43 protein-coding genes, 1 tRNA gene, 1 other RNA gene, 1 pseudogene and 2 other annotated features (1 of these 48 running past the window's edge) are annotated in these 48,958 nt (G+C 44.2%); of the genes and pseudogenes, 13 read left to right on the top strand and 33 right to left on the bottom strand.

What is annotated here, in order from left to right; translation table 11 throughout:
• The first annotated feature begins 165 nt into the window (after positions 1-165).
• A complete protein-coding gene (locus tag CI595_RS22835; RefSeq protein WP_243135238.1) occupies positions 166-741 on the top strand; it encodes a helix-turn-helix transcriptional regulator in 576 nt (191 codons plus the stop codon).
• 62 nt (positions 742-803) lie between these two features.
• A complete protein-coding gene (locus tag CI595_RS22830) occupies positions 804-1,367 on the top strand; it encodes a GNAT family N-acetyltransferase (protein WP_095175914.1) in 564 nt (187 codons plus the stop codon).
• A gap of 584 nt (positions 1,368-1,951) precedes the next feature.
• Here the strand turns inward: CI595_RS22830 and CI595_RS22825 are convergent.
• The 4 genes from CI595_RS22825 to CI595_RS22810 are packed head-to-tail and all read right to left on the bottom strand — an operon-like array spanning position 1,952 to position 7,560.
• Complete coding sequence (locus tag CI595_RS22825) at positions 1,952-2,668, bottom strand: GDSL-type esterase/lipase family protein (protein ID WP_095175913.1); 717 nt, start codon at positions 2,666-2,668, stop codon at positions 1,952-1,954.
• Positions 2,659-3,495 (bottom strand): SDR family NAD(P)-dependent oxidoreductase, encoded by an 837-nt coding sequence (locus CI595_RS22820; RefSeq protein ID WP_095175912.1) that lies wholly within the window; start codon positions 3,493-3,495, stop codon positions 2,659-2,661. Before CI595_RS22820 ends, CI595_RS22825 begins: the two co-directional genes overlap by 10 nt.
• Positions 3,496-3,525: 30 nt before the next feature.
• Positions 3,526-5,580, bottom strand: a complete 2,055-nt coding sequence (locus tag CI595_RS22815) for an oxidoreductase (RefSeq protein WP_095175911.1) — start codon at positions 5,578-5,580, stop codon at positions 3,526-3,528.
• A gap of 33 nt (positions 5,581-5,613) precedes the next feature.
• Complete coding sequence (locus CI595_RS22810) at positions 5,614-7,560, bottom strand: NAD(P)/FAD-dependent oxidoreductase (protein ID WP_095175910.1); 1,947 nt, start codon at positions 7,558-7,560, stop codon at positions 5,614-5,616.
• Between the two features lie 232 nt (positions 7,561-7,792).
• On the opposite strand from CI595_RS22810, the gene CI595_RS22805 reads away from it, so the two are divergent.
• Positions 7,793-9,160 carry a hypothetical protein gene (locus CI595_RS22805; RefSeq protein ID WP_095175909.1) on the top strand — a complete coding sequence of 456 codons (1,368 nt, stop codon included), beginning with the start codon at positions 7,793-7,795 and terminating at the stop codon, positions 9,158-9,160.
• A complete protein-coding gene (locus tag CI595_RS27425; protein WP_095175908.1) occupies positions 9,151-9,342 on the top strand; it encodes a PucR family transcriptional regulator in 192 nt (63 codons plus the stop codon). Before CI595_RS22805 ends, CI595_RS27425 begins: the two co-directional genes overlap by 10 nt.
• A gap of 69 nt (positions 9,343-9,411) precedes the next feature.
• Here CI595_RS27425 and CI595_RS22795 read toward each other — a convergent pair whose 3' ends face one another.
• A complete protein-coding gene (locus tag CI595_RS22795) occupies positions 9,412-9,678 on the bottom strand; it encodes a hypothetical protein (RefSeq protein ID WP_095175907.1) in 267 nt (88 codons plus the stop codon).
• 201 nt (positions 9,679-9,879) lie between these two features.
• On the opposite strand from CI595_RS22795, the gene CI595_RS22790 reads away from it, so the two are divergent.
• The gene (locus tag CI595_RS22790; protein WP_243135237.1) at positions 9,880-11,412 is read left to right on the top strand and encodes a DUF6788 family protein; all 1,533 of its coding nucleotides are present in this window, start codon (positions 9,880-9,882) and stop codon (positions 11,410-11,412) included.
• Positions 11,413-11,584: 172 nt separating this feature from the next.
• A pseudogene (locus CI595_RS22785) lies at positions 11,585-11,827 on the top strand (transposase); the annotation flags it as partial.
• A 343-nt stretch (positions 11,828-12,170) separates the two neighbouring features.
• Here the strand turns inward: CI595_RS22785 and queA are convergent.
• The 18 genes from queA to CI595_RS22695 all read right to left on the bottom strand — a co-directional run bounded on the left by queA (position 12,171) and on the right by CI595_RS22695 (position 35,109).
• On the bottom strand, positions 12,171-13,196 hold the full coding sequence (queA, locus tag CI595_RS22780) for a tRNA preQ1(34) S-adenosylmethionine ribosyltransferase-isomerase QueA (protein WP_095175906.1): 1,026 nt from the start codon (positions 13,194-13,196) through the stop codon (positions 12,171-12,173).
• 77 nt (positions 13,197-13,273) lie between these two features.
• Complete coding sequence (locus tag CI595_RS22775; RefSeq protein ID WP_095175905.1) at positions 13,274-13,876, bottom strand: histidine phosphatase family protein; 603 nt, start codon at positions 13,874-13,876, stop codon at positions 13,274-13,276.
• Between the two features lie 43 nt (positions 13,877-13,919).
• A complete protein-coding gene (gene pheT / locus CI595_RS22770) occupies positions 13,920-16,337 on the bottom strand; it encodes a phenylalanine--tRNA ligase subunit beta (protein ID WP_095175904.1) in 2,418 nt (805 codons plus the stop codon).
• A gap of 62 nt (positions 16,338-16,399) precedes the next feature.
• Positions 16,400-17,419: a phenylalanine--tRNA ligase subunit alpha gene (pheS, locus tag CI595_RS22765; protein WP_095175903.1), complete on the bottom strand. Its 1,020-nt coding sequence runs from the start codon at positions 17,417-17,419 to the stop codon at positions 16,400-16,402.
• 102 nt (positions 17,420-17,521) lie between these two features.
• Positions 17,522-17,753: a binding site (T-box leader), on the bottom strand.
• A 44-nt stretch (positions 17,754-17,797) separates the two neighbouring features.
• Positions 17,798-18,760: a YihY/virulence factor BrkB family protein gene (locus tag CI595_RS22760; protein WP_095175927.1), complete on the bottom strand. Its 963-nt coding sequence runs from the start codon at positions 18,758-18,760 to the stop codon at positions 17,798-17,800.
• A 71-nt stretch (positions 18,761-18,831) separates the two neighbouring features.
• Positions 18,832-20,289 carry a SpoIID/LytB domain-containing protein gene (locus tag CI595_RS22755; RefSeq protein WP_095175926.1) on the bottom strand — a complete coding sequence of 486 codons (1,458 nt, stop codon included), beginning with the start codon at positions 20,287-20,289 and terminating at the stop codon, positions 18,832-18,834.
• A 95-nt stretch (positions 20,290-20,384) separates the two neighbouring features.
• Positions 20,385-21,953: a spermidine synthase gene (locus CI595_RS22750; RefSeq protein WP_095175902.1), complete on the bottom strand. Its 1,569-nt coding sequence runs from the start codon at positions 21,951-21,953 to the stop codon at positions 20,385-20,387.
• Between the two features lie 153 nt (positions 21,954-22,106).
• A complete protein-coding gene (locus CI595_RS22745; RefSeq protein WP_095175901.1) occupies positions 22,107-23,171 on the bottom strand; it encodes an aldose epimerase family protein in 1,065 nt (354 codons plus the stop codon).
• 327 nt (positions 23,172-23,498) lie between these two features.
• Positions 23,499-23,680: non-coding RNA, 6S RNA (gene ssrS, locus CI595_RS22740), on the bottom strand.
• A gap of 55 nt (positions 23,681-23,735) precedes the next feature.
• Positions 23,736-24,506: an HD domain-containing protein gene (locus CI595_RS22735; protein WP_095175925.1), complete on the bottom strand. Its 771-nt coding sequence runs from the start codon at positions 24,504-24,506 to the stop codon at positions 23,736-23,738.
• Between the two features lie 133 nt (positions 24,507-24,639).
• Entirely contained in the window at positions 24,640-26,331 is a 1,692-nt protein-coding gene (locus CI595_RS22730; protein WP_095175900.1) for a phosphoenolpyruvate carboxykinase (ATP), read from the bottom strand.
• A 122-nt stretch (positions 26,332-26,453) separates the two neighbouring features.
• On the bottom strand, positions 26,454-27,941 hold the full coding sequence (gene thrC / locus CI595_RS22725; RefSeq protein WP_095175899.1) for a threonine synthase: 1,488 nt from the start codon (positions 27,939-27,941) through the stop codon (positions 26,454-26,456).
• 20 nt (positions 27,942-27,961) lie between these two features.
• A complete protein-coding gene (locus CI595_RS22720; protein WP_095175898.1) occupies positions 27,962-28,792 on the bottom strand; it encodes a cell wall hydrolase in 831 nt (276 codons plus the stop codon).
• A 251-nt stretch (positions 28,793-29,043) separates the two neighbouring features.
• Entirely contained in the window at positions 29,044-29,934 is an 891-nt protein-coding gene (locus tag CI595_RS22715; protein ID WP_095175897.1) for a hypothetical protein, read from the bottom strand.
• A gap of 131 nt (positions 29,935-30,065) precedes the next feature.
• Positions 30,066-30,791, bottom strand: coding sequence for a hypothetical protein (locus tag CI595_RS22710; protein ID WP_095175896.1), 726 nt, complete (start codon positions 30,789-30,791; stop codon positions 30,066-30,068).
• A 51-nt stretch (positions 30,792-30,842) separates the two neighbouring features.
• The gene (locus CI595_RS22705; protein ID WP_095175895.1) at positions 30,843-31,709 is read right to left on the bottom strand and encodes a hypothetical protein; all 867 of its coding nucleotides are present in this window, start codon (positions 31,707-31,709) and stop codon (positions 30,843-30,845) included.
• A 243-nt stretch (positions 31,710-31,952) separates the two neighbouring features.
• Positions 31,953-33,608, bottom strand: coding sequence for a 2-isopropylmalate synthase (locus CI595_RS22700; RefSeq protein WP_095175894.1), 1,656 nt, complete (start codon positions 33,606-33,608; stop codon positions 31,953-31,955).
• Between the two features lie 138 nt (positions 33,609-33,746).
• Positions 33,747-34,010 (bottom strand) — a binding site (T-box leader).
• 61 nt (positions 34,011-34,071) lie between these two features.
• On the bottom strand, positions 34,072-35,109 hold the full coding sequence (locus tag CI595_RS22695) for an SGNH/GDSL hydrolase family protein (protein ID WP_095175893.1): 1,038 nt from the start codon (positions 35,107-35,109) through the stop codon (positions 34,072-34,074).
• Positions 35,110-35,228: 119 nt separating this feature from the next.
• Between CI595_RS22695 and CI595_RS22690 the strand changes: the two genes are divergently transcribed.
• Both CI595_RS22690 and CI595_RS22685 read left to right on the top strand, forming a co-directional pair.
• On the top strand, positions 35,229-35,621 hold the full coding sequence (locus CI595_RS22690) for a pyridoxamine 5'-phosphate oxidase family protein (RefSeq protein WP_095175892.1): 393 nt from the start codon (positions 35,229-35,231) through the stop codon (positions 35,619-35,621).
• A gap of 225 nt (positions 35,622-35,846) precedes the next feature.
• Positions 35,847-35,920: transfer RNA gene (locus CI595_RS22685), tRNA-Pro, on the top strand.
• A gap of 165 nt (positions 35,921-36,085) precedes the next feature.
• Here CI595_RS22685 and CI595_RS22680 read toward each other — a convergent pair.
• Positions 36,086-37,117: a uroporphyrinogen decarboxylase family protein gene (locus tag CI595_RS22680; protein WP_162291956.1), complete on the bottom strand. Its 1,032-nt coding sequence runs from the start codon at positions 37,115-37,117 to the stop codon at positions 36,086-36,088.
• Positions 37,118-37,273: 156 nt separating this feature from the next.
• Between CI595_RS22680 and CI595_RS22675 the strand changes: the two genes are divergently transcribed.
• The 4 genes from CI595_RS22675 to CI595_RS22660 all read left to right on the top strand — a co-directional run bounded on the left by CI595_RS22675 (position 37,274) and on the right by CI595_RS22660 (position 40,184).
• On the top strand, positions 37,274-38,710 hold the full coding sequence (locus CI595_RS22675) for a helix-turn-helix domain-containing protein (RefSeq protein WP_162291955.1): 1,437 nt from the start codon (positions 37,274-37,276) through the stop codon (positions 38,708-38,710).
• 92 nt (positions 38,711-38,802) lie between these two features.
• Positions 38,803-38,982 (top strand): DUF6774 domain-containing protein, encoded by a 180-nt coding sequence (locus CI595_RS22670; protein WP_095175889.1) that lies wholly within the window; start codon positions 38,803-38,805, stop codon positions 38,980-38,982.
• A 78-nt stretch (positions 38,983-39,060) separates the two neighbouring features.
• Complete coding sequence (locus CI595_RS22665; RefSeq protein WP_095175888.1) at positions 39,061-39,537, top strand: TspO/MBR family protein; 477 nt, start codon at positions 39,061-39,063, stop codon at positions 39,535-39,537.
• 5 nt (positions 39,538-39,542) lie between these two features.
• The gene (locus CI595_RS22660) at positions 39,543-40,184 is read left to right on the top strand and encodes a DUF3298 and DUF4163 domain-containing protein (protein ID WP_095175887.1); all 642 of its coding nucleotides are present in this window, start codon (positions 39,543-39,545) and stop codon (positions 40,182-40,184) included.
• A 224-nt stretch (positions 40,185-40,408) separates the two neighbouring features.
• Here CI595_RS22660 and CI595_RS22655 read toward each other — a convergent pair whose 3' ends face one another.
• The 6 genes from CI595_RS22655 to leuC form a co-directional block, all read right to left on the bottom strand.
• Positions 40,409-40,882 carry a hypothetical protein gene (locus CI595_RS22655; RefSeq protein ID WP_095175886.1) on the bottom strand — a complete coding sequence of 158 codons (474 nt, stop codon included), beginning with the start codon at positions 40,880-40,882 and terminating at the stop codon, positions 40,409-40,411.
• A 401-nt stretch (positions 40,883-41,283) separates the two neighbouring features.
• Positions 41,284-41,649 (bottom strand): PadR family transcriptional regulator, encoded by a 366-nt coding sequence (locus tag CI595_RS22645; protein ID WP_095175884.1) that lies wholly within the window; start codon positions 41,647-41,649, stop codon positions 41,284-41,286.
• Between the two features lie 749 nt (positions 41,650-42,398).
• Positions 42,399-42,746 carry a sporulation initiation factor Spo0A C-terminal domain-containing protein gene (locus CI595_RS22640; protein ID WP_095175883.1) on the bottom strand — a complete coding sequence of 116 codons (348 nt, stop codon included), beginning with the start codon at positions 42,744-42,746 and terminating at the stop codon, positions 42,399-42,401.
• A 433-nt stretch (positions 42,747-43,179) separates the two neighbouring features.
• A complete protein-coding gene (locus CI595_RS22635) occupies positions 43,180-43,644 on the bottom strand; it encodes an NUDIX domain-containing protein (protein WP_095175882.1) in 465 nt (154 codons plus the stop codon).
• 420 nt (positions 43,645-44,064) lie between these two features.
• Positions 44,065-44,553, bottom strand: a complete 489-nt coding sequence (leuD, locus tag CI595_RS22630; RefSeq protein WP_095175881.1) for a 3-isopropylmalate dehydratase small subunit — start codon at positions 44,551-44,553, stop codon at positions 44,065-44,067.
• A gap of 14 nt (positions 44,554-44,567) precedes the next feature.
• Positions 44,568-45,836, bottom strand: coding sequence for a 3-isopropylmalate dehydratase large subunit (gene leuC / locus CI595_RS22625; protein ID WP_095175880.1), 1,269 nt, complete (start codon positions 45,834-45,836; stop codon positions 44,568-44,570).
• 211 nt (positions 45,837-46,047) lie between these two features.
• Here leuC and CI595_RS22620 point away from each other — a divergent pair, with 211 nt between their 5' ends.
• Positions 46,048-46,944, top strand: a complete 897-nt coding sequence (locus CI595_RS22620) for a LysR family transcriptional regulator (RefSeq protein ID WP_095175879.1) — start codon at positions 46,048-46,050, stop codon at positions 46,942-46,944.
• Positions 46,945-47,013: 69 nt separating this feature from the next.
• Here CI595_RS22620 and ilvC read toward each other — a convergent pair whose 3' ends face one another.
• The 3 genes from ilvC to CI595_RS22605 form a co-directional block, all read right to left on the bottom strand.
• Complete coding sequence (ilvC, locus tag CI595_RS22615; RefSeq protein ID WP_095175878.1) at positions 47,014-48,027, bottom strand: ketol-acid reductoisomerase; 1,014 nt, start codon at positions 48,025-48,027, stop codon at positions 47,014-47,016.
• Positions 48,028-48,098: 71 nt separating this feature from the next.
• Complete coding sequence (ilvN, locus tag CI595_RS22610; protein ID WP_095175877.1) at positions 48,099-48,611, bottom strand: acetolactate synthase small subunit; 513 nt, start codon at positions 48,609-48,611, stop codon at positions 48,099-48,101.
• A gap of 344 nt (positions 48,612-48,955) precedes the next feature.
• A protein-coding gene (locus tag CI595_RS22605) for a DHHW family protein (protein ID WP_095175876.1) crosses the window boundary here: on the bottom strand, positions 48,956-48,958 show its final stretch. It continues 1,158 nt past the right edge of the window; the window shows 3 of its 1,161 coding nt (coding positions 1,159-1,161); its start codon lies off the right edge, out of view; the stop codon is at positions 48,956-48,958.

Here is a 48,958-nt window from a genome sequence, read left to right as displayed (position 1 = left end):
AGAACTGTGAAATGGGAAAAATAAAACAGCTCATCTTCTGATTCAAAACAGTCATAAAACAACAAGGGGTCTTTTTGGGCTTTTGGCAGCTTACAGGTCTTTCAATTAAAAGTAGCACAACAAGTTACATTAGAAAAAATATCTCATATTCACAAGCAAAATGATATGAACATTATATTGGATTTTTCCGTTTTACGAGAAGGCGAGCAAACTACTTTACAAGCGCTACAAACCTCCATAGCCAAAAAACGTATGGTAAATTTTATATATACGAATAATAATAATGAAACTCGCACACACAGTGTAGATCCTATTGCAGTGCTTTATCGGTGGTACGCATGGTATCTTCTTGCCTATTCTAAAGTAAAAAACGATTACCGCACATATAAACTTGTAAGGATGAGTAATTTAAAAATTACAGACACGCCTTTTACAAAAGAACACGATACACCAGATATGATTTTGAAAAAATCTGACAAAACTGACTCCCGTCAATATACGGATGTTTTTATAAAATGTAAAAAGAAGGCACGATCACGAGTCCAAGAATATTTGAAAGGAATGGTAATTGAATATTTGCCGGATGGTGATACATTCATGAAATTTACAGTAATAGAAAATGAGCAGTTTTGGTTCGGTACTTTATTGTCTTTGGGAGATGATGTTGAAGTAATTGAACCAAAGGGGATTCGCAATCGACTTGTTGAAGCAGCTTCAAAAATTATTTCTTTATACAAATAACTATGACATACTGTTGTCATATATATCATGATATAGTGTTTATAAAAAACGGAGGTAATCTTATGATTAACCCTTATGAAAAGTGCCCTGTATATGAGAATGAAAATTATATATTAAGATTGGTAAGAAAAGAGGACAAAGAAGATTTATTAAAAGTATATTCCGATGAGAAAGCCGTACCATTCTTTAATAGTGATAATTGTGGTGGAGATGATTTTCACTATACAACTGAAAGCAGAATGGAACAAGCGATTGCATATTGGTTTTGGGAGTATAACAGACAGGGATTTGTTCGTTGGACTATTGTTTCAAAAACGGTTAATGAAGCAATAGGAACTATTGAGTTATTTAATCGGAAAGCAGATGATTATTTTAATAATTGTAGTTTGTTAAGGCTTGATCTGAGAAGCGATTATGAGCAGGAAGAAAACATTTTTGAGATATTATCGCTTATCATACCATCAGTATTTGAATTGTTTAAATGTCAGATAATTGCGACAAAAATTCCGTCCTTTGCTTCTGAACGAAAATTGGCAATATTACGGTTGGGCTTTGTTGCTTCTGAGGAAAAATTGATAGGGCATGATAAAAAGATTTATACTAATTATTATGTTCTGGAAGAATAGAATCGGAGATTTGAAATAGATGAAATATATCTTTGTAAAGGTGAATTCCGAAAATTTATACTTTACAAGCAGGGGTTATTAGGGGACAAAAGATGTATAGGAAAAAGCGGCGTCCTTGATTTTATCCGACAAGCAGGATGTTACTGGAATATTTTGATAAAAACCTATCCATACGTCAAAAACCCACAAAAGCACAATAATACTGCGCCTTTGTGGGTTCTCTTAATCTCAAATTTCTTACTCACCCAATAAACATAGCATCCCAAAAACGAAAGCGATGCATGTGTAATTTATTATTACAACATATCATTATATTTATTGCTATATTATTTACAAAAATTGTTAATATTATTATTGATAAATCATAGATTATACATAGATTTAATGATTTGATAGATTTAACTTCTTCCATATTAAGAGTGTAAGTATTTCTATAACTATTAGCTTATCGACATTGGTCGGTTACCACACTCCTAAATGAGAATTACAGCATGCCCCTCCCCGTCACCTGCCTGTTCCTGATGATGCGTTGTGGCTGGGGGATGGGGCTATGCTTATTCTCTTGTGGATTCTTTACCCTGATATTATCTGGATTTCACCGTAATTGCCTTGTAGGCTGCGGTTGCGATTGCATTGGCCCCATCCTTGTTGGGATGGATGCCGTCAAATTTGTACCATTCTGGGTGACCCGATGTCACATCATACATATCAATAAACCCCAACTCCATTTCGCTGGCCAATTCACGGATCGCTTCGCACTCCTGAAGCAGATTTTTTTCATTAATTCCATAGCTATAGCTTTCCTCCGCCTTGCCCTGTATGTAATATGCTGAATTTGGAGTACAAATATATACAGCGGGCCGGCTTTCCACATTCTGATAGGATTGAATAAGCGTCCGGCAATGTTCTTTATAATCTCTCTTATTCGTCCAATTCTGGGGCTTTGAATCGTTTGTTCCGAGCATAATAATCACAATATCCGGCTGGTATTCCATGCTCTTTGGGTATTCACCTGTTTTTCGGAAAGAGTTATTATTCAAGTCCAGAGCTGTCTTTCCATTATAGCCATAGTTCTCCACGTGGTATCCAGCTCCCAGCATCCGCCCAAGCTGAGCTGGGTAACAATTATGGAAAACATTCGGTATCACAGTCCCATAGGTCGTACTGTCACCGACGCAGGCCACCTTAATCTGCCCTTCCTTTGCCGGGGAGTGAAAACGTATATTGGTTCCTCCCATTAAAATTGCATACCCAGCCATTAAGACAGTCACTGTCATGATAATAGCAAGTATTATTGGCATTTTTCATCTTCCTTTTTTGCGTCGACTGCCGCCACTGTCCCTCCGTCGTAAAGCAGGTCCACTCCGCACAGATAACTGGCCTGAGGGCTTACCATAAATGCCATCATACGACCAATCTCGTATGCCTCTCCCACTCTGCCGAGAGCACCTGCACGGGCCATCTGGGTACCCTGCCCTTCTTTGCCCTCATAGTTTTCCATCGGTGTGTGGAAATGTCCCGGCGAAATAGAAACAACTCGCACACCCCTGCGTCCGTATCGAATTGCCATGCGTTTCGAATACCAGATACAGAACTGTTTGGATTGGGCATAGGCCATACCAGCTCTGTACTCTTGGGGTACTGCTTCAAAAAGTTTCAGGAATCCCGCTTTGAATGCTTCTATGTCTGTGAACACCAACGAATAGAAATCATAAACCGTATAAGGAGACATATAGGCAGACATAGAAGAAACATTCAGAATGCAGCTTTCCTCCCCCATCAAGGGTGCGAATGCCTGATCCACATAGACAGTGCCCAATGCATCGATTTCCAAAACACTTACATAATCAGTCATCTGCGGGGATACCCCTGCGCAGTGAATGACTGCTTTTATCACACCCTGTCCCGCGGCGTAGGCTGCTGCCGCCTTCATGCTCTCCGCATTGGATACATCGCCGCCATAGGCTTCTGCACTGATGCCCAGAGATTCCAATTCGGCAACAGCACCTTCCAATTTGGACACTGTCCTACCTACAAGGATTATATGCTTGCCAGTTTTTCCCACTTCCTTTGCCGCCGCCAGTCCCATGCCGCTGCCTCCGCCAGTGATTACACAAATTTCTCTCATTAGACATTCCCTCCTTTTCAATCTATCCTTTTATAGCCCTCGTGCAGCCATATTTGCAGCAATGATTGCCTCTTTAATCATGCCTGCCTTATCGCAGTCACCAATTTTAATCACGGCAGGGGTGATTTCCTTCAATGCCTCAAACATATCATCGTTCTTCTTCCTGCCTCCCGAAACAATCAGCGCGTCATAGGGCATCGTCTTGTGGATTCCGTTATGATAGAAATGCACACCCTCTCTGCTGACTCCTTCCAGCTTCGCATGGGTATACACAACGGGATTGGAAACCCGCCGGCTTCCCTGACTGGCGCGGATGTAATTTACGTCCGTCAATTTCCGGCGAAGATACATCTCCCTCTCCCGTGTTACCCAAGCTTCCGCACCTATGGTCTTATCACTGCCCGAACCCATCAGGGTGACATCGCAGCCCTGTTCTGCCAGGTCTAAGGCAAGCTCCGCCGCAAAGAAGCCATAAATGACTACCTTCTTATGCCACTGATCCAGAGAGCGGAACTCCCTCTTTCGCTTCAACGCCGTCATATGGTCCATGACCATAAGGCCATCCTTTACGCTGTCCGGCAAAGGCATGGCAAAACCTGTGGCAAGCAAAATCACTTCCGGTGCATAATCCTTTACTCTCTCTACGGTAGCCTCATAGCAGCAGCGAACCTCAACACCTGTCTTTGCCAGCCCTTTCTGCTGAAAATCTATGAGATTCTGAAATTCGCTGGTCAACGGCATGGAAGCCATCAGTCCTACATTACCGCCCAGCCGTCCTTCCCTCTCCCACAGAGCCACCTTATGCCCTTTTTCCGCTGCGGCCCGTGCCGCCTCCATGCCGGCAACACCGCCGCCAATGACCAGTACTTTTTTCGGCTTTTCTACAATACTGTTGTCCAGCGGCGGAATACCCGGCAAAGCTGCAAACCGCTCTTTAAAATTCACAGTACAGGGCACGCATCCCGGCTGCAGACAGGCAATGCATTGTCTGGTACTGCCGTCATTTCCATCCCGCAGATAGTTGCGGATCACCTCGCCGTCGGCAAAAATCTGACGCCCCAGATACATAATGTCCACATAGTCTTCTTCCACATATTTGGCTGCCATCTCTACCGTTGTAATACGGCTTGCGCCTACTACAGGCAGCTTCGTAACCTTTTTCACCTGACCGTGGAAAGGCATCCAGCAGGCACGGGGATAATACATCGGGGGCAGAGGTCCTTCAGTAGTATAACTTGGCCCGCCCTGAGACAGATCGATGGCATCTACGCCGATATCCTCCAGAAGTGGAATTACATATCTGCAAACATCATCAATGGTATTGCCCATAGGGCCTTTTAAGTCATCACAATTAATCCGGATAAAAATAGGATAGTCTTCCCCCACCAGCTCCCGCATCCGTTCTACTGTCTTGCGGACGATATGGAAGTTGCGTTCCAGATCACCTCCGTATTCATCATCCCTATGGTTAAAAAAGGGATCAAGCGCATTGGCATATAACAGACCTGTGCTATGGGCTGCATGGATCTCCACACAGTCAAGCCCGGCCTCTTTAGCGCGGCGGCCACACTGGGCAACCGCCTCACAGAGATCATCCAATTCCTCTTTTGTCCAGATTTTCTGGTCTGAAATCGTCTCTTCACCGCCGAAAGTATGCATCTTATACTTCTCGTATTCCGGAATCTGTGGAGAAACAGAATTCTGCGCCTGTGGTCCCATTTCCCCCAGCTGTACCCCCAGACAGCAGCCGAATGAATGTGCGTAGTCGGCCAAACGCTTCCAGCCCGGGATATAGGAATCATCGGCCAGGCTTGCTATACCTACAGCAGGTTTTTGATCCTCAACTTTTTTGTTGTCATATCCAATCAGTCCGCTTTTAGAAGGCATACAGCGGATAATGCCGCACATCAGGAGACCTATATCGCTGGAAACCAGACTATGTACATTTTTGATCGATGCATCGCAGATATACCCATCCCCATCTCCCATGGGCACACAGCCAAAAGGCGCATTGGCTAGACGGTTTTTCATGGTCATGCTTTTTATAGTAATGGGCTGAAATATTTTCAATTCTTCTTTTTTCATAAGTCCTTATCCCTTTCTTGAAATCAGTTCCGCTTATTCAATGCTCCATCCTGCAAAGAACCCCTGCTGAACCGCCTCTCCTACCTGACCGATTGCTCTGCAGTCTCCAATCGTCTGGGCACACACGTACTTATCCAGGATTGCTTTCGCTGTCTCACCATTAGGGCGGGTACCCATAGCTATGATGGCTGTATCGGCTTCCAGTTTTTTCTGACCTTCTGCAGTTTCCACGATTGCACCTTTATCATTGAATTCCTTGACTTTAGCGCCTGTCATGACATGGATGCCCTCTTCCGCTACACGGCGCAGGACACTAAAACGATTATCCAGAGTCCCTGTTGGGTACAGCTGATCCATCATCTCAACAATGGTGACCTCTTTGCCCTCCATAGCCAATTCGATCGCACAGTCACAGCCTGAAGGACCGCCGCCTGCTACAATGACTCTGGAACCAATACGTGCCTGATCCCCTGTGTGGGCATCTATGACTTCCAATACATTGGGGCCGTCCGCTCCTTTGATCGGCGGCACAAACCCATGTGCGCCGGTAGCTACGATAATCCTGTAGGCATCTGCCAATTCCTCTGAATCAGCAGTTATCTCTCTGCCATACTCCACCTTTACTCCTAATTTATCCAGCTGTACTTTATAATAGTCCACCAGCATAGACAGACGGCCTTTGAACGACGGGACGGATGCCGCAAGCAGCTGTCCTCCCAGTTTATCCGTTTTTTCATAGACCGTTACATCGTGCCCTTTCAGCGCGGATACTCTGGCAGCCTCCATGCCGCCCACACCGCCGCCGACTATAATAACTTTCCTTTTTGTCTCTGCTTTTGGGATCCGGCCATATATGGTTTCCTTTAGCACCGCAGGATTGACTGAACAGCTGCTGTCCCTGGCACCGCCGGCAGCAGACAAACAGAAACGATTGCATTTGATGCAGGGCCGGACATCCTCACGCCGTCCCTCCTGCAGTTTCCTGGCGAACTCCGGATCTGCCAACAAGCCACGGCCGATGACAATAAAGTCTGCTTTTCCCTCTTCCACTGCTTTCTTGGCAGTCTCCGGTGTAAATGCACCGGCTACCATGATTGGTTTCCCAGTGATGGATTTCGCAAAGGCAGCGGACATGTCCATCATGCATCCATCCGGCATATAGCAGGTGGGGAAAACCCACTCGTAGGCATCATAGCATCCCCAGTCCACATCAAAGGCATCCACTCCTAACCGGTCCAAATAGCGGATGATTTCTGCAGATTCTTCTTTTGTACGGCCGCCGGGTATGCCATGCTCAACCGCCATGCGGAAAGCTATGGGATAATCCGGGCCAACGGCAGCACGGCAGGCCTGATAGATTTCTGTCACGAAGCGCATCTTATTCTCAAATGTCTGCGCACCGTATATGTCTTCCCGTTTATTCCACAGGGACGTCATGAACTGATCCAGCAGATACCCAATATGTCCATGAATTTCTATGGCGTCTACGCCTGCTCTCTTACAGGCAGCCGCTGCCCTTCCAAAATCCTGGACAATTGTCTGTATTTCCTCGATGCTAAGGGGCCTTGTGGTAGATGTGGGATCATAGAAACAGGTGTTCTCTGAAGCAGAAACATTCTGCACTCCCGGCATTACCATGGCATTGCGCCCCAGTCCACAGGAGAGCTGCACCATGACAGCAGTGCCATAGCCATGAACACGGTCGCACAATCTGGCCCACCCCATTTCCTGCAAAGGCGTGCCAATGCCAAAGCGGCTCATAGTAAATGGATCTGTCTTGTTGGTTACAATCTGAAATCCCAGATTCAGCATACCGGTACCGCCCCTGGCACGTTCCGCATAATATTCCACATCTTTTTCTTCAATACAGCCAGACATCACATCAATGCCAATCCCCATGGGTGCCATGACAAAGCGGTTTTTAACCCCCAGCTTCCCGATATAGGTTCTCTCAAATAATTTCTCAAAACCCTGTCCCATAACTTATCGACCTCTCTTTCTGCGGCTCATCAACATTTTCTTATAGCTATTGTATAATTTATCTGCATAAATAGATATGGACAAATAACAAAATTGCCTCCCTAGATTTTATTCAAAAGCAAAAAATCATGGAATGAGGACATAATGTTTACAAATACGCTCCTGATACTATATAATTGTTTATAACAAAGTTGTCAGAATAAGCCTCTGAGTATGATTAGGAGATAAGGAAATGAATGTACCACTCAAACAGCTTCTCAATAAAATCCCTGCGACACAGATCCTTTGCGACAAAATAGACCCTCATCGATATTTTGAGGGCCTCTGTCTGCTCAGTGAAAATATTCAGTTGACGGATGCTCCGGTCATCTATATCGGAAGCGCTTCTTACCTTCCCGAACATCTGGAGGATTTACATACTTGCTGCCTGATTATCCGGAATAATACCGACCGGGATTTTTCACAGCTGAAGTGTGATCATATTTTGCTGAACGCATCTGCGAAAATCATGGAAATTTATGAGGAGATGGAGACGATCTGGAGCGCCTTAGAAAACAGGATGTGTATTGCTTTTTATGACAAACTGGCCCGTACAGGCAATCTGGAAAATATCCTTGGAGAAATAGCAAAAGAACTGTCCTGCGCAGTATTGATTATGGACAGCAAATTAGACGGAAAATTGATTACTTATGCAGGATGTGTGCCCTGTGATGACCAGTCCTTCTCACAGCTGATCAAAACCGGGCATTCAACCGAATCACATGTGGTCGCTGCACGTCAGGAAGGCGTAGTGAGAGAAATCGCCGACAGCACCATCCCTATTCTGGTGGGTCCTGGTAAATATAAAACCAGAAGAAGGATTCTAGGCAACATAACCGTACACAGCCAGCTGGTAGGATACATGATTGCAATCGAAAATGAAAAGCTCTTCACTTCCTTTGATATCAAACGGATTTCCACAGCCTGCGAGGCAATGACCCACATTGCGGAAGAAGATATCGGCTGTGTCAAGGATATGAATCTGACCTCTGTTTTTATACGGAGTCATCTGAAAGCATTGATGGAAGGCATGAAACATGATACCGCCCTGGTCAGCAATTGGATGCTCCACAGCAACGGGAAATCCAGTTTTTTCTGGGTTTTCGTTTTAGATGCCGATTCCGGCAGCGCTTCCGGACGTATTATATTTGACTATTTACAGAAGCAGTGCCAACAATATCACGCGCAGATTTTTGAATACAACCAGCACTATACGATTGTGCTCAATGCATATTCTGCAGAAACCTATGAGAATTTCATGACCCAATTGGCAGAACTATTAAATCAGCATCAGTGCCATGGTGCTGCCTCCCTCAGCTTTCACAATTATGACGAACTGAATAAATACTATCAGCAGGCGGTGGATGCCCTGAAACTCGGTAAACAGATGGATACCGGAAACTGGCTGATATCTTACCATGATATCAAAGTACATCTTCTTCTGTCAGAAATCCCAATGGAAATCCTGCAGGAAAAATATTATGATAATTCTCTGTCTGCATTGAAAAGTTATGACCAAAAAAGGGCACTGCCTATTACGAAACGCTTCATATGTATTTAAAATGCGCATGCAGCCGTTCTGCCACTGCGAACAGGCTTTACGTCCATCGAAATACGGTAGCTTATCAGCTGAATAAAATCCAGGAAATTCTGGATATAGATTTGGATGACGGCGAAGCCTGTCTCCAGTTGTATCTATCCTATAAAATTTGTGAACTCCGGACCCCTTGCAACAATGGATGAGTACCAACCTAGCTGGTCAAATCCGACTAAGTTGATACTCACCTGTCACTTCTATATATGAATTATCACCTAGAGTTTCTTTAGCGCCTCATAGAAGGCCATTTCAAAAACCGGCTTTATACGTTCATACACTTCTGTCTCTTTTTCTATAAGCGCATTCTTCTCATACCGTTCATTGAACTTGACCACTTCCTCAAACCATGCAAGCTCTCCGGCTCCCACTCCGGCGATTACGGCTGCACCGATGGATTTAGTTCTGGATGAAGTCTTTGAGGGCGTGCTACATATAAGCCAAAAACCCTTTATGCGGGTTTCAGGACTTTTGTCATGTAGCATAGCCTGTTACAAAACCAGTATCATATTATGAGCATTGCATCTGCACGGCACGCTTAATTCCAACGAAAATATAAATAATAAAGAAATTCATCTATATACGGGGATTATAATGTCGTAATTAGATTTTTTGTCTGTGTTATTCTTTATTGACAAAGGGGGTTAAAATAGGGTATAGTAATTTTTATAAATGAGGGAATATGAATGCAAAACGACAATATTTTGAATCAAATAACAGAACTGACTACAAAAATCAGTAACCTGCCAAAAGGATATATCTCGAAGAAATCCATCAATGGTAAGCTGTATTACTATCATCAGTGGTCGGAAAAAGGTAAAAAGCAAAGCAAGTATTTAAAAGATAATGAGATAGAAGCACTTTCTGAACAAATCAATTTGCGGAAAGAATTGCAGGAACAGCTGCGAAATTTGCGCCAGTCCCCGAAAACCGCTAAAAACAGTGATAATGAAACGAAAATACGAAATGAGGTAACAAAAATGAAATGTACCTTAATGCATAAAGAGATGACCGTTGCTGAAATCGAGCTTGACGATGCCACCGGATTTATACAAAAAATTAATACCGTATATGCTTCGGCGCATCTGCCTTTAGGTGTTCCTGTACGACGGGGTGTTGTAGACCGGGCAATATTAAATGAATGGTGGACAGACCGCTCAATTCCCGCAAGCCGTTCCGGTATCCGTGAAGCACTCGAAACTCTGGATATATGCAGCACAAAAATGCTTCTTATCCGCTGTTACGGACTAAGCCTTTCCGATCAGTACTGGATTTGTCCCGAAGGATCTGGTCTTACATGGGATAAGATAAACTTCTTTGATAACGACTTCTCTGACGACATCGGGGATGTGCTGTTTGGAACCAATAAAAAACCAAATGCTATGGATTTAAGCTCCCCTGACAACACCTCGGACGGTAATCTGAAGAAAAGATGGAAAATCATCGATGGCAGGCGCTGCCTTGTGAAGGGCGGTTCCAATCCGTTTCGTCAGCAACCCTTCAATGAGGTAATTGCAACCGGAATTATGGAACGTCTCGGAATTTCTCATGTGCCGTACACGCTCACATGGAACAAAGGCGCTCCTTACTGTATCTGCGAAGACTTTGTCACAAAAGATACGGAACTTGTTCCCGCGTGGCGCATCATACAGACACAAAAAAAAGTCAACAGTATCTCTGTGTATCAGCATTTTGTTAATTGCTGTGAATCGCTCGGTGCAAAAAATGTTGTACATTTTCTTGACCGCATGATTGTGCTCGATTATATAATTGCCAACGAAGACCGCCACCTGAACAACTTCGGTCTGCTGCGCAATGCGGAAACTTTGGAATGGTACGGTTTCGCTCCGATTTATGACAGCGGCTCCTCCCTCGGCTACGATAAGGTCGCCGGTCAAATCCGCTCAGAGCGTGATATAGAATGCAAGCCCTTCAAGAAACATCATGTGGAACAGCTCAAGCTGGTATCAGACTTTAGCTGGATCGATTTTGACAGCCTTGCCGACGTGGATGCTCTGATTAAGCAGACGCTGTCTGCAGACGGGGCAAGGGAATATATAGACGAAAGCCGAATCCAGGCCATAGTGGAAACGGTTAATCGCCGTATACAGAACCTGTTGCAGCTATCTATGATACAGACACCTGTACAAACAGATTCCACTGAAGATGATGTGGATAAAGACATTGCACAGGACTATTCTCCAAAAATAACCAGGTAACTTTAATAAAAAAGGAAAACGGCAGCAACATCAACACAATGCTGTTACCGTCTTCTGCAGTCTTTTACCATAAAAAATAGGTAGTGTAAAATAGTTTGTATCTTTGGTAAAAAGTGTCTCCTTTTTGGTAAGAATTCAGATATGACAATTCTTATCGAAAAGGAGTATTTTTATGCCAATAGCAAAGGAACAAATACGACAGATTATTTCAGAAAACAACATTAGCAGCATTGCAGATGTATACGCACTCTTGAAAGACAGTTTTAAAGAGCTTCTTCAGGAACTTATGGAAGCGGAACTGGATGCCTCACTTGGGTATGAAAAAAATCAAAAAGGGACTCTATCCACTGACAACAAGAGAAACGGACATTCTCCAAAGACTCTCAAAAGCCAGTATGGAGAATTCCAGGTTGAATCTATGTTTTCCGCGGGACTATCTCATCCATTACATTCAAGAACGACTTTACGCTACATTTTATCATCAACAATCCGTTTAAAAACTTTACTGATTTCTTTGGCACCCCAGTAGATTGAGGAAAAAAAACGGCAACGGCATCCAACACGATGCCGCTACCGTTTTCTAAATTGATCCTTTTAAGACTGATTTAGTAAACAGACTTTTGAAAAATTTCAATCTCATATCTTGTTGTCAGCAGCCTTTTTCCATAGAATAAATTAGTAATTTTCAACAATAAACACATTACATTATTGTCTATAATTACTAATTCCCTCTGATTTAAATAACATACTATCGGGTTTTATACAATCAGCATGGCATCCCCAAACGAAAAGAACCGATATCTTTCCTTCACCGCCTCTTCATACGCCTTCATAATATGTTCTTTCCCAGCCAAAGCCGACACCAGCATGAGCAGCGTAGATTCCGGAAGGTGGAAGTTGGTGATCAACCCGTCAATGATCTTAAATTCATACCCCGGATAGATAAAGATCTCTGTCCATCCGCTTTTTGCCTGAAGATTTCCAAATTCATCCGCAGCAGATTCCAGTGTGCGGCAGCTTGTCGTACCCACAGAGATGATTCTGCCGCCGTTTTTCCTGGTATCGTTGATCAATTTTGCCTGGTCTTCCTCCACCACATAGAACTCCGAATGCATATGATGCTTCTCCACATCATCTACTTTCACCGGACGGAAGGTACCAAGACCAACATGCAGCGTAACGTGGGCAATGGCAATTCCCATCCCCCGTATCTCCTCCAGCAGTTCCTCTGTAAAATGAAGTCCTGCTGTAGGGGCGGCGGCGCTTCCCTCATTTTTAGCATAGACGGTCTGATACCTGTTCTTATCCTCCAGCTTGTGGGTAATATAAGGCGGAAGTGGCATCTCTCCCAGTTTATCCAGGATTTCCTCAAAAATGCCCTCATAACTGAATTGAATCAGACGGTTTCCTTCCTCCACCACATCTATGACTTCCCCTGTGAGAAGCCCGTCCCCGAAGCTGATGACCGTTCCCGGTCTTGCCTTTTTCCCCGGCTTTACCAGTGTCTCCCACACATTGTCGCCTTTTCTTTTCAGCAGCAGTATCTCAATTCCTGCATCTGTTCCCACTTTGTTTCCGTACAGGCGGGCAGGAATCACCTTTGTGTCATTGATGACAAGGCAGTCACCCGGTTTTAAGTATCTGGTAATATGTTTGAAATCTGTATGCTCAATCTCACCTGTTTCCCGGTCCAGATGCAGCAGCCTGGAAGCGGAACGGTCAGCAAGGGGGTCCTGCGCGATCAGTTCCTCCGGCAAATCATAATAAAAATCTGATGTCTTCATGTTTTCTCCTTTATTTCCGTGAACAGCAGGCCGGGCAGATACATCCGGTTTCCTGACACTGCCTGCCGCATCACTGATCAGCCAAACACTATATCCTCTTCCAGGAGTTCTGCCCTGCCGTCTGCCACCTCCACAATATTGACACCACAGTTCGGCGGAACACAGCCATGCCAAAAATTCCTGATTTCCGCATCGGCATAAACATTCTGCAGAAGTGCCCGCACAGCACATCCGTGGGATGCGATCAGCAGTGTTTTATCCTGCAGTTTTTCCCTATATATAAGCTCCTGGAAAAAATCTTTGGTCCTTGTGCAGATTTCCCTGATACTCTCCCCGCCTTTTGGCGGTTCATAAACCTCTGTATGATGGAAAAAATTGTCCAGCATATGGACGGGCAAAAGGGCGGAATCCCGCCCTTCCCATTCGCCGAAAGAGATCTCCCGGAGACGTTCATCGTCGTATATGGGAATATCTCTTCCAGCCAGTATCAGTTCTGCAGTCATTTTAGCCCGTTTTAACGGGCTGGTAAAGCAGAGGTCAAAGGGAATCTCTTTTAACGCTTCCCCCGTCCGCTTTGCCAGAGTAATGCCATTCTCATTTAAATCCGTATCCGAGGCTCCCTGAAGTCTTCTCTGGACATTCCAGGAGGTTTCCCCGTGACGGATAATATAAAGCTTCATATTGCCTGCTCTCCCAAAATTTCTGCAAGCCGCGTCTTTTCTCTTATTTACGCAGCTCTATTCCAAGGCCTTCCAGCCCGTTTAAGATTTTCTTCATGGCTGCTGTGATCTCAGCCTCCTCCAGTGTTTTATCTTTTGCACGGAAGGTAACAGAGTACGCCAAGGATTTATATCCGTCTTTGATCTGGCTTCCCTCGTAGATATCAAAGAGATGATAACTCTCCAGGATCTTGCCGCCGCGCTGTACAAGAACATGTTCAATCTCTCCTGCCAGCACATGTTTCGGCACTACCATACTGATATCACGACTCACTGCCGGGAACTTTGCAATCCCTTCATACTTTCTGTCAAAAGTTGCAAACTCCAGAATAGCCGGGATATCCAGCACAGCCACATAAGCTCTCTCCCCGATGCCGTAAGTGTCCGCTACAGCCGGGTGTACCTCTCCCATATAACCGATCATAGTTCCGCTGTAGATAATGTCTGCCTGACGTCCCGGATGGAGGAACGGCTTGCCTGATCTGGGATCATATTCTTCTTTCTCGTGCATGCCTATCTTATCCAGGAATTCTTCCACAACACCTTTCATTGCAAAGAAATCACCAGCGCCATACATACCCAGCGTAAACATCATCCTCTCTTCAGGCAGGCCCTTTAGAGGCAGTTCCTTCGGCAGATAGATATTGCCCAGCTCATAGAGACGCACATCCTTATTTCTTCTCTTATAGTTTGTTCCGAGAGACTGCAGCATACCATTCAGCGGTGTTGTCCTCATGATACTGAAATCTTCACCCAGAGGATTGGAAATGGTGATCACTTTGCGCAGCTCATCATCAGCGGGGATCAGCAGTTTGTCAAATACCTTAGGGCTTTCAAAGGAATAACAGTATCCCTGTGAAAATCCATTGCATTCTGCCATATCTCTTGCGGCCTGCTCAATGCGCAGCTTAAACGGCAGCTTTCCTGTGGTAGCCTCTCCTTTTGGAAGGGTTGTGGGGATATTGTCATAGCCGTAGAAACGTGCCACTTCCTCCGCAATATCCGCAGTGCGGAAAATGTCAGCGCGGAAGGTAGGTGCTACGATTTCATTTGTATTCTCATCATATGCCAGCTCCACTTTTGAGAGATAGGAAAGCATTTCCTCCTTGGAAAGCTGAGTCCCCAGTAAATCATTTATCTTCTCCGGCTCAAATGCAACGCGTACCGGTTCTTTCACTTTAGAATACACATCAACCATTTGGCCTACCACTTCCCCACAGCCAAATTCTTCAATAAGCTGGCAGGCTCTGTCGATGGCAGCCTCCGCGTTGTTTGGATCCAGACCCTTCTCGAATTTGCCGGATGCATCTGTCCTGAGTCCCACTTTTTTGCTGGAAAGACGGATATTAACCCCGTCAAAGCAGGCTGCCTCAAATAATACAGTGCTTACTGTATCCGTGATCATGGAATTTTCCCCGCCCATGATACCGGCAATTCCAACCGGTTTTTTGCCATCGCAGATCATCAGTACGGAATCGTCCAGAACACGCTCCTGGCCGTCCAGTGTGACGAATTTCTCATCTTTTGAGGCACGGCGCACGATGATTTCCTGTCCTTCAATGGTGTCCATATCATAGGCATGCATAGGCTGTCCGAATTCTTCCATCACGTAATTGGTGATATCTACCAGGTTATTGATCGGACGGATACCATTTGCAGCCAGACAGCGCTGCATCCATTTCGGTGAGGGTCCGATCTTTACGTTTTTTACTACCCTTGCACAGTAGCGGGGACACAGATCCGGGTCCTCAACACTCACTTTGATGTAGTCATGGGCATCCTCTTGATTTCCCTTCACTTCCACTGTGGGAGGAACGAATTTTTTATTAAATGTAGCTGCAGCTTCTCTTGCGATACCGATCACACTGTAGCAGTCCACACGGTTTGAAGTGATCTCATATTCAAATACCACGTCATCCAGTCCCAGCGCATGGATAGCACTCTCGCCAACCACTGCGTCCTCCGGGAAGATGTAAATACCGTATTCGGGAGCTTCCGGATAAAATTCTCTTGTGGAACCCAGCTCTTCAATAGAGCACATCATACCGCAGGATTCTATCCCACGCAGTTTTCCTTTTTTAATCTTTACACCGCCCGGTGTCTTCTTGCCGTCATGTCCGCCTGCCACACGGCCCCCGTCCAGGACTACCGGGATTTTGTCTCCTTCTTTTACATTGGGCGCACCGGTCACGATCTGAACGGTCTCGGTTCCCACATTGACCTGACAGATAATCAGTTTGTCTGCATCCGGATGCGGTTCGATCTTCTCAATCTGTCCGATAACGATATTTTCCAAATCTGCATCCAGTTCTTCAAACCCTTCCACTTTAGTTCCGGATAAGGTCATTGCATCTGTATATTCCTGTGCCGTAACGTCAAGATCCGGCACATACATTTTAATCCATGATAAAGATGTATTCATTGTTGTTCTCCTCTATAATTATTATTCTGTCTCAGGATTTCCCACATATCTCTTCTCTGCGATCAGAACTGCTTCAGGAATCTGGTGTCGTTTTCGTACAGAAGTCTCATATCATCAATCTCATATTTCAGCAGTGCAATACGCTCCAAGCCCACACCAAATGCGAAACCAGTGTATTCTTCCGGGTCAATGCCGCACATTTCAAGGACATGGGGGTGAACCATACCGCAGCCCAGGATCTCGATCCAGCCGGATCCTTTACAGAAACGGCATCCTTTGCCTCCGCACTTGAAGCAGGAAACATCCACCTCTGCGCTTGGCTCTGTGAACGGGAAGTGGTGGGGGCGGAATTTCGTCTTAGTCTCCGGTCCGAACAGTTCTTTGGCAAACTCCTCCAGAGTACCCTTTAAGTCCGCAAACGTAATGTGCTTGTCAATGACAAGACCTTCAATCTGATGGAAGGAAGGGGAATGTGTTGCATCCACTTCATCAGAACGGAACACACGTCCCGGTGCGATCATACGGATTGGCAGTTCTCCCTTCTCCATGGTACGTGCCTGTACCGGGGAAGTCTGGGAACGCAGACAGATTTTATCGTCAATGAAAAAGGTATCCTGTTCATCTCTGGCAGGATGGCCCTCCGGGATATTCAGTTTTGTAAAGTTGTAATCCATGTACTCCACTTCCGGACCTTCCACAACTTCATAGCCCATACCGATGAAGATACGCTCCACTTCCTCCAGCGCTATGGTGTTTGGATGCCTATGGCCAATCTCCATTTTCTCGGCCGGGAGAGTTACGTCGATGACTTCCGCTTTCAGCCTTTCCTCCATAACGGCGGCTTCCAGTTTAACTCTGGTATCCTCCAGATGTTTTTCAATCTGCGCACGAGTTTCATTTACCCACTGCCCAACCTTTGGCCTGTCCTCCGCAGCTACCTCTTTCATACCTTTTAAAACTGCTGTCAGCTCTCCTTTTTTTCCAAGAAAAGCAACACGTACATCATTTAATTTTTCCAGGGAATCCGACTCCTGGATGCGCTTTGCAGCTTCTTCCTGAATACGCTGTAATTTTTCTTTCATAGCAATCTCCTTATACGTTTTATTCCTGTAACTGTGAGGGTACTGAACAGTTACCAGTGCCTTAGTTACTTATTTCTGACAATAAAAAAAGACCCCACCCCCAAAAGGGACGAAGCCTGTAAAGTCCGTGGTACCACCCTTGTTCCCATCTGCTAAAAAGACAGCGGGCACTCGTTTCTGCTTAACGCACAGCGACGTCATTTCTTACTGCTATTTCAGAAATGCGGCTCCGGTGGGAATCTCAACGGTTATCTGAACTGAGAGGAGCTTTCAGCCGGTGACTCCTCATCTCTGACAGAAGATAAACATCTACTGACACCTTCACAGCCTTTTTCATGTATTGTCTGTAACCCATTTTAGCCACTAATTTGCATTCTGTCAAGAAGGTTTGTCAGCTTTTGTTTCTTTTTCTTCCTTTTTTTCTGCCAAATCCTCTGTTTCCTCCTCCTCATCCTCATCATCCCTGCCGATGAGCTGCTGATATTCTCTCTTGAGGGTCTCGGTGGCCACCTGATGCACCCATTTGAATTTTTCTTCAAAATAGCAGTTGATCTGGGCGCCTATCATCATGATATTCATACAGAAGTACATCCATAAAAGAATCAATATGATGGTGGTCATGCTTCCATACATATTCGATGTTCCCTCATAATAATCAAAATACAGAGAGAATCCAAAGGAAAATGCAGACCAGCTCACTGCTGTGAACACAGCCCCCGGCATCTGGCTTCTGAAGGTTGCCTTCCTGTTTGGTACAAACTTATACAAAAACAGGAACACCACACACAGGGCCAGGAGCGTGATGGTCACTCGCATACTGATTATCATGGATACCAGTTTGTCAAGGAACGGCAGATGTTTGCTCAGTTCCCTCTGCAGGCTGTTGCCAAAAACCTGGAGGATCAGGGTCAGTATAATGGCAATGACAAATACAAGTGTGTAAAATACAGAGCGAACTCTTGTCACAATATAATTCCTGGTCTCCTTCACCTGATAGATACAGTTAAATCCATTGGTCAGAGACTGGATCCCCTTCCCTGCAGACCACAGGGCGATGACACCGGAAAGGGGAACCACGGTCAGTGACTTTTCATACACCTCATTGACGATCCCCTGAATGAAGGTCTCAAAACTCTCGGGGCAGATCTGCATAACCGCATTGATCACCTCCTGCCTGTCAAGAGGCGTATACCGGACAGAGGTCATGAGAAGGAGCATAAACGGGATAAAGGAAAGTATGATAAAATAGGCAGCCTGTGCAGAGTAGGCTGACACGTGATTCTTATTCATATTCTCCATAAATCCGGTGACTGTGCGCACCACACTTTTTATTATCTTCATTTTATCTGCACCCGCATGTAATTTCCGCATTATTTTCCCATTATAGCATGTGCCCCTTCGGATGACAAGTTTCACAGAACGCTGCTGATATCAGCCAGCTCCACATTTTGGTAAAAATATGCAAGAATGTCCTGATAACTCATCCCTGCCTCTGCCATCCCTTTTGCCCCGTTCTGGCTCAGACCTACGCCATGGCCGTAACCGCCGCCGTTTATCACATATCCTTTAAGGACATTATTTTCATCCCGCTGTTCTTCCAGTGTAAAATATGCACTTGGGAGCAGATTAGAGCCTTTCACCACAGAGCCGTCTTGCCTTGTAATAGACAATCCGTCTGGTGACAGCAGGGCACGTATGTCGTACTCGTTGCTGATCTTGTAGACACCCTGGTCCGTATTGACCGCCAGATTCATGACAGCACCGCCCTCACCTGTCTTCTCCACATCTATCCCCCGGATTTCTTTTACTCCCGCGTATTTTGCCTGTACAGCAGACAACAGGCGTTTGGCGGAAAATGTGATACTCCACTGATGCCACGGCTCCTCTGCATCGTAGCTGCAGTCCACACTTTTCAGATAGGAAGCGGGCGCAGATACTTCCCACACCTCATCCGTGCTGGTTTTACCGCTGGAGGTGGAAAAGTAATAGGCTGTAATGGGCTGCCCGCCGCTCTCCAGAATTTCTCCCTTTGTCTCATCCACGGCTGCACTCGCCCCGGCATCCTCACCGCCGTTTTGATAGACCTGATAAGCCACACTGTCATCCACCTGGGCGCCCAGGTCAGCTAAAGCACTTTTCTGCATCTGTACACAGGCATATGTTCTGGCACAGACCGCCTGCGCCTTCAATGCTTCTTTGTCATATGAGGCCGGCATTTCACTGGGTACCACACCATACAGATACTCTTCCAGGGGCAGCGTATTTACAATGCGCAGGCCTCCCTGTTCCTGGTAAACGGTAAAATCCCCCCTGTAGGCAGGATTTCCCTGCTGCCTTTCCACTGACAGCAGGGTTGCCCTGTTTTCCTCTCCACCGGCCTGAAGTTCCAGCTTTCCATCCTGGAAAAGAGGACTGTCTGCAGTCAGCTCCAATGTCTCACCGTCTGCATAGTCCATCTCCTGGCTCCCTTTCAGATGATAACTGCCCTGAAACCGTAAGTTCACACTCTGGTGCGTATATCCTTTGTATCCGTCTGTCATAAGCAATACGGATATCCGGGGTTCCTGTACTGCGGCTGCTGCCGCTTCACTCTCTGGCTCCTGGGCAGCCTGGCCGCTGTTCTGTTCTGTATGATCAGCCTGGGCATCTGTGTCCGCAGAATCTGCGGCACTCTCCTGCCCCTTTTCCTCTGCATCCGCATTGTTCCGGGAGGAAGCCGGCAGGGTCAGACCGGCACTGGCCCGCTCATTTTCTTTGATCATATTCTCCTGCAGGCTCTGCATCCGGTAATCTTCCTGTCTTCTTACTCCCGCTCTGTTTGCCTGCCATACAATCAGGATTCCGATCACGGCAAGCAGTATGATCAGCATCTTCCATTTTAATTTCTGCTTCCAGTCCATATATTAATATATGAAAGAAGAAAAGATTTCATACCCCAAGGTCTTTATTCACAGCATGTCTGCCTCTATCCCAGATATAATTCCCTGTAATAGTCCAGCTCTTCCCCGATGATCTCATCTAAAACCTTCATTCCCAAAAGTTCCACCGGAGCCTTGTCATCTGTGAGGATTCTGTCCTTTCCTTCATAACGGACAAGCCCTTTTGAAACGGCTGCCATCATGTTCTGCAATTCTCCTTTTGGAAGCTTCTCAGCATTTTTTTCAAGCATTTGCGGAAGCATCATGTGATTAGATGCAAAGACTTCCATATTGGTCCCGCCTTCCACCGGTACGGTGTATACATACTTGAATACCGAAGCTATGGTATCACAGAGATAATCATTGATAGAATCCTCCGAACTGGATTTCATGTTCATGTTGACCACCATCACCCCGTTGTCCTTCAGATGCGTTTCAACCTGGCTGAAAAACTCAACCGAGGACATCTGAAACGGAATGGTGATATCCTGGTAGGCATCCACCATAATCACATCATAGGAGTCCTCAGAAGATGTAAGATAGGCTCTGCCATCCTCCACTGCTACCTCCACACTGTCCGGCAGTCCGAAATAGTCTGTGGCGATCTCCGCGATCTTCTCGTCAATCTCAGCGCCCTGGATTTTGGTTCCCGGAAAATAGCGGTCACAGTAATCTGCATATGTGCCGCTGCCCAGCCCAAGTATCATCACATGATTGTCCTTTTTTGTATTGACTCCCGCCATAACAGGGGCGGCCAGGGCATAGTCATAATACATCCCTGTCAGCTCCTGGTTTTTCGTCTTGATGGACTGCACGCCAAAAAGCACATTGGTGGACAGGATGGTCTGCTCCTCATCGTCCTTTACCTGCAGATAATTATAGATGGACTCATCCTCCAGCGTCACATCTTTTTCCCAGAAAGCAAAGCTGAATTTAGGCGTCAGCAGTGCCAGAATAAGCAGAACCGCCGCTGCTCCCACACATAGTCCTCTTTTTCTCTTAACCGTCACAAAGTAGAGCACAGCGATGGCGGCCAAAACCGCTGAAAATATGAGGAAAGTAGCTGCAGTCCCCACTGCCGGAATCGTTACAAAGGTAGGGAGGAAGGTACCGATAATACTGCCGATGGTATTTAAGGCACCCAGCTCTCCCACGGTCTTTCCATTGTCATCCAGATTGCTCACAGAAAACTTTACCAGAGACGGTGTCACGGTTCCCAGCAGAACACAGGGGAACGCAAAGATTGCCAGGCAGGTAAAAAGTGCTGCCCAGACAAGAAAATTGGATTTTATAAAAACCGCCAGCAGCAAAGAGATACCTGCGATCAGATATCTGCCCAAAAACGGTATGAGCGCGATCCATATTGCAGCGATCAAAAGCCTACGGTACAGCCTGTCCGGATCATGGCGCTTGTCCGCGGAACGCCCGCCCCATACATTTCCGATCGCCATGGCGATCATGATCACTCCGATGATCACGGTCCATACAATCTGGGAGGAACTGAAATAAGGCGCCATCAGCCTGCTCGCCCCCAATTCTACAGCCATAACAGACATACCGGAAAAAAACTCTGTTACATACAAAAAATATTTGTTTCTCAATAATCTGGACTCCATGTTTTGCCTCCTGTTGTCTCTCTCAATTATTACCCTGCCATAACTGCAGCCGCAAAAACGGGCTGCCCCAAGCCGTCCGCACCTCTATCCGGTGCCGGCGTGCCTGCTTACGGCAGCCCGTCTTCTTTTTTCGCGAAATTGTTCAGTATTATCTCACGCTTCTGTAACAAACTGATATATTGTGGTAGTATCGTATTTCTCCCCGGCTTTCAGAACGGAAGACTGGAAAGCAGCCTCATTGCAGGCATTGGGATAGTACTGTGTCTCCATACAGAAACCGGCACGTTTTGTATAGACACTGCCGCCCTTCCCATTTTCGTTGTTGATAAAATTGCCGATGTAGAACTGCATACCCGGAAGGTCCGTGAATACTTTCATGGTGATGCCTGTCTCATCGCTGTGAGCCGCCGCAGCCTCTTTTATCCCGCCTTTTTCCCTGCACAGTGCATAGTTATGGTCATAGCCGCCGCCGAAGATGAGCTGCTCATAGTCAGCTTCCACATCCTGTCCGATCCTTTTAGGGGAAGTAAAGTCCATGGGTGTGCCCTCTACCTTCAGGATCTCACCTGTGGGAATGGCTTCGGAATCGGAAACCGGCGTGAATTCCGGTGCATGGATCTGAACCATATGATTCAGCATACTCTCTGCTCCCGCATTGTGTCCTGCCAAGTTAAAGTAAGAATGGTTGGTCATATTCACAACGGTATCGGCATCTGCGCTTCCTGTGTAATGCATAACAAGCTCATTTTCATCCGTGAGCTTATATATTACAGATCCGGTAAAGTTTCCGGGGAAGCCCTGGTCGCCGTCCGGGCTGAAGATACGGAAGGTGATACTGTTCTCCTCCTCTTTCACTTCCTCCACATCCCAAACACGGGTGCGGTAAAAGTCAGGGCCGCTATGTAAATTATTCTTGTTGTCATTTTGAGCCAATACATACTCTTTGCCATTCACAGTAAACTTTGCTCCGCCAATGCGGTTTCCGTTTCTGCCGATGGGGGAACCGAAATGAGGTTTATTCTCATAGTATCCTTCCACAGTGTCATAGCCAAGAACCACATCTGTCAAATTCTTATCTTTATCCGGAACCATCACACTGACCAGTATGGCACCGAAATCTGTTACAGCTGCTGTCATGCCGTTTCCATTTTTCAGTTCATAGAGGAATACCTCTTTTCCTTCCGGACTCTTTCCAAAGCTTCTTTTTGTCACTCCCATGTCTTAATCTCCTGTTTTTCATGATTTGATCTGCATTTCTGTTGTTATAAACAAAAAGAGTCTGATTCTTCAGACTCTCGCATCAAATGCGGCGTTCCTGCTGCAAATGTTCGTTATTCGTAACTGTAAAAACACGAAACAGTTACCACTATTCATAATATACCCAGCCAAGTTGCTGTTATATTGTAACTATTCAATAGGTCTGCGCATTCACTGCGCTAACCGAAAGAAAGTGTACCACGGCCAAGCATAAATCCCATCGCCAAAGGCGATTCTGCATGGATTTTTGCCTGTAACTGTGAGGGTACTGAACAGTTACGTTATATTTATAATCCCAGGATGCCGTTTCCTACTTTCTGACTCCTAGCCTAAGCCAGGTGGGCAACCGCAACTGTTCTTCTGCCTTCCGCTGCGCAATGACGGCCTGACATCTGAACAGAAATATAGGAATCCCGTTTAAAGAAATGTAGGTTCAAAAACTGTAGGAGCATCGCACACCCCAGGATTACTTCGTATCTTTATTATACTCTAGTATATGAACTTTTTCAACAAAAATGCACACACTTAATAAATTTTTTCTTCAATATAAAAATTACAGATAGAACGCACTTTTTCCATATCCGCTTTTGTCTTCTCGTTCCCGTACGGTATGCGGTCAATGTTCCGGTTCATGTAATCCTGGTTTTTAATATACAGGAAACTGGAACGGAAGTTCAGGTCAAAGATAAACGCCAGATAAGAGATCCACATATCCATATGTGTGGTCCTCTCCCCCCGCCGGATACATCTGTGCGCTTCCACAGCCTGAAGGATATTCTCGGAGATTGGTTCCAGGCCCACTTCCTCCGCTGAAATTCCAAAGATAGCTTCTGCGTTCTCTGTATCTTTGACCCTGAAATTATCCAGCTTATCCGCGTCCCTGATGATCCTGCAGTGCAGGAGTTCTCTTCCTTGTATCTCCTCCGGAATCTCATAGAGGGAATGACAGGCAATTGCTATTTTGATAATACTGTCAAATCTGTCATCCTCAATGAAATTTCTGATCCTATTTTCATCAAAGAGGACTTTTACGCCAAACTCAGCATGGTCAAAGAGATTGTCATCGTAACTGTTAAAGGTTTTAAGCTGTTCAAACCTTCCGATGTCATGGAGCAGTGCAATGAGAAGCGCCAGTTCATGGTCCTCACCGGAAACCTTTTCTTCCCTGCAGATATAATCTGCTGCATCCAAAACGCAGAAGGTATGAACCTCCTTCAGCATGATCTTATCATCGCTTCTGTCATAATGACTGAGATACTGCCGGAAACTCTCTTTTGCATATTCCAAATCAATCATATTTTCATCTCCGCTGCCCGGCGGACGTATCCCCGGGTATGAAACAACAAAACGGACCGCCATCACTGACGGTCCGCCGCATTCATAGCAATAGTAAGTCCGCAAAGCGTTCTTTCTATTTTGATCACCTGAATTATTTCAGTTCATCAACAACTTTCTGGATTGCATCTAAAGCATCAGCAGGAAGTTTGTCATATCCATCTTTTTTGGTCTCGAATGCTTTGATCTCATTTACACGGTCATTCATACGTGCTTTGAGCTGCTCAACGTAGTTAGCGTCATTCATATCCGGAACGAATCCTTCCCAATCGAAGATTTCGATATCGGAGAACGGTCCCCAAGGTTTGAACTCTGCTTTTTTCTCTACGATTGCTTCCAGAATACCTAAAGTATCTTTCGGCTGAACTTTCTTGCCCATGAAATCGCCTGTGTTGATGATGTAGCAGTCTACATTTTTCTCATCAACCAGTTTTTTGAATTTCTCGTAGTCATCAGCTAACGGATATGTTCTGAACGGGTTAGCGTAAGGAACAACAACCAGCTTATTCGGGTCAACACCTGGTGCCAGACGCTCTGCTGTAGAACGTTTTGTAGCCAGAGTAGCACCCATTACAGATGCCAGGGAAGCACCTTTTAATTTAACTACTGGCGGAATAGTCGGGTCTTTCATGATCCAGAAGATTGCATTAACCGGCTCGTCGATCTTGTCAACGCGGTTCGGTGCCCACAGTTTGGATTTGATCGCACGTCCGTTACCATTTCTGATATCTTCTGTTACAAGCTGGATGTTTCCATCCTCGTCTAATGTAGCAGAGTTATTCATGGATGTCAGAAGGAATTTGTTGTCATCACATCCTGCCGGATAATCCTGTGTTTTATCGAAGTATGTAGGCTCTAATGCTACGGAAGCACAAGTATCTGTGTTGATGATGAATGCATCATCGTGCAGAACTTTGATTTCGTATTTGCCATTGTGTTTTGCATGTGTGATCGTGGATTTACCTGATCCTGACAGACCGTATACAGATGCAACATATTTGGAACCGTCAGCAAGTGTGTACTCTTTCTGTCCGCCGTGGCATGCTGCATAACCATTTCTGTTGGCAATTGCCCAAGCCATAGTCAGAGTACCTTTTTTGTGCTCACCAAAGTATCTCATACCAAGGATACAAGCACAGTTCTGATCTGTGTTGAAGTAGCACAGAGTCTGCGGATCGCTTAAGCAGCTGTAGTCAACACCCGGAGTGCTTGCCGGTGCCCACTGAGGATCTGAGAAGATGTAAACATCTGCTTCTTTTCCTTCGCCTACAGGCTGAGAATTTTTATACATTTTAACATAGTCATCAGACATATACTGGAAGTTCAGCATCCAGGAGTACATGATGTTCTCTTCGCCTTCCGGAATCAGCAGATGAGCTTTTACCATGAATTCAGGATCCAGACCTACATATACCTCTGCATGGTACATGGTTTTCCAGCGGGCTTCATAAATAGCATCCATAGCCACTTTGTCAAGAGCTGCGCAGTCAACACCTGGTTCTCCGGCGATGCGGCGTGCGGCTGCATAACGTCCTGTGATAGCACCATCGTTGAATAATAAAACTTTAGCGTCTCTCTCAAGACCAAACTCTTCGCCTCTATAAACAGGCATGTCTGTAACGACTGTTCCAGGTGAGTTCTTCGCTAATTCATATGCCTCTTTTAATGTGTTAACCTTAACAACATTGTTGCCATAGAACGCTGCTTCAATAATGGAACGAGTTTTGCTGAAGCCAGTTTTGCCTGCTCCAATCTCGTTGATTGGGTAATATGCTTTTGTTGACATATGGTTTCCTCCTTAATCTTATCTCAAAGTCAATTTATTATCTCATGTAAGTTTTTAAAAGTCAATACTTTAACAATGTATTTTCTTGACGATTTTTTTACATTTTATAGAATTTTTATATTTTAAATCCCAAGGACATTTTTTACTGCTACCGGCATCTCCGGAACATCCACAACCGTATCATGGAGAACAGGAGCTGTACGAATCTCCTCAATGGCATTGGGCACCTTCACATTTGCAATTTTGGACAATTCATCCACCAGCTCAAAATCACCCATGGAATCATATTTGCTGTCAATGGCATTCATGACGCTCCTTGTGAATTTAAAGGGGCTGGCTGTGGAGGCAATGACCGTCTTGGTACTATCCCCGGTCTCAGCCGCGTATTTACCGTAAACACAGGACGCCACAGCTGTATGGGTGTCGATCACATAGCCTGTTTCCCCGTAAAGAGCCTTTATTGCTCCTGCCGTTTCCTCCTCTGTGGCAAAATTGCCATAGAAATCCGCGAGCTGGCTGCGCATCTTTTCTGTGATCCGGTAAGTCCCGCCCTTGGAAAGCTGCTCCATCATCTCACGGTTTTTGTCCGCGTTTTCCCCTGCAATGCGGTAAATAAGCCTTTCTAAGTTGCTGGATATGAGGATATCCATGGACGGAGATGAAGTCAGAATGAAATCACGGTTCCTGTCATAACTTCCGGTGGAGAAGAAGTCAAAAAGGACTTTATTCTCATTGGAAGCACAGATCAATTTGTCTATAGGCAGCCCCATATTTTTCGCATAATAGGCGGCCAGGATATTTCCGAAGTTACCTGTGGGCACCGTTACGTTAATTTTTTCACCATCTTTTATCTCACCGTTCTTATAAAGGTTCACGTATGCGTAAACGTAGTACACGACCTGAGGGACCAGGCGGCCGATATTGATGGAGTTGGCAGAGGAAAACTGGAAGCCGGCCTTGTCAAGCTCCTCCTCCATTGCCTTGTCATTGAACATTTTTTTCACTGCAGTCTGGGCATCATCGAAATTGCCTGTGATCCCCACCACATATGTATTATTTCCCTTCTGTGTCACCATCTGTTTTTCCTGAATAGGGCTGACACCGTTCTTGGGATAAAAAACAATGATCCTTGTACCCGGCACATCCGCAAAACCGGCCATGGCTGCCTTTCCTGTATCGCCTGAAGTGGCAGTGAGGATCACAATCTCATTTTTTACATGATTTTTCTTGGCAGAAGTGGTCAGAAGATGGGGCAGAATGGAAAGTGCCATATCTTTGAATGCAATGGTCGCTCCGTGGAACAGTTCCAGATAGTATGCACCTCCCGCTTTTACTAAAGGTGCTATCTCTTCTGTATCGAATTTGGAATCATAAGCCCTGGCAATACATGACTTTAACTCTTCCTCTGTGAAATCCGTAAGAAAACGGCTCATAACTTCATAAGCAATTTCCTGGTATGTCATCTCTGCCAGTCTGTCCATGGGAACATCCAGCTTAGGAATCTCTGTAGGCACGAATAAACCGCCGTCCTTTGAAAGTCCTTTTAAAATTGCTTCGGATGCCTTTACGCATTCCCCTGTTCCTCTAGTGCTTTTGTACAAAATCTCCATCTCTTTAAGTCCTTTCTTCTTTACGGATACGTGAAAAAGTCATGTACCCCATATTGGAATAAAAATTTTAAATCCTCTTTAAACCATTTAATATTGTGCTGCTCCGCGTAAGCCTCTTCCATAAAGAACAGCGCACCTTGGGAGTAATCCTCCCCATCAATCGCCCGGTTGACCGCCTCTCTGGTTCCCTCTGAAACGGTAACCGTATTGATCCTGCCGTCAACTGTAGGAGAAAACTGGGGACTTCCGTCCGAATTCTCCCATACCACATCATGGATACTGTTTGGGAAATCCGGGCTTTTCACCCGGTTAAAAATCACATTTGCCACCATAATACGGCCTTTGATATCCTCTCCTCCGGCCTCCGCCTCCACTATCTTCAGAAGCGTCTCGTAATCCTGATCTGTCATCCTGAGCAGCCCCTCAGAAGCACCGATGGAGTGATTCTCCAGTTCAGCCACGCTGGTGGCTGTCTCCTCGCTGAAATCAAAATGTGATTCCTGCACCTTTTTGCCTGTTCTCTGCCCTACCAGCACAGCTTCACAGGAGGTGCCAAGCCGGTGTACTTCGCTCCGGGTATCCTGACTTATCAGTACGCCTGAAATAATTGCGTCCAGACCGTACAGCTGTTCTTCCTCCGGTTCGTCCTTGTCTTTGGGCGGATCTTTGTCATCACTCACAGATGCATATACATTATTTTTTCCACCTGCATGAAGCCCGTGAAAGGTAAATGCCACGGCAGCGATCACCACCGCCCCGGTCACAACCAATGCACAGGTTCTCCGGCTCTTTTTAGATATCTTCCGGATCAAAAATAAAAACCCGGCCGCAATCGTACGAATAATGTCCATACCTTTTTCCTTTGCCTGTTTTTCTTAGTCGAATAGACACCAGTCATAACTCTTTGTTCCGATACTGATGTCATGAATTATATGGATTATAAAATATTTAGGCAATGGAAGTCAATAAGCCGGGGCGTCTTTTAGCTAATCTTCACAATATTATCTAATTTACTGACGAGTATTTTATACACTTTTTCGTGCTTTTTTCCTCTATTTCACTAAAATCAGTGACTATCTGTATTTACTTTTATTCTATCTGCTCAGGATATCCATGCGTCCCCCAGGCGGTAAGTTCCTGCTCCGTCTTTAAATGTTCCTTTGCAGGATTCATACCCAATAGCCCCAAGACCGGAACGCCATTTTTCCACATCAAACCGGAAGCTGTTATTTTTCGTCTCTCCCGCTTTCATGGTTATCAAAACCCCTTCCGGAAAATACAGGTTCCCCACATCGATCAGTCCCTCTTGTGTCAGTTCCTCCCAGGTAGATAAAATCACATTTAAGGGTTTTGTGGCGCTGTCCGCTAAATGTGTCTGTTCCTTTGTTAGCTGTGACCACAAAAGGAAGCGAATGCTCTCCTTCTCCTGTTCCGTCAGATTCTCCGCCTCTGTCAGATCAAGAGCCACTGTGCTGATATCATCGTTCAAGGCCGCATCTGTATCGTAGATTTCCTTCAGGATGTCCAGATACAGGCCGATCATGTCATTCTGCTGTTCCAAAACACAGACTTTCTGAACGCCTGTGATTCCCAGAGGATAACGTTCCATATAAGTTCCATTTGCGGCAGCTGAGAGACGGATCCGCATTCCGGGGCGCAGAGCCTCCCGCTCTATTTTCTTTCCGTGCTTATCATAAAAAAGAGGGGCACTTGTGTCAAAGTCAGCCAGTCCCCCACTCTCTTCCCTATCCTGCAAAAACAGAATCGAATTTTCGTCTACCCTGATCACCTTTCCGGTAATTTCAATTTCCTGCTGTGAAGTTCCCTCTTCCTCCTGAGGTATCTTTTCCTCTTCTGAAGCCCCATTACTTTCCGCTCCGGATCGTTTATTCCCGTCACTTGTTATGGGTACACAACCTATCAGCAATGCCACACATAATGCTGATACCAAAATAAAAATACGGCCGCTCTTTTTTCCCTTTGTCTTTTTCATAAAGTTTCACCTCATTTTCTGATATACACAGCAATCGTTACCCTTCCCTATTAAGTGTCTGCGGCTTCTGCTTTTGTTGCATATATCAAAAATAATGGCTTAACATCTGATCGGTTCGTTTAGAAGGACGTTTATTCTGCTGCATGTATCTGAGACGCAATCTCCTCCAAAGTAAACATGTCATCCATACCTTCTTCTAAATCCATGTTTTCCTGCACCTCTGCACGGTTGCGGTGATCCCAGAGTGTATTCACCCTGACAAAACAATCGTCATCTATTTCCATATACTCCCCTTCCGGTCCGTTTATTCTGGTATAGGTTCTGTCCGCATTGTAATCTGCGGATTTTTGAAGAAAATAGACACTTCTCTGGTTTGTTTCCAGCATAATATCATCTTTCTCTGTCTGCTGCAGATAGATATGTTCTAACTCTTCATCGCTGTACTGTTCATATATCCGGCGATAGCTTTTCTTTTCCTCCTTGGACCAGATTTGGTCCATATAATCCTTTACGGATACATATCCCTGGTCTTTTACTATTTTAATTTGTTTTCCTTCTTTATAGTTTCCTTTGAAAGACCGCAGAACTGTAATATCTGCTTTTGTGTGGCACATGCCGTACCAGTCAATGTAATAACGGATGCCTTCAGCTTTGCCGTAGACGATCACATCACTATCTTTGACCAGTGACGCGATATCGGGGTAAGAAGCATCATATTCGTAAATCACTTGATCATTACAGGATACGATCGTATCTTTTGTGATCTCCTCTGTATTTATTTTTAATTTTCTTACACCGCTGCAGCCTGTAAGACATAAGGAACAAAGCATCAGTATTGCGCCCTTTCTTATTTTCATCAAGTTCCTTCCTCCCTAAAGATAAAAGATCAATGACATAATCCCCAAAAGTTAGGGAGTGCTGACCTGACCATCTATACAATTCACATAGTATGTTCTCCCATCTTCCATCTCGTAGTACCAGGCAGGTATGTATTCTTCCTCTCCAATTCCTGCAAATACTAATTCAACATGATTGGCCATCCTTGCTTCTTCCGTTTCACCAAATCCCAATTTCTCATTTTCTTTTGTTATTGCATTTGCCAGTAGTATTTTTGATAGTTCAAAATCCACTTTTTGAACCAATCGGTTATATTCTGCTGCGTCCGTTTTTTCAAATTCATTCCATTCAATCGTACCATGCTGTATGCCGGAATCATCCAGCATTACACTGATACCTTCATACTGTATTTTTACACCATCGTATTCGTTTATATATTCAAACCTATATCCTATAACGGATTCTTCCGGTTCATCCCCCAACATTGTTTTACACATATACGACACCAGAAGCTCCTTATCATCCAGTTGTCTTACATCAAACCCTTTAAATGCTGTTTTAATCCACTCATTTGCCTTTGCAGCAGCCTGTTTTTCGTCAATACTAACTGCTTTATCTCCAATCTCACCGTATGTTATACTGGTTATCGTCCCACTTTTCTGGATCCGGCCTCCAAGCTCCTCATTTCCTTCGTAAGACTTATCAATTTTTCTTAATGTATAATCCGGTATGATCTTTTCTGCCAGCTCTTCCATATCTGTTTTAAATGTCAATGGCCGGCTTGTTAATTCTATATCCGGCTTCTGCGTACTTTCCTTCTTAATCTCTTCTTCAGGCATTTGTTTCCTAGGGGATACAGGATTTACAGAACAGCCTGCGATCGTACTCCCGATAGTAAGAGCCAGAATCAATTTTATTACTGTTTTTCCGCTTTTCAATATAATAACTCCTTTGTATGTATTTACAATATAATAATATCACATACCTTAGAAGCCTTCCACTATGCTTTTCCTTTGTATTCTTTATGGAATTATTATTTTATATCCTCCAGTTAGATGAAAAAAGATATGGACGGGAGGGCAAAACAAAACCGGGCGCATATCAACTGACAGGCGCCCGGTTTTTCAATCCGCGTATTTTCTTTTATAACTTTTATAATATGTTAATACTCTTTAGTTACATTATCGGTTATTAATAGCTGTCACCAATGCGTCAATGGATGCCCTGATTATGTCAGAATCCACACCTGCTCCCCAGGCCAGGCTGCCGTCCGGTTTGCGGATACCCACATAGGCAATGGCCTTGGAACTGGAACTCTGCTCCAAAGCATGTTCCTGATAAGTTATCAGATCATACTGGAAACCGTATTCCTTCTTCAGTGCGTTGCTGACTGCATTGAGACGTCCGTTTCCTGCTGCCTCTGTTGTCACTTCACGACCGTTAAAGCTGGATGTCACCTGTGAGGTAATCCCCCCGTCCTTCTGCTGGAAGTGAACACTGCAGATTTCCAGCGGAGATGTAACATTCTCAAATGTCTTTTTGAACAGCTCGAATATCTGATCAGGCAGTAATTCTTTCTGTGTATGGTCTGAGACAGCCTTTGCTGTATATCCCATAGCTTCCCGCATCTTTGCCGGAAGATTCAGTCCGTATTTTGTTTCCAGAATATAACCTACACCGCCTTTTCCGGACTGGCTGTTTATGCGGATAACATCTGCGTCATAGTTCCTTCCCACGTCTTTTGGATCAATGGGGAGATACGGAACGGTCCAGTGTTCCGGCTTCTTTTCATCCAGCCAGTGCATGCCTTTTGCAATGGCATCCTGATGGGAACCGGAGAAGGCTGCAAACACCAGCGCACCGCAGTATGGGCTTCTTTCACTGATCTTCATGCCTGTGAATTCCTCGTATTTCTCACAGATGGCGCTCATATCGGTGAAGTCCAGGTTCGGCTCAACACCCTGGGAATACATATTGAGCGCTAAAGTAATGATATCCACATTACCGGTCCTCTCACCATTTCCAAAAAGTGTGCCCTCTATACGGTCTGCACCGGCCAGAAGTCCCATTTCCGAATCAGCCACGCCGCATCCTCTGTCATTATGGGGATGAAGGGAAACAATAACGTTTTCTCTGTACTTCAGGTTCTCACAGATATATTCCACCTGGCTTGCATATACATGAGGCATGGAATGTTCCACTGTCACAGGAAGGTTAATGATAGGTTTCCTGTCTGCGGTGGGCTGCCAGATATCCAGCACTGCGTTGCACACTTCAAGTGCATATTCCGGTTCCGTTCCTGTAAAACTTTCCGGGCTGTACTCAAACCGGTAGTTTTCCCCTGCTTCCTCTGTAAGCTGTTTTAAAAGTTTCGCACCTTCCACTGCAATCTGCAGGATTTCTTCCTTTGATTTCTTGAACACCTGCTCACGCTGTGCAACGGAGGTGGAATTATATACATGGACAATTACATTCTTCGCACCTTTTACTGCATCGAATGTTTTCTTGATGATATGTTCTCTGGCCTGTGTCAGGACTTGAACCGTCACATCATCCGGGATCAGATCCTCCTCGATCAGCTTTCTGAGGAACGTATACTCTGTCTCAGAAGCTGCCGGAAATCCTACTTCTATCTCTTTAAATCCAATATCCACCAGAAGCTTGAAAAACTCCACTTTCTGTTCCAGATTCATGGGGATAACAAGTGCCTGGTTGCCGTCACGCAGGTCAACGCTGCACCATACGGGAGCTTTGTCCACATACTCCTTTTCCGCCCACTTCATGCATGTTACCGGCGGCATGAAATACTGTCTCTTGTACTTACTGCAATTTTTCATTCTTTTTTCCTCCTGACTTTGTTATGGATACCTATATCTAAGCTTTTATGACAGGCGGTATGCCCGGACCTCCAGGGATTTCTAAAACTGCCCAAACGGTATAAAAAAAGCCCCTCATCTTTATTACAATATGCTTGTAATAGAGACGAAAGACTACTGTCCTGCGCGGTACCACTCTACTTTATGAATATACTTCATACGCTTAATAAGATACAGATATGTACACCTTATATCTTTCCCTTCTGATAACGGCGGGGTTCCGTCTGCGTCTACTGTTTCCTTACGAAAGTTCGGGCAGCTGCTCCAAGGGCAGTTCCAGATTCTGCGTCTGCCGCTTCACACCAGCCAGCGGCTCTCTGAAATCCGATATGAATCTGTACTAATCCTTATCTATGCATTTCTCTTATTGCAACAGCTCGTTGCTGTTGTGATAAAGTTACGATACCATTCCTTGCAGAAAATGTCAAGAGATAAACACATGTATTTTTTCAATGACTTTCCTTGCTATCCTGTAAAATCCCAGGTCATTGGGATGAATCCCATCCACAGTACAGCATTCCCTTGACTCCTCCCCAAACAGCTCTGCGCCATCCAGGAAGTTTACTATATATCCTTTCTTTCTGCACTTTAAAACAGTCTCCTGTATGATCTGCCTGCGCTCTCTGCTCCGGTTCTCATCAGACCTGAACTCCGGATTTGGCCTTGAGATAACCAGCACCGGAAGTTTGGGATTGCGGGAAAGAATACATTCCAGAAACGGTCCATGCGTCGCTTTTAGAAACGCAGCATCCGGGGCGTTGTAGTCGTAATCATAGATCAGACACTTTGCCGGCAGTCCGGATATGTACCGGGCAATGGGCAAATCCCCTTTTGCATTGCCCGAAAATCCCAGGCAGTACATCTCAGCGTCCATCCATCTGGTCACAAGAGCAGGATAGGCATTGGAAGTTCTGGAGGCACAGCCGCCCTGTGTAATGGAAGAACCATAAAAGATAACCGGTTCGTCTATTTCATGCTTCAATGGTTTCCAAATACAGGCGTTCTCTTTGATTCCAACAGTAAAATCCCGCACACCGTTATAGAGGGGCAGATATACGTCTATTTCCGCTTTTCCATCTGAAAGGGGTATTTCTCCCTTTACGGCATGCTCTCCCGGTTCTGCCCTGAAGGTGGCGGCGTAGCTGCCGTTTACAAACACATCCATCCCCGCACTTCCGGTGAGGGGCATATGAGACATCATAAAATCCGGTTCCAGTAATTCCATACACAAACCCAAGATATTTGTATCTGTCTGAAAACGCAGGACCGCTCCGCTGGTGTGATAGGCAAGTGCTGTGAGCTCCGGCCTGTTTATTTCTTCCAGCACATAATCGGGAAGACGCTGCCAGGTATTCGGCAGCACTCCCTCAATCTCCGCCTCGGTATCTGTTATCTTCAGGTAGGTTAATGATGCTTCTGACTGCACCTGTTTAAAATTGCTGTCCAAATCTTCTATCTTCAATAATTTCTCCTCCTGCTGTATCCTTTAAATAATGAATAATGCTTTCTTTTTCAAATGCATTTGCTATAATACTAGTATAGGCGCAAAGTAATGTCAATCTTACAAAGGAGGTCTGTTTTATGCAGGAAATTTATGATTTTCTAAAGAAATGCGGGACGTATTATCTGGCAACCACAGAGGGCGGCCAGCCAAGGGTTCGTCCTTTTGGAACTGTGGACATATTTGAAGGCAGACTTTACATCCAGACTGGTAAAGTAAAAGATGTCTCCAAACAAATGCTTGCAAATCCCCAAATTGAAATCTGCGCATTTGACGGCGGACACTGGCTGCGCATCACAGCTACTGCGGTACCGGATGACAGAGTGGAAGCACAAAAACATATGCTGGACGGTTACCCTGACTTACAAGCCATGTATAAGCCAGGCGACGGAAATACGCAGGTGTTCTATCTGAAAGACGCTGTGGCTACGTTTGCCTCGTTTACGGATGAGCCAAGGGTGATCCATTTCTAAGATGGTTATCCGTATTTTTGTATTATCCAGATTGGAGGACTGCAGATGGGGAATCTGCGGTCCTTTGTCCAGGAAACTGCAGGGGTAACTGTTCTGTAACGGCTCAGAAAGCCCGGGCAAAATGTGCGGTTTTTCCCTTAAATACTATGTGAATAAAAAAAATTAAACTTTTTTTCTATTTTTTCTTGCATTTTCCAAAAATTCTGTTATAATTAATAATCGTTACGGGGTATGGCGTAGCTTGGTAGCGCGCACGGCTGGGGGCCGTGAGGTCGCAGGTTCAAATCCTGTTGCCCCGATTAAAATGTGAATGCTGGAGGTCGCAGTTATGCGGTCATCCAGCATTTTTTGTGCTCTACCTGTTTCTTTAAAGCTGTCTGAAGGCGCCTATCATAAATCAGTTTGTATATGTCCAGCATAAAATCAAGGGCAGCAGCTTGCCCGCCCTTGATTTCTTCGTTCCTTTATCGGTTTTGGGGATTTGTATAAAACTGCATCCCGTAGGAAAAATGCTCCTCCAAAAATGGCTCTACGAACTCAAATGTCCCGCCAATGGGGTAAATCACATAACTCCCGCCGGGTGCCAGGGAATCAATCACTCGGCGGTATTCCTTTTTAACAGCTTCCGGGGAAACGCCCGGCACGTCCAGAACATTCATGTTGTCAAAACCGCCGCAAAATGTTATTTTATCTCCGTATTTCCTCTTTAGTTCCGGTGTATTTTTATTACATGCCTGAAAGGTATCAATAGCGTCACAGCCAATTTCCACCAAATCGGGAACTATCGGCTCAATAAAGCCGCAACTGTGGTGCTGATAGAGCATTCCCGCGTTGTGACAGGCCTCCACTATCCTTGCCAGTTCCGGTTTGATCAGACTGCGCCATAGAACCGGGGACATGAACATACGGTCATTACTGCCATAGTCATCATGTGCATTCAGAATATCTATATCATAATATTTTCCTATTTTCTTAAAGTATTCTATCTTCCAGTCTGCCATAGCATGGAAAAAATCTTTGCAGGAATCAGGATCCTCAATCAGTTCCATCAGCGCATTTTCAAATCCCATACACGCGTGCATACGCTCAAACATACCGTTTATAACCATACACACCCTCGCCTTGTCATCATCATATATGGACTTTCCATCCGCTCTGGGATGCAGGCCGTAACCCATAGCAAACGCCAGTATGTCAGAGTGAACATCAATATCCGCCTGTTTTTCCCAGTCAATAGCTTCCAGATCCGGGAACTTCATGTGATCCTTCCAGTCTGCTATATCTGTAAAAAAATACTTGCCCGGTGTTGGAAGGCAGGCATGGATATTGTCTTCATAGGTCCAGTGGCATCCCCAATAATCTTCCCCCTGTGAAAGGCCCGTATACCTCTCCATCTGAGGACAGGCCTGAATCAAAGCGATATCTGTAAAAAAGCAGGGAATATAAGCCGGTGTCTTGTGTTGATATGCCAAAAGGCAGTTCTCTCTCTTTGTCATAATAAAACCTCCCATATCAAAAACCATTTACTAATTTCTTCTTCATTATATGTATTTTCTGCAATACAAGCTATGTATGATGTGCTAAAATGAAGGATGAAAAAGTCTTTTATGATTTGTACGAAAAGTACAAAGAAAAAATCAGGAGGTGCCGCAATGAAACTGTCCATGTGGATACTGGCCGACTGGCTGAAAAAATACAATCCCCAGATTAAGGTTAAAGATGGCAGACGTACCCTGAGAAATGTCCGCCTGCTCTCAGAAAATGTGAGAATGGAATCTATGGATGTCTATATGGGAGCCATGAAAAATTTTGTGGACGGAAACAGCAGTCAGGTCATCTGTGTCCAGGGGCATGACATGATACTTTTAGATACTGAGGACACGGAACAGATTTTCAATGAAATTCTGGACGCTTTTGACTACTACAACAGTTGGTCGGACAGACTGAGAGAAATGGTCCGAAACGGGGCATCCCTGGATGATCTGCTTGCATCCAGCTATGAGATTTTCGGCCAGAAGCTGATCATCACGGATCCCGGTTATCTGGCTATTGCCTATACAGATTTGGAAAGCGGCCTGCCAAACAAAAATATAGATGCCATGAAACAGACCGGAATCATGCCTCTGAAAACCATTCTGGCAGTCAACAGCGATCCCCGGATCCGCGAGAAAAATCCCCATTCCTACATAATGGATTATTGTGAATTAGGTGTGCCCTGCATCTGCAGAAATCTTTTTTCCAGAAACCATCACATCGGCTGGGTTCTGGTGATCCTGGACAAACATCCTGTGACAGAAGGGACAAGACATTTGCTGGATGAACTGGGGAATATTATAGAATACTGGTCAGATATGCATGAAGACCGGCTCCAGCTTTTATCATATACTGACATTTTTCAGAAAATACTTTCCGGTGAGGAGAAAGATAAAAGACAACAGGATACCCGGCTTCGTTCTATCGGCTGGTACCCTGAAGACGAAAAGCAGATATACATCTTAAATAGCTCCCATACAGGTGCCAATATGCAGGATTTTTTTCATCATAAACTGGAACGCCTTGCTGACGGGTGTTTCGCCATTTGCTGGCAGAACAAAACAGCATTAATCGTAAACAGAAAAATCGTTCTGTACCAGGATTTTCTGCTAAAACTGAAAGATTTTATGCTCCAGACAAAAACTTACTGCGGAACAAGTCCTGATTTCACAGATATACTGAGCCTTCAGGAATATTTCAAAATGGCTGAAATATCTGCTGCCTATGGCGATAAAACCCCCGGCTGCATCAATGCCTTTGAATCCTGTGCTGTCTCCTATGCAATGGAACTGATACGGAATCATGCCCATGTAACCATTTCCCATCCCGCGCTATCGGTGCTGGGCCGATATGACTGCAAAAACCATACAGAACTCAAAAGTACCCTGAAAGAATATCTGAACTGTGAACGCAATTATGTAAAAACCGCAGCCCGTCTGTATATCCACAGAAATTCCCTTCTATACAGGCTGAAACGCATCGAAGAACTGACAGGCATTGACCTGGACAATGAGGAGATCCGTCTGCACTTGATTCTCTCCTACCGGTTTGAATAGAGCGTACAGCGGTCCTGATGGTCATCAAAGGAAGATTTAGATTTAACACCTTACAGTGGTTCCTGCATAATAATAAACCAGAGGTGATAAATATGAATTCCTGTGAACTTGTAGCTTTTGTATCTTCCGTAGCCTGTGCTCTTTCCAGCAACTGCACGGAGGAGGAATTAGCTATTATGGCTGCTGTTTTTTCTCAGCTTGGCGATACACTGGACACAATCCTTGTCCACAAAGAAATCTGCTGCAGTGATAAAATAAAGAAAACGGATTAGCGCTCAAACAGTTCTCATAAGTGGTCAAAAAACTGCATAGTATTAAGTAATTGCCGGTATATGGGGTACATTACGGACATGAACAAAAATAACAGAAGCGCTTTGGTGATTTCCATTCTTCTTCCACTCGCCATTGGGTCTTTGTCCACACTGATCAGCGGAAACAGGTCTATGTATTTTTTGATAAATAAGCCCGCACTAAGTCCTCCGACTTTTATTTTTCCTATTGTATGGACAATACTTTATATTTTGATGGGCATATCTTCCTATATCGTTTATGAATCAAATTCATCGGGTAAATCCAGTGCCCTTAAAACATATGCCATACAATTGCTTTTTAACTTCTTCTGGAGCATCATTTTCTTTGGCTTATCACAATACTTCTTTGCTTTTTTATGGCTGCTGGTGTTGATCATACTTATTGCTGTTATGGTTTATCAGTTCTATAAGATCAGCCCTGCTGCTGCCTATTTACAAATACCTTATTTTGTCTGGTGTATATTTGCGGCATATCTAAATTTTATGATATATATTATGAATAAATCAGCGGGGTGATCACGATGCAGACAATCACTACAAATACCTTAACCGATACCATGTACTATAAAGAGATACCGGTATTCACATATAAGATCAATTATCCTTCCTTTACCACAACATGCAGTGATGATGCCAGTGAATCCATAAACCAACATTATACCCAACTGGCACAGAAGACCGAAGAATACGGCAGGAAAGTGCTCTACACACAGGCAGCAGCAGACGCAGAATACCCCCAAAGCCCCCGGCCATTTCCCATTTACACTCTTGATGTTGTTTATCAGATCACTTATAATGCAGGATGCATCGTCAGTTTATATATGGATACATATACCTATGCGGGCGGGGCGCACGGCCAAACAATACGCACTTCCGACACCTGGGACTTTAACACAGGAAAATCATTACGTCTCACAGACTTCTATCCTCTTACCCCCGTCTCCTTGTATCAGCTTCAAAAATCTATGGAGGAACAGGTCGCAGAAAGACTAAAAGCAAATCCAGGTATATATTTTGAAGATTATAGAGCGCTTCTGCAAGATACCTTTAACGTGAATAGTTTTTATATACAGCCAGGAATGATAGTCATCTATTATCAGCAGTATGATATAGCGCCTTATTCTACGGGATTGCCCGAATTTTATATTCCGGTTAACTTTTAACTACTAACGAACGAATAGCTTACCTGGCTTCTCCTGTAAGCTTCCCACCCTGTAACCGGATGATTCGCTGGCAGCACGCAGCTACTAAAGAACTTTGTGTGACAATAATTACCGCCATTCAATTTTCTTCAGACGCAGGAATAATCCTATGATTTCCCCGGTAGACTGAATATAATAATAGGGTAGTTGAGAATTTTCTCAACTACCCTATCTCTTTATCTGTTCTAATATAAAGAACCATTAACACTGCAAGAAAGATTGACAGTCTCATTTACTCTTTCAACAACTGCATTTCCAAAATAATGTGTCCCTGTCGCTTTGGCTGTTGCAATATTACCGCTATAGCTTGAAGAACGATTAGAAATCCCCCAATAACTACTATAAGAATCTGCAGATACAGAAGCACCAGTACACCTCACACTACTGCCTGTGTATGTAAACGATCCTGTTACTTTTACATACCATAAAGCAACATCATCGCTATTATAATATGTCGATGTTTTTGAACCTGATTTTGAATTACTAGCATATGATGCAATTGGATATTCAGAAATGACGGTTTCTATATAATCACCATTTTCTAAATACTGTCTTTCCACGTTAACAGTATCCACGGGTGCTGCGGAAACCAAAAGTGCTTGTGAACAAAGCAACATTACACCTAGCATAATTCCTAAAACCTTTTTAATTTTACTCATTAATATTTTCCTCCTCGACAAAAATTATTTTTTTGTTAATTGTAGCGTTTGTACTCTCTTTATATATTCTATAATAAAACAAGCCCCAAATAAGACAACTGCAAATGCAAGCAACTATTATCCCAACTTTCATCCAACCCCTGAAATGTTTTTTATTAATACAGGATATAAGATAATCTTCATCTTTTGATCCAACATACTCGCAAAAGGTCTCTTCTGGTGATCCAAACTCTTCAATCAATCCCTCGTATGTACATCCCGGATGTTCTTTGACGTATTGAAACAAATTAAACCTAAAATCCTTCAAAAATTTTCCGTCCATATAATTGATATTCAAAAATAATTCTCGTAATATTTTATAGTACTTTTGCGCACAATTATTCCTTTGTAATGACGCCATATTAAATAATATCCCTTTGCTCCAATTTTTTTTCTTCACCTGTATAAGCCAAGACAACCTTTACCGCCTCTGCAAATTCAGCATAATCCATCAACAATCTATTCAATTCTTCCTTACCCGCATCCTCTAAATGATAATATATGCGTTCCGGACGGTCTCCCACCCTGCGTCTATAGTCGGATACACATCCTTTCTTTTCTAATTTATTAAGCGCAGTATACATAGACCCTTCAGCCACTACTATCACTCCATCAGATAACTTCTTCATAGTCTGGGAAATCTGGTAACCATAGCAATCTCCTTCAGATATGATTTTAAGAAGCAATAACTCCATTACACCTTTTCTAAAGTTGTCACTGTTTCCCATCAAATCACCCTCTCTCTCTATTATTATTGAAAAATATACGTTCCTTACTTTCTTTCACTCTCCTTTCACTGTCTTTTTATCCCTCTTAATGTTAAATAAAACCATTTTAAACTATATAAAATAATACTCTTATCTTTTTACCTCTGATCCCTATTCTGTAGCTAGTGCCTTTATCCCCTGCCTTTCACTGAGCATGTATGTTATCTGAACGCAATTTTTTAAAATGATCGTATTATAACAGATTACAATTATTTCGTTTTTGTAATAGCTCACTTTTTATGTAATAATATTAACACTATATTCCATATTATTCAAGTATTTTTGTTAATATTTTACATTTTTTACAATTTCTTATCTGCTCATTAAACATTGTAAAATGCATATTCATCATGACTATTTCCATTTTATCTTCATTCTGATTTTTTATCTTAGAATTTCAATTGTTTCCACATCAGGCCCCCTGCATCTTAATCCGATTGCTATAATTTCTTTATAACAGATAGCAATTATGGTAATCATTACGCAACAACAAGCGATATAACAGCAATACTATGCATATTATTATTTTGCTTCTCTACAAATATATACTCATGCCCCTATACTCTGTTTGTCTAGAATCTCATAATTACGACCATTCCTTATCCGGGTGCAGCTCATCTCCTGATACAAGCATCCCCCGCCCAATGTCTATATTTCTGACTGATGGAAGCGGGGGAATAACACATTATACTGACACCTGAGCAATCAGTTTATACAAATTTATCTTTCCCAGTGGCATCGTTCTTGAGTATCCAATAAGCTACAAAATCAAAAAACTGACCATTACTCGGGCAAATCTCCAATTCTTTTCCGGCAATCTCTTCCATAAACGCCCGGTTATTTTCCCAGCACTTTTCAATTACAGTCCGTATGTTTCTCTCCACCCTCTTATACGGGATACCATGCCGCTGGGCAAGTACCGGATAGATGTCTTTCGTTATTTTAAGACAACATCCGTAATTCTCTTTGGCAATCTGGATTGCCTCTGGCAAAAGATAATATCCCTTGTATCGGGATGTAATATTAAATTTTCTAATGAGCTCAATTTCTGTGTTCATAAAGCTCCTCCTCTTTCGTGTTATAATTCATTATCATAAAACATTTATGAGGATTTGTAATGATTTCTACAAAATACTACAAATTATCATTTTATTCGGTTGTATTCGCTTTATTGTTCTATAATTTATGACATCACAAAGAAGCGCTCAGTTTTTGGGCGCCAAAAATCATCTATATTATTAAATTATAGTTCTAAGTTAAGGTGAGGTTTTATAATATGAGATATTATATTGTGATACTTTTATATAAGGTTATGAGGGATTGGTATTTGAGGTATTATGTCACATTCTATATCGTCTTGTCAATATTTATTATACGGATGAAACATATTTTTTCATATACAGTCAATATATTGATATTACCAATCCCACATACCGGATAAAATTAAATACCTATCTTTAAAAGCTAAGCTAATTCCATTCCGAGACCAAATCAGTCATTAAAATGCTTGATATAATACAATAAAATATCCTGATGCGTCTCTGCAATAGTCAGATCAGACAACTCATTCCTTCCAAAAAAGCGCAGTTCTCTGGACTCTTCACTGCATTTCAACTCCTTTAAATCCTTTACGAAAACCTCATATACCGCTGTGATAATACGCACAATATTTCCGTCAGGGTAAGCTGCTATTCTGTAGGGATAAGAAAATATATCCAGTAGTTTTAAATCTTCCGCGATCAGGCCCGTCTCTTCTCTGACTTCTCTTTGTACACACTCTTCCAGTGATTCTTCCATCTTCAATCCGCCGCCGATGAAAGCCCATCTTTCAGAATCTGCCCGGCGTTCCAGAAGCACCTTTTCGCTATTTCTTATAATACCTACTGCCCCCATATGTATGGGCCGATTAGGTTTTGGAGTATCCGGAGAATTATAAAATTTTGTCTGTTTTTTCATATTCGTGATCCCTTTCCCCTGCAGCGTTTGGATGTGTCTGTCAGCCGCCCGTAAACGCACCCCTGAGATTTATCTCACTCATAAGATCCCATACCTGATACATGCAGAACTGCCGAAATCAAACAGCAGAAAGCTAGAAAACTAGAAATCTAAAAAGCTAGAAAGCTAGAAATCCATAAATCCATGAATCTATAAATCTATAAATCTATAAATCTATAAATCTATAAATCTATATAAAATAATATCAAATTTCCGCTAATATAACAACCTGACACCTGATTTCCGTCAAACTAAAACCCGCAGTATCCTGAGCGCGAACCTTGTCTGTCGTCTGTCATTCAAAAAGCCAGGACGTCAGCGGACAAAAAACGGCCCATTCTGCTCTTTTTCCGCAAAATGAACCGTTCTTTAACCAGCCTCTTACTGCTGGCTGTTAATATAGTTGATCAGACCTTCAGCCTTAATGATCTTCTGCATGAATTCAGGGAATGCCTGGCCTTGGAAGCTGGTTCCCTTGGTCTTATTGGTAATGATCCCGCTGTCGAAGTCCACTTCCACTTCGTCACCTGCCTCGATATTCTGTGCCGCTTCCGGACATTCAATGATAGGCAGACCGATATTGATGGAGTTGCGGTAGAAAATTCGGGCAAATGTCTCAGCAATGACACAGCTTACACCTGCTGCCTTGATAGCGATGGGTGCGTGTTCACGGGAAGAACCGCAGCCGAAGTTCTTGTTTGCCACAATGATATCGCCTTTATTTACTTTATTCACAAATTCCTTGTCAATGTCTTCCATACAATGCTGTGCCAATTCTGCCGGATCAGAAGAATTCAGATATCTTGCCGGAATGATGACATCCGTATCTACATTGTCGCCGTATTTAAAAACTGTTCCGTTTGCTTTCATGTCTTCCTTCCCTCCTATAATCCAAGTTCTTCCGGTACGGAAATTTTACCGGTTACCGCACTTGCCGCAGCTATAGCCGGGCTTGCCAGATACACTTCAGAATCCACGTGTCCCATACGTCCCACAAAGTTTCTGTTTGTAGTGGAGATGCAACGTTCTCCCTCTGCCAGGATCCCCATGTATCCGCCCAGGCATGGTCCGCAGGTAGGTGTGCTGACAACAGCACCTGCTTCAATAAAGATCTTCAAAAGCCCTTCCTCCATTGCCTGCAGATAGATATTCTGCGTTGCCGGAATGATGATGCAGCGCACGCCTTTTTTCACCTTTCGGCCGTTTAAAATCTCTGCTGCACAGCGAAGGTCTTCAATTCTGCCGTTGGTACAGGAACCGATCACAGACTGGTCAATCACAACATCCTCTGCGATCTCATCCATTGTCTTTGTATTTTCCGGCAAATGCGGGAATGCGATGGTCGGTTTCAGCTGGCTCAGATCAATGGTATATTCTTCATCGTAAACCGCATCCACATCTGCCTCATAAACTTTATACGGACGTTTGGAATGTTCTTTCATATATTCCTCAGTCAGCTCATCAACCGGGAAAATTCCGTTCTTTCCGCCTGCTTCGATCGCCATGTTAGCGATGGTGAAGCGGTCATCCATGCTCAGGTTTTTGATGCCTTCTCCCACAAATTCCATGGATTTGTAGAGAGCGCCATCCACGCCGATCATACCGATGATATGTAAGATCACATCTTTTCCGCTGACCCATTTGGCTGGTTTGCCCACTATATGGAAACGGATGGCTGACGGCACTTTAAACCATGCTTTTCCTGTAGCCATGCCTGCCGCCATATCTGTACTTCCCACACCTGTGGAGAAAGCACCCAGCGCGCCATAAGTACATGTATGGGAGTCTGCTCCGATCACTACATCCCCTGCCACTGTCAGACCTTTTTCAGGAAGCAGTGCATGTTCTATGCCCATCTCACCAACATCAAAATAATTGGTGATCTCATTCTTACATGCAAATTCACGCACGCATTTGCAGTGTTCTGCTGATTTGATATCCTTATTCGGAATAAAGTGGTCCATAACCAGCGCAATTTTATCTTTATCAAATACGTTCTTAACAGTCATTTTATCCATCTCGTGAATTGCTACAGGAGATGTAATATCATTACCCAGTACCAAATCAAGATCAGCCTCTATCAACTGTCCGGCTTCCACTTTGTCAAGACCGGCTGCTGCAGCCAGAATTTTCTGTGTCATTGTCATTCCCATGGGTATTCCTCCTTGATCTCTTAATTTGTAACTGTTCCGTAGTTTCACAGTTACCTTGATTTCATCTATTGCTATCATAGCATATCTTTTGTTATAATAGAAATACATATTAAATATATCTACCATAACTCCAATTTATATAGTTACCGGTCACAGAGAAGACCGAAACAATATTTGGAGCCAAATGCCAAAACAGAAATGAGGTTTTACAATGGAGCAAAACTTATCCCTGTACCGCGTTTTCTATACAGTAGCCAACGCAGGTAATATTTCCAAAGCCGCCGAGCAGCTCTACATCAGCCAGCCGGCCATCAGTAAATCTATCCGCAAGCTGGAGCAGAGCCTGGATGTCACTTTATTTTCCAGAAACTCCAGAGGTGTCCAGCTCACGGAAGAAGGTGAGATCCTCTACGACTATGTGCAGAAAGCGTTCTATTCCCTGCAGATGGGGGAATCCCGCATTAAAAAAATAAATGACCTAGGAATCGGACATTTACATATCGGTGTCAGCACCACACTCTGCAAATACATGCTGCTGCCTTATCTGCAGGAGTTTATCAAACTGCACCCTCACGTAAAGATCACCATTGAATGTCAGTCCACCAACCACACTCTGCAGCTTTTGAAGGAAAATAAGATCGACCTGGGTCTTATCGGGGAGCCGGAGCGGCTTCACCATATCCATTTTGATTCCCTTGGAGAGATAGAGGATATTTTCGTCAGCACCAGTTCCTATCTGGATAATCTCTCCCTGCGCACCAACCACAAGGACGATATCTTCCACACAGCCACCTTAATGCTGCTGGACAAGGAAAATATGACCCGGCAGTATATAGATGACTACCTCTCCATGCATCACATTGAGACAAACAATCTGCTGGAAGTATCCACCATGGATCTGTTGATCGAATTTGCCAAGATTGGTTTGGGCGTGGCCTGCGTCATCCGCCAGTTCGTGGAAAAAGAGCTGAACGACAAAACCCTAGTGGAAATCCCTCTTCCTTTCCCCATCCACAAGCGGAATATCGGCTTCGCTTTCCTGGATAACCTGCAGCAGACCACAGCAGTAAAAGATTTTATTGATTTTTACAACAGTAAGCGGCCGTAAACGGCTGTCAAAGCCTGTTCATACAAAACCGCCGGGAAAAGGAATTCTCCTGTTCCCGGCGGACCTTTTTTAGTTCTCGATCAGTTTGCCTGTATCGTTCCAGCTGTATAATTTACGCAGCTCTGCTCCGACTTCCTCTAACTGATGCTCTGTTTCTCTTCTTCTCATAGCGCCGAAGTGCATGCAGCCTGTCTGGTTCTCGGAAATCCAGTCTTTTGCAAAAGTACCATCCTGGATATCGGACAGGACTTTCTTCATGGCTTTCTTTGTTTCATCTGTGATGATCTTAGGTCCGGTGATGTAGTCGCCATACTCAGCAGTATTGGAGATAGAATAACGCATGCCCTGGAATCCGCTTTCGTAAATCAGGTCAACGATCAATTTCATCTCATGGATACATTCAAAGTAAGCATTCTCCGGTGCATAGCCTGCTTCCACTAATGTCTCGAATCCGGCTTTCATCAGTGCACATACACCGCCGCAGAGAACTGCCTGCTCACCGAACAGGTCTGTCTCAGTCTCAACTTTGAAAGTAGTCTCCAGAACACCTGCTCTTGCTCCGCCCAGTGCTGCAGCGTAAGCCAATGCTCTGTCTTTTGCTTTTCCTGTGTAATCCTGCTGTACAGCTACCAGACACGGAACACCTTTTCCTACCTGATATTCACTTCTTACGGTATGACCCGGTCCTTTCGGAGCGATCATGGTAACGTCGATGTTTGCCGGCGGTTTGATCTGTCCGAAATGGATAGCAAAGCCGTGTGCGAACATGAGCATATTGCCCTCTTCCAAGTTCGGCTCAACGTCATTTTTGTACATAGCTGCCTGTTTCTCATCGTTGATCAGAATCATGATGACATCAGCCTGTTTTGCAGCTTCTGCTGCTGTATAAACTTTTAATCCCTGTGCCTCTGCTTTTGCCCAGGATTTGCTGCCTTCATAAAGTCCGACAATAACATCCACACCTGATTCTTTTAAGTTCAGAGCATGTGCATGTCCCTGGCTGCCGTAACCGATGATCGCAACTTTCTTGCCTTCCAAAAGTGCCATGTTGCAATCTTCCTGATAATAAATCTTTACTGCCATTTTAATTTCCTCCTAGCATATTGTTTTATCTTAGGGAATAAAAAATCATTCTCTAGCTAACGTATGTAAAATTACTCTTCGTCTTCCTCCAAGTAGAAGACATCATCAATACCTCTGGAAAGTCCGGTGATACCCGTTCTTGCCAGCTCCAGAATCTCATAGCCTTCCAGCAGGTCAATAAACGCTTCCAGTTTTGACTTGGTACCGGTAAGCTCGATAATCATGGATTCCTTGCCCACATCAATAATATTGGCACGGAAAATATCCACTATAGAAGAAATACCCGGTCTCTGCTCCGGCTCCACACGGACCTTCACCAGAATCAGTTCTCTGTTGACACTCTGTCCATCCTTCAATACCTTTACTGTGAGTACATCTTCAAGCTTTTCCACCTGCTTGGTGATCTGTTCCAGAATCAGTTCATCCCCGCTGCAGACGACGGTCATACGGGAATAATTCGGATCCGTTGTAATGCCTACGGAAAGACTGTCGATATTATAACCGCGTCGGCTGAACAGGCCGGAGACCCGGCTCAGAACACCGGCCGTATTTTCAACCAGAATAGATAAAATTCTTTTGTTCATACAGCACCTTCTCCCATGCTCTCCCGTTTTCACGGAACAGCTTAACTTTTCTTGTAATTCTATCAACTATTCAAATTTTTGTCAATGCATTTAAAGCGTTATAACTAAATAGTATGTAAATCATAACTGAAAGCTATATCTGCTAAAACCCTATATTTGAACGTATCTCCTGTCCATGAAAGGGAAGAAAGGTTACTGTTCACTCCATTCCGGTAACACGCTTCGCGATGCACAGATATGGAGCATTCTGCCCCATATCGCGCTGGCTGCCTCGGGATTTTCATGCTTCCGGCATGAAAACGCTTCCCGGTACAGTGGCCTGAAAACAGAGACGAAAAAGATTCTCA

Source organism: Blautia hominis (assembly GCA_002270465.1).
In the GTDB taxonomy this organism is placed as follows: Bacteria; Bacillota; Clostridia; order Lachnospirales; family Lachnospiraceae; genus Blautia; species Blautia hominis.
The sequence above is the reverse complement of the archived record's forward strand: the minus strand, read 5'-3'. Positions and strand labels throughout refer to the sequence as shown.

Excerpts from the sequence above, each read along its gene's own strand:
- CI595_RS22835 (WP_243135238.1), top strand. The coding sequence starts at position 166 with ATGAACATTATATTGGATTTTTCCGTTTTACGAGAAGGCGAGCAAACT.
- CI595_RS22830 (WP_095175914.1), top strand. The coding sequence starts at position 804 with ATGATTAACCCTTATGAAAAGTGCCCTGTATATGAGAATGAAAATTAT.
- CI595_RS22825 (WP_095175913.1), bottom strand. The coding sequence starts at position 2,668 with ATGCCAATAATACTTGCTATTATCATGACAGTGACTGTCTTAATGGCT.
- CI595_RS22820 (WP_095175912.1), bottom strand. The coding sequence starts at position 3,495 with ATGAGAGAAATTTGTGTAATCACTGGCGGAGGCAGCGGCATGGGACTG.
- CI595_RS22815 (WP_095175911.1), bottom strand. The coding sequence starts at position 5,580 with ATGAAAAAAGAAGAATTGAAAATATTTCAGCCCATTACTATAAAAAGC.
- CI595_RS22810 (WP_095175910.1), bottom strand. The coding sequence starts at position 7,560 with ATGGGACAGGGTTTTGAGAAATTATTTGAGAGAACCTATATCGGGAAG.
- CI595_RS22805 (WP_095175909.1), top strand. The coding sequence starts at position 7,793 with ATGAATGTACCACTCAAACAGCTTCTCAATAAAATCCCTGCGACACAG.
- CI595_RS27425 (WP_095175908.1), top strand. The coding sequence starts at position 9,151 with ATGTATTTAAAATGCGCATGCAGCCGTTCTGCCACTGCGAACAGGCTT.
- CI595_RS22795 (WP_095175907.1), bottom strand. The coding sequence starts at position 9,678 with ATGCTACATGACAAAAGTCCTGAAACCCGCATAAAGGGTTTTTGGCTT.
- CI595_RS22790 (WP_243135237.1), top strand. The coding sequence starts at position 9,880 with ATGCAAAACGACAATATTTTGAATCAAATAACAGAACTGACTACAAAA.
- queA (WP_095175906.1), bottom strand. The coding sequence starts at position 13,196 with ATGAAGACATCAGATTTTTATTATGATTTGCCGGAGGAACTGATCGCG.
- CI595_RS22775 (WP_095175905.1), bottom strand. The coding sequence starts at position 13,876 with ATGAAGCTTTATATTATCCGTCACGGGGAAACCTCCTGGAATGTCCAG.
- pheT (WP_095175904.1), bottom strand. The coding sequence starts at position 16,337 with ATGAATACATCTTTATCATGGATTAAAATGTATGTGCCGGATCTTGAC.
- pheS (WP_095175903.1), bottom strand. The coding sequence starts at position 17,419 with ATGAAAGAAAAATTACAGCGTATTCAGGAAGAAGCTGCAAAGCGCATC.
- CI595_RS22760 (WP_095175927.1), bottom strand. The coding sequence starts at position 18,760 with ATGAAGATAATAAAAAGTGTGGTGCGCACAGTCACCGGATTTATGGAG.
- CI595_RS22755 (WP_095175926.1), bottom strand. The coding sequence starts at position 20,289 with ATGCTGATCATACTGCTTGCCGTGATCGGAATCCTGATTGTATGGCAG.
- CI595_RS22750 (WP_095175902.1), bottom strand. The coding sequence starts at position 21,953 with ATGGAGTCCAGATTATTGAGAAACAAATATTTTTTGTATGTAACAGAG.
- CI595_RS22745 (WP_095175901.1), bottom strand. The coding sequence starts at position 23,171 with ATGGGAGTGACAAAAAGAAGCTTTGGAAAGAGTCCGGAAGGAAAAGAG.
- CI595_RS22735 (WP_095175925.1), bottom strand. The coding sequence starts at position 24,506 with ATGATTGATTTGGAATATGCAAAAGAGAGTTTCCGGCAGTATCTCAGT.
- CI595_RS22730 (WP_095175900.1), bottom strand. The coding sequence starts at position 26,331 with ATGTCAACAAAAGCATATTACCCAATCAACGAGATTGGAGCAGGCAAA.
- thrC (WP_095175899.1), bottom strand. The coding sequence starts at position 27,941 with ATGGAGATTTTGTACAAAAGCACTAGAGGAACAGGGGAATGCGTAAAG.
- CI595_RS22720 (WP_095175898.1), bottom strand. The coding sequence starts at position 28,792 with ATGGACATTATTCGTACGATTGCGGCCGGGTTTTTATTTTTGATCCGG.
- CI595_RS22715 (WP_095175897.1), bottom strand. The coding sequence starts at position 29,934 with ATGAAAAAGACAAAGGGAAAAAAGAGCGGCCGTATTTTTATTTTGGTA.
- CI595_RS22710 (WP_095175896.1), bottom strand. The coding sequence starts at position 30,791 with ATGAAAATAAGAAAGGGCGCAATACTGATGCTTTGTTCCTTATGTCTT.
- CI595_RS22700 (WP_095175894.1), bottom strand. The coding sequence starts at position 33,608 with ATGAAAAATTGCAGTAAGTACAAGAGACAGTATTTCATGCCGCCGGTA.
- CI595_RS22690 (WP_095175892.1), top strand. The coding sequence starts at position 35,229 with ATGCAGGAAATTTATGATTTTCTAAAGAAATGCGGGACGTATTATCTG.
- CI595_RS22680 (WP_162291956.1), bottom strand. The coding sequence starts at position 37,117 with ATGACAAAGAGAGAGAACTGCCTTTTGGCATATCAACACAAGACACCG.
- CI595_RS22675 (WP_162291955.1), top strand. The coding sequence starts at position 37,274 with ATGAAACTGTCCATGTGGATACTGGCCGACTGGCTGAAAAAATACAAT.
- CI595_RS22670 (WP_095175889.1), top strand. The coding sequence starts at position 38,803 with ATGAATTCCTGTGAACTTGTAGCTTTTGTATCTTCCGTAGCCTGTGCT.
- CI595_RS22665 (WP_095175888.1), top strand. The coding sequence starts at position 39,061 with ATGAACAAAAATAACAGAAGCGCTTTGGTGATTTCCATTCTTCTTCCA.
- CI595_RS22660 (WP_095175887.1), top strand. The coding sequence starts at position 39,543 with ATGCAGACAATCACTACAAATACCTTAACCGATACCATGTACTATAAA.
- CI595_RS22655 (WP_095175886.1), bottom strand. The coding sequence starts at position 40,882 with ATGAGTAAAATTAAAAAGGTTTTAGGAATTATGCTAGGTGTAATGTTG.
- CI595_RS22645 (WP_095175884.1), bottom strand. The coding sequence starts at position 41,649 with ATGGGAAACAGTGACAACTTTAGAAAAGGTGTAATGGAGTTATTGCTT.
- CI595_RS22640 (WP_095175883.1), bottom strand. The coding sequence starts at position 42,746 with ATGAACACAGAAATTGAGCTCATTAGAAAATTTAATATTACATCCCGA.
- CI595_RS22635 (WP_095175882.1), bottom strand. The coding sequence starts at position 43,644 with ATGAAAAAACAGACAAAATTTTATAATTCTCCGGATACTCCAAAACCT.
- leuD (WP_095175881.1), bottom strand. The coding sequence starts at position 44,553 with ATGAAAGCAAACGGAACAGTTTTTAAATACGGCGACAATGTAGATACG.
- leuC (WP_095175880.1), bottom strand. The coding sequence starts at position 45,836 with ATGGGAATGACAATGACACAGAAAATTCTGGCTGCAGCAGCCGGTCTT.
- CI595_RS22620 (WP_095175879.1), top strand. The coding sequence starts at position 46,048 with ATGGAGCAAAACTTATCCCTGTACCGCGTTTTCTATACAGTAGCCAAC.
- ilvC (WP_095175878.1), bottom strand. The coding sequence starts at position 48,027 with ATGGCAGTAAAGATTTATTATCAGGAAGATTGCAACATGGCACTTTTG.
- ilvN (WP_095175877.1), bottom strand. The coding sequence starts at position 48,611 with ATGAACAAAAGAATTTTATCTATTCTGGTTGAAAATACGGCCGGTGTT.